We start from the raw sequence: 56476 nt of genomic DNA on the forward strand, positions 1-56476 counted from the left end.
GTAGCCGAAGCCCGGCTCCAGCGGCTCGATCACGAACCGGGAGCGGAATTCGTCGACGACCTCTTCGGTCAACGAGGGACGCTGAGCGATCAGCACGTGGTGTTGCCTCCAGTAGTTTGGCGCCCGCTATGGACGCCGTGGACCCTACGAAGGGTACGTGCGAAACGGCCGCCGCAGAGTACGCCATGGCGTAGCCGGCGCTCATCCTGAGTTGGTTTTGCCGCTGACCAGGTGCGGGGTGAGCGCACGGCTCCGGGGCAAGTCGCCGAGTTGCATCCGCGCGGACTGCTGCAAGTCCCGTGCCAGCGGGGGTGGCTGCTCGGGGTTGAGGTATCTGTGGAAGGCATTGCCTCCGTCGAGTTGCGGAGACCAGGCCGGTGTCCGGGCCGGCTCCTGCGACGCTGACGGATACGGCTCCGCCACCGGCTGAGCGAGGGTGACGCTCGTGGCGCCCAACGACCACGGAGAGCGGTCCTGGTTCACGTCCATTGCCATGTGGACCGCATGACGTCCAGGTTGTGCGCTGCGTTCGTCAAGTTGACGCAATGATCAGCGAGTTCGAGGCCTAGGTGTTCGCTGCCTCTCTCGATCAACTCGATGTGCAGATTCCTGTCCGGCACTGAAGGTGAAGGAGCCGAAGGTGCCCTTCGCCGCGAAGAACAGCCCGCCGTCGCCGGCAGCGGCCAGTGCGTTCAGGCGCCGACCCGGCAGGGAACACCCCTCCACGGATCGGCCGTCGGGCCCCAACCGCCGGATACCCCCGTTGGCATCCCCAACCAGGACGCCGTCGGCGTACGGCAGAAGGTCGACCACAAGCCGCCGATCCGCCTGGACCGACCACGTCGACGCTCCGTCGGCGGGATCCACCGCGAGGAACCCCCCGCCTGACCGCAGCATCCAGACCGACCCGTGGATGTATCCAACCGCCCCGAACGGATCGTACGATCCGAGCCGGGTGGGCTCGTCCGCGCCCATCCCGAAGGTCACCAGTGACGAGGCCTCGCAGACCGCCACCACCCGCTCCGCATCCACCGGGACGAACACCTTCGCGTCGGGTCCCGCGAGCGGATCCGGCAGCCGCCACCGAGCCAGGTCGCTCCCGTCGGCCGGATCGAGGAGAACTGCCTCGTAGCCGCTGCCGGTCAGCACCCCGCCGGCCCAGGAGAGGGTCCGTACGGACGTCGTCGGCGACGGTGTCGTCCACCGGACACCCCCGTCGGCGAGGTCCAGGCCACTCATCGGGGTGTAGCCGCGCCAACCACCCATCACCACGGTGTCCGAGTGGACCGCGAGGTTCCCCGTCCACCTCGGTGTCGGGACGCTCCACAGCGACCCACCCGTCCGCAGATCGATGCATGACAGCAGGTTCGGCGTTTGCGGCAACACCAACACGCGGTCCCCCGCGAGGACGATCCCGCGCGGCCAGGTACCGAGCGGGACGTCCCAGCGCACCGTGCCGTCGACGCGCTCCAGGCAGACCAGCCGGGTGTGCCGCTCGTGCAGGACGACACAGTCCGGCCCCACGACGAAAACGGAAACGCCTCCCCGCTGGTGCAGTTCGCGCTCCCAGAGCACTGTGGCGATCATCGGACCATCCCACCACGGGCGGCCCGCCCCCGACGACGGTGCCCCAAGGCCGGGACGGCCGCTCAGGGCTCTTTTCGTCGGATCACCTCGCCGACCGGATGCAGATGCGGGCGAGTTGGAGTCCGGCGAGGTGTGGATGGCGGCCACCGTGTCGTAGCGAGTGACAACCTCATGGTGAAACGGTCAGTTAGAAGCCCTATCAAAATGGGATGGCGGAGGTGTCCCTGCCAGGGCGAGGATCTCTCGGTACTCGCCGATGAAGGGACAGCTGTGGACGACAATGTTCCGAGAGAGCTCATCTCTCTTGCTGATGACGAGGGGAACAGCGTCACCGTCAACGTTCTGGGGCGTGATCCCAGGTGGTCCGCCGGGCTGCAAGCCGAGATCGTGGTCAGGACACCTTTCGTATCCGGCCGTGTTGACCTGGCGCTGTACACCTCGAGACTGGAGAGCTGGGCGGATGCGCTGACCAGGCTCAAGGACGGCGAGGATGTCGCCTGGATGGAGATGAGCAGTGGGCCGTCCATCTTCATCCAACTCACCGGCGAGCGTGACTGTCCGGAGGTGGTCGTGGAGGACGAGTCAGGGTCCATGGTCACCGTTCGGGTGCCGCTCGTGCCGCCGGACGACTGGATTACCGACCACCAACAGCGTCTGCAGCAGGTGATGAAGCACTGGGTTCCGCTCCTGTCAGCGTAGGGAGACAAGCCTCCGCCAGCAGATGAGTGCGCATCCAAGGGCGAGAGAAGCCTCGTGGATGTCGTCGCGTATCTCCCAGCGGATCCGCAGGCGACGGAACCAGTGCAGGTGAGCGAACGCACGTTCCACGACCCAGCGTTGGGTGCCCAGGCCAGAGCCGTGCTCAGTGCCCCGACGGGCGATGACCGGCTTCACGCCGAGGTCCCAGACGAGCCGGCGGTACTTGTCGCGGTCGTAACCGCGGTCCCCGAGTACGACGTCCGGGCGGCGCCGCGGCCGGCCGCGCTTGCCGCGCACGGGCGGGACTGCCTGAAGCAGTGGGATGAGCTGGGTGACGTCGTTGCGGTTGCCGCCGGTCAGGGTGACCGCGAGCGGGATGCCAGTGGCATCGGTGATCAGATGATGCTTGCTGCCCGTCTTACCCCGGTCAACGGGGCTTCGTCCCGTCTTGGAGCCCCCTTTAGCGCGCGGATGTGGGAGCCGTCGACTGCGGCCCGGGAGAAGTCCAGGGCGCCCGCGGTACGGAGCTTGGCAAGGAGGACCTCGTGCAGCCGGGGCCACACACCGGCCACAGTCCACTCGGCCAGGCGCCGCCAGCACGTCACCCCCGAACCGAAGCCGAGTTCCTGCGGCAGATACTCCCAGGCGATCCCGGTATGCAGCACGAACAGGATGCCCTGGAACACCAGCCGATCCGGATACCGCTTCCGCCCAGGATGGCAAGCTCGGCGCTCCACCTTCGGCAGCAGCGGCTCGACCACCGCCCATAACTCGTCATCGACTTCCCACGGCTTCGGCCTAGCCACCCCGCACCCCCGGATCAACGGTCCCGGAGTGATCCAACCACCTCGAAGATCATTTCGTTAGGAGTTCTTAGTCGGTGCCCTCCTTGAAGGTCCTCGTCACAGCACGCATCAGGCGCTCCGCGTACTCCCGCTCGGAGTCCCTGAATTGGGGGTACTCGGTGACGAAGTGGTCCCACTCCACGTACTCGACCGCCTGCATCACATCCGCGAACCGGATCTGCTCCCGGCCCGCATAGGGCCATTCGCCCGACAGTCGGAACACTTCGTGGAGGAGCTCGTAGCGGAGGTCATGTTGTTCGGCCAGGAGTACGGCGTCGTAGAGATCCTTGCCCTGCGGGTGCATGTCGTTGAGCAGCCACATCAACTTCCAGGCCAGGGACAGTTCCGGGGTGGCCGCCTGCAGGACTGTGCCGCCGGGTAGCTCTACCGGCTCGGGTGCTTCGGGGAGCCGCTCGTTGAACACGAAGTCGAGCTGGACGTGGCCGCCGGGCAGCCCGGGCGCGCCCCACGGCAGCACCATGCGGCGGCCAGGTACCCGGTCGTAGGTCCAGATGTCCTCGACCACGGCGCCCGGCGCCGAGATCTCGACCTCACAGTCGCGTGCCTCGGCGAGCATCTGAGCTGCCGCGGCGATCCCGCGCAGCATCCGATGCGAACGGTCTTCATCGATCATCCAAGTGTGAGGGACCACGACAAAGTCCAAGTCACCGGGCTCACGTGCCACGTCCGGAAACCACGTCGACATCAGCACGCTGCCTCTCAGCACCAGTGCCTCCACCCACTGAGACGTGGCGATCGCGTCCAGCACCAGGCGGAGGGCGTGGCGCCTGGCCGCTCGCCACGACTCGCCGCGCGCCGGATCGCCGAACCGCGGGTCAGTTGCGCGATAGGCGTTCGGGAAGTGCTTCAGTGACGGGTCGAAGACGGGCCGCTGCACCACGTCATTCCCTGGCACAGGTTGCAGCGTTCTCGGTAGGTCTTGCGCGCTACGGGTGGCCTCGCCCAGCGGCTCCCGGGGTATCTCGGTGCTCTGCCAGCCGAACCCGTCCCACGCCGTCCCACTCATCCCCGTACCCCCACAGGCTCCGCGATCCAACCGTCGTCCACACTCAGATCACTGTCGTGGAGCACGAACTCCCGCTCCACGCCCAGCACTACGAATCCGTCCAGAGCTGTCAGCAACCGTTCCAGTGCCCGCCCAGCGCCGTCGGCTCCCGTTCCGCGGCACCTCTGCGTCACGAACCGCTCGTGCCGTGCGCCGGCTCGCACCCGCAGGGCGTTCCACGACAGGTGGGCACCGTGGGGCGCCACCCGGGCGGCGAGCGCGGCCAGATCAGTGTCGGCATCGAGCAGCAACTTCACGTGGTGCTCGAAGTACCGGTCGTCATCCCTGCCGAGCCGAGCCGGTACCTCGGCGGCCCACGGGGTGGACTCAGTCTTCACCCGTACCGGCTGGAAACCTTCCGCGCGAAGCCCCACCACGATGTCCCGCGCTCGCTCAGACTGTTCAACGTACGACGAGGAACCAGACAGCGTGAGCATGGGCTGATCGCGCAAGCGGCCGCGGGCCAGCACGATATGTGTGAGTTTCAGACCACCCGAGGCCGCCCACCGCTGCAGCCGCACCCACTCGTCGGAGTCGGAACAGCGGACTGTCACATGCGATTCGTAAAGGGAAGCGGACACCCGCGAATCCTGCCAGATCACGGCCGCTTGCACCCATTCGAGTCCCGGCTCCCGTGGAGCGTCGAGCTGTTCCCGGGTGCGGCTGAGTGCCGCCGGTGGAGCGGACAGAACCTAGGGAACCGGCGAAACGCAGCCGCGCTCAGTTGCTGGTCAACTGGTCAACGGGGGACCGCACGAGGGCTACCTGTATGTAGCTGCCGTCTCTCTGGACTCGGCACCACTCTCAGGACGCCTGTCTGGCGTCTGTGCTGGTCGGCGCAACGGGTCAGTGTGCCGACTGAATGAAGAGCCTCGTCACAGTCAGCCAAGAAGCGGGCGAGGGCTCTGCCGCGGTGATCAAATCGTTGCCGCCCGGCGTACAACCGCCTACAGCCCTGCGCTGTCCGACAGTTGGCCGCTGAGGGTGATCCTTTGGCTGGTGTGCCCAGAGGCCCGGTTCGGGCTGTGGGGGAGAGGACGGGCTTGTAGATGGGGAAGGCAAAGATGCGCAGGACAATGTGGAGCGCGGTGGTGGCCGGTGGAGCGGCGGTCGTGTTCACGGGGGTGGCGGCGGTGCCGGCCGGGGCGGCGGAGGGCGGGGTCTCCTTCACCCGGGTCACGGTGAACGGCGGGAAGCCGATCGTCATCGGGACCACCAACGAGGTCGTCGTGCCCGCGTCCTTCCGGATGACGACCAAGCTCAAGTACGACTACGGGCCGACCGTGTTCCCCTACCGGGGGCACCCTGACAGCAGTGACACGCTGCAGAGTTCCGTCATCACCAGCGACTGCAAGGTCGTGGACAAGGCCAACGGGATCTGCGACTTCAAGGAGTGGCTGTACATCGACCCGCGGTACGCCGACTTCGGGAACGAGTACGCCGGCGCCTGGAAGACCGCCGCCCGGGTCTTTCTCGCCGGTGACGCCTTCGACACGGACGACGAGAACATCCCGTTGCAGGTGCAGCGGGCTACTCGCGTCACGGTCAACGCCTCGCCGGAGCCGGTCGCGGCCGGTAAGACGATCACCGTCACCGGGCGGGTCGAACGGGCGAACTGGGACACTCACACGTACCAGGGCTACGCGGGCCGCACGGTGAGCCTGCAGTTCAAGGCAGCGGGCGCCACCTCGTACACGACCGTCAAGAAGGCGACGTCGAGCAGCACCGGGGCCCTCAAGACCACGGTGAAGGCCACGAAGTCGGGGACGTGGCGGTGGACTTACTACGGGAACTCCACCTCCGGGGCGAAGTCGTCGACCGGGGACTCCCTCGCCGTGCAGTAGCCGACGCGCCCGGCCCTCTTTCCGTCGCGTCATGACCATGCGTGCCGCGCCGTCAGCGCGCTCGGTCGCGGCGGGAGCAGCGGATCACCACCGACAGCCCCCACTACGCCTGGCGCCGCCTCCTCGCCCTCCCGGGGAACAGACACCTGGACCCGCACTACGCCGGATGCGCGTCATGCCTCCACCGGTGTGGCGGATGATCCCGTCCTGGGAATGGCGCCGCGTCGGCCTCGGCGGCGACCGGGCCCGAGCGACAGCGATCCTGCCGCCCCGCCCCGGGCCGACTCGGCTACGCCCGCCGGCCAGGCGGTCACACGAGCCCCCCGGCCGGCCGGCGCCGCAGCCCACGAACCCACCCTCGCCGCACGACCCCAGCGCCCGCCACACCAGACGCCCCGCGGCCCGGCGGACGCCCGGGGTCACCGGTGCGGGGTCACCCCGGGTAGGGGGCCATCGAGGGAATCTCCTTTTCCCGGTGGCCCGCCTTGCAGCCCGCGAAGGGGCCGGCGGGGTCGCGCAGCGCGGCCATGACATGGGTGAGGTGGTCGCGGTGCCACAGCGCGGGACCGCTCAGCCCGGCCGCCTGCCCGGTCAGCTCCTGCCAGGTCATCCACAGGCCGTAGAACTGGGCCACTGCTTCGGGGTGCTGCCACCAGGTCGCGCACCAGGGCGCCGTCGAGGTGACTTCGCGGCCGTACACCGGCAGCAGCAGGTGCCGCACCCACAAGGTCAGTCGGAAGAGGGCTTCGTCCTGTTCCGGGCCCTGCAGGTACAGGATGAACGGTGAGGTCCGGGCTGGCGCCGGTTGAGGGGCACCAGCGTCGGATGGGACGTCCGTGGCGGGGGCGGCCTCTTGTAGGTGTTGGAGTTCGCGGCCGTGCTCGTCGCCTTCGGGGACGCCGTTCAGGGTGGCGTTCTCTGGCATGCGGGGGATGTCCTCGGGGCCGGAGGGAAGGTGGAGGGGGAAGCCGCTGTCGGCACGCCCGTGCGGGGGCGTCCCGGGGCCGGCTGTCAGCTGATCTTGGTTACGGGGCGTTGCCGGTGCGCTTGGTGACGGTCACGGCTTTCGGCGGCGGCTGAGGGAGGGCCGAGGTCCTGGCTGTCGGGTGCGTGTTGGATCCTGCGCCGGGCGACTGCAAGGAGGCCACGCTCGGCGACGACGCCAGGGCCGAGTTGGCCGTTGGCAGCCGGTTCATGGCGTAAGTGTCGGTGGGCAGGCTCGTGTTGCTGTTGTCCTGCCGTACGCTGTCACCGCTCGCCGTCTGAGACGGGGACTCGGTGAGCGGCAAGAAGCTCTCCTGCGTGGGGCGTTGGGTGTAGCTGGTCGCAGAGCCCAAGGCGATGAACGCCGATCCCAATGTTGTCAGCTGCTGCACCTGCTTCTGTGTCCTCTCGGGCACGGCCGCCTGGGCGCTCATCACGGTTCCGCCGACGGAGGCCAGGCTGCCCACCACACTCATCGCGGCCTGGCCCCGGTTGACATTGGGGTCGGTGAAGGCCTTGTAGGCGGTGACACCGACGTTGGTGGCTGCTTCGGCCGCCGCCAGGTAGGTCGATGCTTTCTGCAGGTTGGTCGAGGTGGCGCCCTCGGTGAAGGTCGCGGCGACCGTGGTGGCGAGGGGGAGGGCCTTGGCCGCGAACGAAAGGATCGGCTCCGCCTTCGCCTTGAGCCATGCGCCCGTGGCCTGGCTGTAGTTGTAGATCTGCCCGGACATGCCCTGCGCCAGGAACTGAGGGGGCACGAGGTCGCCCGGCTCGAAGTAGATGGCGTGTTCCCGCTCGGGGTGGAGCGGCTCGGGGAGTTCGGGCATGGTGTCCGGGGCGCCGACGACGATGGGGAGAGCCTCGGGCTGGCCGTCGCCGTTGATCGTGGTGGCGACGATGGGAACGGTGGTGACACTGCTCGTCGACGCGTTCGAATCCTCGCTGTCCGAACCCGCGGTGTCCCTCTGCGCCTCTAGGTCGGTTCTCTTCCTGGGTGGCATCCGAGAATTCCTTCCGTGTGCCGGGAGTCGTTCTACGCCCAGCACAACGGACACGCGGTCCCGTCGGTTCAGGAGACGCGCGTGGATCCGCCGCCTGACCGCCGCCGCGCCATCACCGCGGGGATCGCCGTGCCCGCCTCCGCTGTCGACCACCGTCCGCACCGTCAGGCGGTGGAGATCAGCAGCGTCCAGTACGACTCGCCGGGCTGGGACATCCGCTCCAACCGTTCGCTGAACGGCGAGTGGCCGGAGGTCGCCCACTACTCCCGGCATGGCGTGCACGTGGACGGCTGGACCCTCGCGGACGAGGACGGCCGCACCTACACGTTCGACCATTGCCGCCCCGCCGGCCGCGCCACCGTCCGCGTCCACACCGGCACCGGCCTGGACACTCACCGCGACGCGTTGTAGCGCGAAACGGGTGGGCCAGTCGTTGTTCAGCAGATCGACGAGGCGGCGTTCAGTAGCACTCGGGCCTTGGTCCGCTGGTGAATCTCCTCGACGGTGACGCCAGGAGCCGTCTCCACGAGCGCCAGTCCGTCGGGGGTTGTGTCGAGCACGCCGAGGTCGGTGATGATCCGGTCGACACAAGCCTCGCCGGTCAGCGGCAGCGTGCACTGCTCAAGGATCTTCGGGCTGCCGTCCTTGGCCGTGTGTTCCATCAGGGCAATGACCCGTCGTGCACCGTGGACGAGGTCCATGGCCCCGCCCATCCCCTTCACCATCTTCCCGGGGATCATCCAGTTGGCGAGGTCGCCCGCTGCGGACACCTGCATGGCTCCCAGAACGGCGGCGTCGATGTGCCCACCACGGATCATGCCGAACGACAGGGCGGAGTCGAAGAAGCTCGCGCCGGGCAGGACGGTGACGGTCTCTTTGCCCGCGTTGATCAAATCGGGGTCGACGTCTGCGTCCGCTGGATAGGGCCCGGTCCCGAGGATGCCGTTCTCCGAGTGCAGGACGACATGCACGTCCGGGGGAAGGTAGTTGGGGATCAGGGTGGGCAGCCCGATCCCCAGGTTCACGTAGGTGCCGTCCGTGAGTTCCAGTGCCGCCCGCGCGGCCATCTGTTCACGGGTCCAGCCTGCGGAGGGGTTCATGCGCGTACGGTCCTCTTCTCGATGGCCTTGGCTGCTGCCTGCTCGGCGGTCAGGGCGACGACGCGCTGGACGAAGGTGCCGGGCAGATGCACGTCGCCGGGGGCGATGTCGCCGGGCTCGCAGAGCTCTTCGACCTCGGCGATGGTGGTCCGTCCGGCCATCGCCGCAAGAGGGTTGAAGTTCGCGGCCGCCTTGCGGAAGACGAGGTTGCCGTGCCGATCCCCGCGCCACGCCCGCACCAGCGCGAAGTCGGTGGTGATGCCGTGCTCCAGCACGCAGCGCCGGCCGTCGAAGTCTCTGGTCTCCTTGACGGGCGAGGCCAACCGCACGGAGCCGTCCTCGCCGTACCGCCACGGCAGACCACCGGAGGCGACCTGTGTGCCGACGCCGGCAGGGGTGAAGAAGGCGGCGATGCCGCTCCCGCCGGCGCGCAGACGTTCAGCGAGCGTGCCTTGCGGGACGAGTTCTACCTCCAGCTCACCGGCCAGGTACTGGCGCGCGAACTCCTTGTTCTCGCCCACGTAGCTGCCCGTGACCCGGCTGATCCGGCCGGCCTCGAGAAGCATGCCCAGTCCGTGTCCGTCGGTGCCGCAGTTGTTGGATACCACCCGTAGATCGGTTGATCCGCGGTGCAGCAGCGCACGGATCAGGGTGTCGGGGATGCCGTTGAGTCCGAATCCGCCGACGGCCAGTGAGGCACCGTTGCCGATGTCGGCCACCGCCGCCGTGGCGGAGTCGCTGACCTTGTTCATGCAGATGACCTTTCAGCCGGGCCGGGCGGCTGACCAGCCGGCGCCAATGTGCGGCCAGACTGCGCGGGCGCACAGCCCCACGCCGTCCGGCTGGTTCCTGAGGGTGAGGACGTAGTCCTCGTCGGACTGGAACCCGATTTCACGGCCGCGAACCTGAGAACCGCGGCGCGGCCCGGGCCGTGGCCCGTTCCGGTGACCAGCGCGACCCGTCCCTCCAGCCGCTTCATCGGGGCGCAGCCTGTCGGACCGCGTCCGAGATGGATTTGACGCCGCCGTGGGCGGTCAGGCCTCCGTCGACGGGGATCTCGGCACCGGTGATGAAGGAGGCTTCGTCCGAGAGCAGGAACGCCACCAGTGAGGCGACCTCGACGGCGGTCCCGGTGCGTCCGAGCGGTGTCTCCCGGACGTTGGCCGTCCTGAACTCGGGCAGGGCGGATGCGGTCATCTCGGTCTCGATGTAGCCGGGGTGGACGGTGTTGACGCGGATCCCGCGCGGCCCGAGTTCCAGCGCGGCGGTCCGGGACAGGCCACGCAGGGCCCACTTGCTGGACGTGTAGGCCACCGGGTAGTGGGCCGTCAGGGCGGCGGAGGAGCCGACGTTGACGATGGAGGCACCGGGCCGCATCAGCGGGGCCAGGTGCTGCATCGCCAGGAGGGGGCCGGTGACGTTGACGCGGTGGACCCGGTCGAAGTCCTCGACCTGGACGTCGCCCAGCCGAGCCCGCCAGGTGATGCCCGCGTTGTTGACCAAGCCGTGGACCTGGCCGTGGTTCGCGCGCAGTTCGTGGGCCAGCTGCGCCCAGGCGCTGTTGTCCGTGACGTCCAGTTGGCGAACGTTCTCAGTGCTGGTGAGGTCGGTGGCGATGACGTGCGCGCCTTCAGCGGCCAGTACCGCGGCTTCTGCGGCGCCCTGTCCGCGTGCGGCGCCGGTCACGACGATGACTTTGCCCAGCAGCCGCTCGGGCTGCACGGTGGTCACGGCCTTTCCCGGGAGCGGCGGCGGCCGGCCGGCACCGGCACCGGGTTGGCGCCCGGCACCACGGTGTTCACGAGGACGCCGATGCCTTCGACGGTGAGGGTGACGGTGTCGCCGGGCGTGAGCGGCGGGGGTGTTTGTTCGCCGCGTACGCCCCACAGTTCGGCCAGGCAGCCTCCGTTGCCGCACGTGCCCGATCCGAGGACGTCGCCGGGCATGACGCGGGTGCCGCGTGAGGCGTAGGCGACCATCTCCTCGAAGGTCCAGCTCATGTTGGACAGCAGGTCACGGCCGATGACTTCGCCGTTGACCTCGGCTGTCAGCGCGAGACGCAGGAAGCCGTCCGTATCGCGGTAGGGCTCCAGTTCGTCGGCGGTGACCAGGCACGGTCCGAGGCTGTTGGCCGTGTCCTTGCCCTTGCAGGGGCCGAGGCCGACGGTCATCTCGGCGGACTGCAGGTCGCGGGCCGACCAGTCGTTGAGGATGGTGTAGCCGAGGATGTGCTTGCGGGCCTGAGCGGGGGAGAGGTTGCTGCCCTCGCGGCCGATCACGGCGGCGACCTCCAACTCGTAGTCCAGAACAGCTGATCCGGGCGGCATCGGCACGGGGTCCTCGGTGCCGAGTACGCAGTGCGGGTTACTGAAGTAGAAGGTCGGGGCCGCGAACCACTGATCCGGGATCCCGCCGGCGCCGCTGACCGATCGGCGTACCCCCTCGACGTGCTCTTCGAAGGTGACGAAGTCGCGCAGCGAGGCGGGCTGGAGCGGAGGGCGCAGCCGTACCTGCGACACGTGGGGGCCCGCTGGCCCGGCGAGCGCCGTGTGTCCCAGGGCAAGCAGCGCGGACTGGCTGATGCCGGCAGCGATGACCTCGGTCAGGGTGTGGCCGGCCGGCAGCGGATACAGGAGCCCGTCGGGGCTCGCGACGGCGGCGCGGGTGGCGCCGTCGCGTTCGAAGGAGACGAAGCGCATGGGCAGCTCTTTTCATGCGGTGGTTCCGGGGGCGCGGGGGTTCCGTCAGGGCATGGACAGGGCCTGCCGCGCCCCCGGGGTCCTGGCGGGTCAGACCGGCGGGGCGATGAAGCAGCCGCGGTCGACATCGTTGAAGGACTCCTTGGCGACGAGCTCGTTCATGGGGTTCGCGGTGCCCCACTGGTCTGCGACGTCGGGCTCGGAGAAGTCGTAGACGTGCGGGTGCCAGGTGTCCTCGTCCAGGCATTCGAGTTCGGTCGTGTACTCGACCGTGTTGCCGTGGGGATCGAGGAAGTAGGTGAACGTGTTGTCGCCCGCTGTGTGCCGGCCCGGTCCCCAGATCTTCTTGAATCCGGCGCGCAGGACACGGCCGGAGCCGCGCATGTACTCGTCGATGCCGCGCATCTCGAAGGAGATGTGGTGCAGGGCGGTGTGGGGGCCCTGGGCGATCGCCATGGAGTGGTGCTGGTTGCTGATGCGCATGAAGTGCATGACCTCGCCCATGTGCGGCGAGGACAACGTGTCCGACAGGCGGAAGCCGAGGTGGCGCTCGTACCACTCGCGGGTCCGGTTCAGATCGGGCGAGTTGAGGACCACGTGCGACAGCTTGACCGGGATGGACTCCTTCTCCTCGATCTTGCGGTGCCGGCGGGCCTCGACGTCTGCGGTGACCTCGATGGTGCGGCCGTCCACGTCGAAGAACCGGAAGCCGTAGCCGGCGCCGGGCGTGGTGACCGTTCCGGGCTGAGAGAGCAGCTGGACGCCGGACTGGAGGAGCTGTTCGGCGAGGGTGTCCACGTCGGTGGGGTTCGCGGCGCCGTAGGAGATGAGATCGAGGCGCTTCTCCTCCGCCTTGCGCAGGCGGACCACGTACTGCTCGGGGGAGCCTTCGGCGGCGAGGAAGGAGATCCCGGAGTCCTCGGCGACCTTGGTCAGGCCCCAGACGCCACTGTAGAAGTCGAGTTGCTTGTCGTAGTCGGGCACGGCGAGGTCGACGTGCCGCAGGTGCGTGAGCAGGCGAGCGTTCATGAGGATCCTCCTCAGGACAGGTGGAGCAGGGAAGAGGCGGTGCCGCCGCGGACCGCATCGAAGTCGATGTCGTTGAGACGGGCAGCCCGCAATGCCTGGACGGGGTCGCCGGCGCCCATGTCGAAGGGGAAGTCGGAGCCCAGAAGCACGCGGTCGGCTCCCGCGACGCGGACCAGTTCCCGCAGGACGTGGGGATCGTGGACGAGCGAGTCGAAGTAGAGCCGCTTGAGGTAGGTGCTGGGCAGGTGGGCGCAGCCTGCTCCGGCGTCGGAACGCGTGGACCAGGCGTGGTCCGCGCGCCCGATGTGGGTGGGCAGGTAGCCGCCGCCGTGCGCGGCGATGATGGCCAGGCCCGGGTGACGGTCGAGAACGCCGGAGAAGATGAGGTGCGAGAGGGCGACGGCGTTCTCGGTGGGCTGTCCGACGCTGTTGGACAGATACCACTGGTCGAGACGTTCATCGAGGGTGCAGCCGAAGGGGTGCAGGAACAGGACCGCTCCGGTCTCCTCCGCGCGGGCCCACAACGGCTCGTAGGCCGCGTCCGAGAGTTCACGGCCGGGGGCATGGCTGGATATCTCCACGCCCAGGAGCCCCGCCGCAAGCGCGTGATCCAGGGCCTTCACCGCGAGGTCGGGGTGCTGCAGAGGCACCAGGCCCAGTCCGCGCAGGCGGGTGGGTGAGGCGGCGCAGTGCGCGGCGACCGCCTCGTTGCTGAGCCGGTACACCTTCTCGGCCACGTCCTCGTCGGCCCAGTAGTGGTAGTGCGAGGGGGAAGGGCTGACCAGCTGAACGTCGACGTTCTGTACGTCCATTGCCTGCAGGCGGGCCTGGACGTCGGTGAGCAGACGGATCCGCTCTCCGATCATCGCCCCGCTCACCGCGAGTGCCTGCGGCCCGTTGCGGCGGGCGTCCAGTGCCTGGGCCCGTGCGAGACCGGGCTGTCCGGCTACGAGCTGCTCGACTTCAGGCAGCAGAACGTGGGCATGCACATCGACCGTGCGGATCACGGGAGCTCCTTGAGCTGGGACATCGTGCGGACCATCAGGCCGGGCACGTCGGCATCGCGGACACCGTCGAGCTGCCACTGCCCGAGCTGCACGGACGCTTCGACGACGGCCCGCACCCGCGGGATACGGCGTTCGTAGAAGGCGTTCAGCAGCTCCTCGTCCCAGGTGTCCCGGGTGGTGAGCAGTTCGGCGAGCACGGCGGCGTCCTCGAGGGACATCGCGGCGCCCTGGGCGAGCGTGGGCGGGCAGCAGTGCGCGGCGTCACCGATCAGTACGACGCGGCCCCGGTGCCAGGCCCCCTCGACCAGCATCTGGTCGAACCAGGTGTAGTTGACCTGGGCGGGGTCGTTGATGTGCTCGGTGATCGCGGGCCATGCGCCGCCGTAGACGGAGGCCAGCCGCCGCATCTCCTGGGCGTAGGACTCGGCGGGGATGGCCGCGCGGTCGCGGTTGGCTTCCACGACGTACGCGTACAGGGTGTCCTCACCGGTGGGGCAGTAGCCGGCGATGTAGGCCGGGCCGCCGTAGGCGAGGTCGGTCCGCGTGACGTCGGCGGGCCGTGGTGCGGCGATCCGCCAGATCGCCATGCCGGTCGGCTCGGGCTTGTCGGTGATTCCGATGGCGGCGCGGGTTGCTGAGCCCATCCCGTCCGCGGCGATGACCAGGTCGTAGCGGGCCTCGGTGCCGTCACTGAACCGGACGTCGACGCCGTCGGCGTCCTGGCCGTCGATGTGGGCGGTGGTTCCCAGCCGAACCGTGGCGCCGCCGGCCCTGACCGCGTCGATGAGGATCTGCTGAAGGCGCGGGCGTTGCATGCCGACCGTGGCGGGCAGATCGTCTCCGCCGGTGCGGATGTCGTCCTGGACGTGCAGCACCGTGCCGTCGGGGGCGGTGATGCCGACGGATCCGAAACCGAATCCGGAGGCACTGACCTGCTCCCACACGCCCAGATCGCGCAGCACCCGCAGGGCGTTGCCCTGAAGGGTGATGCCGGACCCGGCGGTCGCGTTCCAGTCCTCGCGGGCTTCGACCAGGTCGACCGCCAGGCCGGCGCGGCGCAGCAGGATCGTCACGGCGTTGCCTGCTGCTCCGCCTCCGATCACAAGGACCGTGCGAGATGTGGGCATGAGGAACTCCTTTGTCCCGGTGGTTACTTGACGGCGATGGGATTGACCGGCGAGCCGACGGCTCCGGTGATGGGCAGCGGCGGGGCGGCCAGCCAGAACTCGTGCACGCCGTCCTCGGCGCAGTCCAGGGCCAGTTCCTCCAGGTCCCACATCTCGCCGATGAGCAGCCCCATGTTGGGGATGACCACCTGGTGCAGGGGCTGGAAGGCGTCGTCGAACTCGTTCGGCCGTACTTCGAAGCCCCAGGTGTCCGTCGCGATGGCGGCGATCTCGCTGCGGTGCAGCCAGCCGGCCGTCGTGAAGGACAGGCCCGGTGCCGGACCGCCCGCGTACTCACCCCACCCGCCGCGCCGCACCCGGGCCAGCTGGCCGGTGCGCACCAGCACGATGTCGCCCCGCTCGACCGTGACGCCGTGGTCGGAGGCCGTGGCCTGCAGGTGCTCCTCGGTGATGGCGAAGCCGTCCGGGAGTTCACCGTCGGTGCCCACCACGCGGCCGACGTCCAGGAGCACGCCGCGGCCGGCGATCTGGGAGGCCATGTGCTCGATGCCGGTGACGAGGTCACCGTCCGAGGTCACCGTCAGTTCGGCCGGGCGCCCGTTCCAGGCCTTGCCGTGGTCGAAGATGTGTCCGAGGCCGTCCCACTGGGTCGAGCACTGCAAGGGCATCGCCACCACGTCGTCGGCGCCGCCGATCCCGTGCGGCAGCCCTTGCGTGCCCAGGGCGGCGTCCGCACCGGTGTCCAGCATGGTGTGGACGGGATTGGTGCGCCGCCGCCAGCCCCGCTGCGGGCCGTCCATGTTGAACTGCTGGGCCAGGGAGAAGCTGACACCGCGGCGCACCAGCGCGGCGCCCTGGCGGCGTTTGCCCTCGTCGAGGAAGTTCAGGGTGCCCAGGCGGTCGTCCTCGCCCCAACGCCCCCAGTTGGAGAACGTCTTGGCCGCCTCGGCTATGGCTGCTTCGGGGTTGCGGCGATCGTGGGTCACGGCGTCACCTCGGCCGCACATCGCGTGCGCTGGGCACCGAGGCCGGTGATGGAGGCGTCCATCACGTCGCCGTCGCGCAGCAGCCGTCCCCAGTGCATCCCGTTGCCTGCCGGGCTGCCGGTGAGCACCAGGTCACCGGGCAGCAGCCGCACGTTCTGCGACACGTAGGAGACCAGCCGAGCGACGGAGAAGATCATGTCCTTGGTCGACTCGTCCTGCATGGTCTCGCCATTCAGCTTCAGCGTGACCTGCAGGTCGGAGGTGTCCGAGAGGGACTGGGCGGGCACGATCCAGGGCCCCACCGGGGTGAAGCCCGGCGCGTTCTTGCTGCGCAGCCAGTCGGTCCCGATCTGCGGCATGTCCCGGCGGAACACGGTCGCCCGGTCGGTGAGGTCGTTGGCGATCGTGTAGCCGGCCACGTGGTCCAGCGCCGATTCGACGGTGACCTGGTAGGCGGGGCGGCCGATGACGGCGGCCAGTTCCAGCTCCCAGTCGGGCTTTTTCGCCCAGGCGGGCAGGACCACGTCGTCGAAGGGGCCGGTGACGGAACTGGGCAGACCGATGAACACGTAGGGCAGGTCGTCTGCAGCCCGCTGGTCCATGATCCTTGCGGCTTCGGCGCGGGCCTCCTCCTCGGACAGCCCGTCCGAGCCGTCGCGGTGGGCCACGTGCAGGTCGATCACGTGCTGGCGGTAGTTGGCACCGGACTGCAGCACCTGCCGCGGGGCGACCGGGGCGTGGACGTGGAAGTCGGCCACCTGCGGCTCTGCGGCAGTCGGGCGGTCGGCCAGCTCGAAGAGCCGGGGCGACAGGCTCGGCCAGTCCTCCAGCACGTCGAGCATGGCCAGTTGGGGGGCGCCGAGAACTTCGCGCAGATCCAGCACGGATCCGTCGCGGCGCACCAGCGCCGGGAAAGTGTCGCGCTCTGTGGTCGAGAGCGTCGCCAGAGCGAAGGGGCCGGAGAAGGGCGCGGACGCGGCTTCAGGTTTCACTGACATGTCCTCCTGATTGCGATGTGACTAATCTGGACCCCTCACCAGCAATCAGGGAAATAGATTCTGTGGATACGGAACATCCACGCCGCGAATAGTTCGTCGGACGCCCCAAGGAACGGACCGTGAACCTCTCCAGCCTCGACCTGAACCTCGTTGTCGCCCTCAGGGCCCTGCTGGAGGAACGCAACGTCACGCAGGCAGGCAGACGCGTCGGCCTGTCCCAGCCCGCCATGAGCGCGGCTCTGGCCCGGCTGCGCCGGCACTTCGACGACGATCTGCTGGCCCGCTCCGGCGGCCACTACGAGCTGACCGCCCTCGGGCAGGTCCTGCTCGACCGCACCTCGACCGCCTGCGACCTCTTGGAGCGCCTCTTCAGCAGCCAGGCCGACTTCGATCCGGCCACCGAGAGCCGCACCTTCACCCTGGTGGCCTCGGACTATGCCGTCGCCGTCTTCGGCGCCTCACTGGCTCGCCTGATCCACGCCGAAGCGCCCCACGTCAAGCTCCGTTTCACGCAGACCCCGACGACGGTCGTGGAGGACCTCGGCGTCCTGCTCACCCGAACCGACGGCCTGCTCATGCCGCACGGAGTGGTCGGGGAGATGCCCCGCACCGATCTCTTCCGCGACGAGTGGGTCTTCCTGGTCGCCGACAGCAACTCCGAGGTCACCGACCATCTCACCCGCGACCACCTCACGACACTGCCCTGGGTCACCTACCAGCGGACCTACGACGCCCCCGCCGTACGGCAGTTGGGCATGCTGGGCATCGAACCGCGCGTCGAGGTGTCGGTCGACAGCTTCTCCCTGCTGCCCTACATGGTCGCCGGGACGAACCGCATCGCCCTGGTCCAGCAACGGCTGGCCGACCTCATGCGCGATCTGGCGCCTGTCCGTGTCATGCCGGCGCCCTACGAAACCGTCCCCCTTCAGGAAGCCTTGTGGTGGCATCCCGTCCACACGCATGACTCGACGCACATCTGGCTCCGCGAAACAGCTCTGCGTGTCGCCGCCGACCTGAATGCCGCACCACGCACCTGACGGCATCGGCGGCAGGAAGCGAAGAGTCCTGGCGCCGCCAACGACGTTCTCCGAGACGGCAGATGAGAACCCGTGAGCTCCGGACGGGGGCATCCTCCATTGTTCCGCCATCGGCCCTCGCGACTGTCCGTCATCAGCGCTGCTGAGCGACCGGGAGGCGGGAGCCGCGCCGACGTGGCGCGGTCGACGACACCATGATCGTCAGGAGCGGCACAGGCGACTGCCGCTGGTCTGCCCTCAACTGCCGCACACCGTGGCCAGGAGAGCAGGCGCGACCGTGACGGTGGCGGAGGGACCAGGTCGGCGGCACGACCTGGTCCCTCCGCCATGAACCAGCGCCGTCAGGCGGCGCTTTCCGGCGCCGCATCCAAGTGCGGCCCGTCCTCGGCCGTACGCCGCTGCGCCCACGCGAGTGCGGCGGCCACCAACGCAGCGGATACGCCCAGCACGCCCACGGCCGATGCCAGACTCCCGACGGCCTTCCCCACGCCGAGCAGCACCAGAGGCAGGACGAACGTGCCCCCGAACATCGCGCTCGTCCACAGCCCGGTTCCCCGTCCTCGGTCGGCGAACTTCAGTCGAGACATGCCCCGGATCAGCAGGGCCGGCAGCAACATCCCGGTGCCGAGGCAGTTGACCACTGCTCCGGCCACCAGGAACGGGGTGCTGTCGGCGAGGTACATCAGTGCGAAGCCGAGCGCGCACACGGCAAATACCGGCGGAAGCACCTGCTCCGGAGTGCGGCGCATCCGGGCGAAGACGACAGCTCCTACGACGGTGGCGGCGCTGGCGACCGCGGTGGCCACGCCGATGACGCCGGAGCTGGTCGTCCCCAGATCGTCGAGAAGGTAGGACATCTCCACGGGCACGGTGTAGAAGACCATCGCCCCGAAGAACGTGAGGACGCAGGTCGAACGCATCTGCCTCCAAGGGAATGGGCGATGTCCCACATTCGCCGACAGGGGCGTCCGGTTCTCCGAGGAGTCCCGCGGCGTCGCGCTCGGCAGGGCCACCGCCATGATCGGAGCGATGAGAAGACTCACCGCGTAGAGCCAGAACGGCACACGCCAGCCTGCCGAACCCGCAGTTCCGCCGACAACGAAGAAGGCTGTCGCGGACGCCGCGGTGCACATGGTCTGAAGGGACAGATACCGCACCCGCTGCGGACCTTGGTAGTAGTCGCCGATCAGCGTGGTGCAGCACGTCATGATGGCCGCTTCGCAGACCCCGACCAGGACTCTGCTGGCGAGGATCGCTCCGAGGGCGTCGAGCCACAGCGGGGCCGTACCGCAGAGCGCGTACATCGCGGTGGCCGCGATGAGCAGACGCTTGCGTCCGAGCCGGTCGACGATCATTCCGGCGAACGGTGCGAGCAGCGCGAGCGCCAGTGCGGGGACGGTCAGAACCAGGGGCACCAACGCCTCTGCGCCTGGGGTTCCTTCAAAGTGGTCCTGCATCTTCGGCAGAACCGGGGCCAGCAGCACGGCACCCAGGACCGGCAGGCAGGAGCCGGCCATGAGCAGGGAGATCCTGAGCCGGTGTGCAGGGCCCGAGACGTCGGCGGCCGACGCCGCGACGGCGCCGTCCAGTGGGACTGCGGATGGCATAGGGGCGTCAGCGTGCATCGAGGCTCCAGAGGACTTCTCACGAGGGCAGGCACACCAACCAGCGCCGGGGCCCGCGGGGTGCCGTGAAGGTGATGACCACACACCGAGGGTGCCGGACCGACGTCGGTCCGCACGGTGCGGGACTGCCACGACTATGCGGGGGCGCACGCTCGCTGCCCAGCCTCCGAGCGATCGGAATTCCGGATCACTGCCATCCAGGCGGTGGATAGGAGGCGAAGCGGGTCCAACCTGCATCGCCTGGTGCCGACGGAGGATGGGACTTGCCCTCACGCCATTGAGACCTGTGAACGATCGCACGATGTCGCGAACAACTCACCGCGCTCGCGCACGAGTTGAACAACCCGCGCTGTACTGCTGCCCGGATCGCCTCTTTCCTGCGCACCTGGAAACCCTGAGTCCGGAAGATCGAGGGCTTTCTCCATCCTCGGTCTGTCGTGCACGCCGGCTCTCCTCGCTTAGTGAAGCAGCGCCTTAACCTCGTAGGGCCGGATCACATTTGGCCCCGACCAGCGAGGCAGCCGCCTCCCAGGTTGCAAACGTCAGTCACTGCTGCACGAAACCTGAGCCAGAGCCGGAAATTCGCGAACGAAGCCCGTTACGCGTTCCCCCGACCTGATCATGCACATGAATTCTGAGTCGAGTGATTTCAGCGAACCTGGTCGATCGCCCATGCGGCCCACTCGCGGCGCATCGCGTTGAAGCGGAGGCCGTACTCCAGGGCGATCTTCCCGTTCACCGACAGTGGGTCGTCACCCCAGTCGATGGAGTCGGCCAGTTTGCGCAGGGCCTCGTGCTCCTGCTTCGAGAGATCCATGAGTTCGGTGAGGTAGTTCCGTGCCTGGTCGGGGGTGATCACGTTGAGGAAGAAGACCCGCAGCAGGATGTCGCTGCGGGTGTGGCGTTGGGGCTTGGTCTGCGTCAGCCAGTGGCGCAGCTCCGCCAGGCCCTCGTCGGTGAGGGTGTACTCCTTGCGGCCGCGCGGGCCCTGAGCCGTGACGCTGATCAGGCCGTTGTCGGCGAGCTTGGACAGCTCTGTGTACAGCTGGCTCTGTGTGGCGGGCCAGACGTTGGCCAAGGAGGTCTCGAAGCGCTTCAGCAGGTCGTAGCCGCTGGCGGGACGCTCTGACAGGAGTCCGAGGAGGGCGTGTCGAAGGCTCATGTCATCACCTTACCTTCCAGTCTTGACAGGTCGATGTCGGAACTTCTAAGTTCGACATGTCAAACTAGGAATGTCAAAACTCGGGGGCCTTCGATGTCGTACGTTCGCACCTTCCTCCCATGGATCGTCTTCGCGGTGGTCCCCTCCGCCCAGTGGCAGTGGGGGGCGCTTGCCGCGCTGCTGGTGGCAATGGCGATAGTCGCCCAGCAGCGGCGCACGGGAGTCGGCTTCGATGCGCTGATCATGGAAACCGGCTCGGCATTCTTCTTCGCGGTCCTGGCCGCTGTCGCCTTCGCGGACCCCGATTCGGCCGCCCACGCCTACTCGGCGGCGCTCTCCTCGGCCACCCTGGCCCTTATCGCCGGGGCTTCGCTGCTGATGGGCAAGCCGTTCACGCTGGGTATCGCCAAGCGCACCACACCGCCCGAGGTCTGGAAGCTCAAGCCCTTCATCCGGGTCAACGTGGTCATCACCGCCGTATGGACAGCTGCCTTCGCCGTGACGGCTGGCGCTCTCGCGGTGCTCGCCCACGCCGGCCACGGCCATTCCACGACGGCGACACTGGTCCAGGTTCTCGGCTTCGTCGTCCCTGTGCTGTTCACCGTGCGCTACGTCGCCGCTGCCCAGGCCAAAGCCGCGGTGACGGGCTAGCCACTGCCGGACACTCGGTGCGAGCCGCTTCTTGGACGATTGCGCTCCCGTTCTCCACTTCGAATGGAACTCGCAGGCATCGGCGCAAGGAGCAACATGGCCAGACCCAAAGCTGTTTCGGCCTTCGGAGTCTGTGCGGACCCTCGCATCGGGTTCCGTCAGTGCCACACCTGCAAGTGCAGGAGGTGAGGCTTACGACACGGCCACAGGGAATCGGCTCCTAGGGGTCCGTCGGGAAGTGACCTGAAGAAGGGCACGTCCTGCTGGAACGGGAGTCACTCATCACCGACGGAAGACGCCGGATCCGGCACACCCAGATGGAACTCGTGCTGGCCGAGTTGCGGAACGCGGTGCCGGTGGCGAGCAGCGCCATCGAGCGGGCCAGGACGAGACGGCGGTCCATCATCTGCGCTGCATCCTGGGCCGGTTGGGGATCCGGGTCACGCGTGACCGGAGCCGCGACGCTGTGGCCCTGCTGGACGACCGGTACTCGAGGGGCTTGCGCGGGAACTGCGGGGCCGGATCCGAGAATGGTGGCTACGGAAATTGCTCCCACCAGGCGGAAAACGGATGTGTGAGGGCGAGCCCGACAGGCTCCGCCCGTGAACGTAGGAGCCGGGTGCGGCCGAAAAGAGCTACTGGAGGACGAATCCGCGCCCAGGCGGTACCCCGGTACCGGGCGGTGTCCTCCTTGAGGCGGGTGTGCCGGGTGTCAGCCGGCCGGGTGGGCGGCGAGGAGCGCTTCGGTCGCGTCCCACAACTCCCGCTGCACGCGCCGGTCCCGGCCGGGCTCGGGGCACTGCAGGGGGCGCGCGTCGCGGGCGGAGAAGTAGCCGCCGGTGGTGCCCGCGAACGCAGGGTCGGTGGCGAGCCGCACGATTATGCCGGCGCCCTTGCGGGGATCGCCGATCCCTAGGGTGTTCAGCACCCGCTGCAGGACGGCGGAGCCGGGCAGGTCCCGGCCCAGGCCGGTGGCGTTGAAGCCGGGGTCGCAGCAGTTCACGGTGACCTTGTCCGGATCCAGGTGGCGGGCCAGCTCCTGCGTCCACATGATGGTCATCAGCTTGGTGCGCCCGTACAGGGGCATCGACTCCCGACGGGTGTAGGGCTCGGTGCGCCGCAGGTCCTCGGCCGGGGCGATCGTTTTCGCCTGTTGGGCCGCTTCGGAGGCGACGTTGACGATCCGGGCCGGCGAGGAGGATCCGAGTTTTGCTGTCAGCGCCTCGGTCAGGAGGAACGGGCCGAGGTAGTTCACCGCGGTCATGTCCGCGAGGCCCTCGGCGGTGATGCGCTGGGCGAAGGCGTGGAGGCCGGCGTTGTTGACCAGGACGTCCAGGCGCGGGTAGTGCGCGGCGATCTCCTCGCCGGCGCGGCGGGCGTCGGAGAGCAGGCCGAGGTCTGCGTGGAAGACGTCGACGGGCTCGTCGGTCACCGCCTTCAGGTCGGTGACGAGGGCTTGTGCCCTGCTGCGGGAGCGGGCCACGGTGCCGATGCGGTAGCCCTGGCGGGCCAGCTCGAAGGCGGCGATGCGGCCCAGTCCGGAGGTGGCTCCGGTGATCACGGCGACGGGACGATCCATCCCACTCCCTTTCATGAGGTACCTCACGAGTCTGTTGTGCGAGGATACCCGAACCATGGAGCAGCACGAATCAGCGATGCCGGGCAGCGCCCCGGAGCAGGTGGGACTGTCCTTCCTCACCCTCGCGTACACCCTGCGCGAACAGGTCGACCAGCGCATGACGGCGACCGCCGGCCTGTCCCTCTCCCGCACCAAGGTCCTTCAGGTACTGGCCGGCCGCGGCACGCTCCACCAAGCGGAGCTGGCCGCCTCCCTCGGTCAGGCTCCGCGCTCCGTCACCCAGATCGTCGAGGGCCTGGAGCGCCTCGGCATGGTCGCCCGGACCGGCGACCCCGAGGACCGCCGCCGCAAGACCGTCTCCCTCACCGATGCGGGCCGCACGGCACTGGCGGCCGCGGAAGAAGCGGGCACACACGTACTTCGCCAGTACTTCGGCCGGTTCGATCCGCACCAACTGGCCACACTCGACGCGCTCCTCGCGCACCTGGACATCGCCCTCACCGACGACAAGACCGGCTGACGCACGCACGGAAGAAATCGCCTGGAGGAGGCCTTGTGGTGCGGATGCACCGCTGCTGCCTCTAGGACACCATGGACGTCGCTACCGAGTTCTCGCTCCCCTGGCCAGCGGGGCGCCCGGCCCGAGAACCACCTCCTCGCAAGCGGCGCGAAAACGCCGATCTCCTGAAAGGCAGACAGCCCAGCGCCCGCAGACCTACCGGCGGAAGTGACCCAATGCCCGGCGGTCGACTGCTCCGGCAGCTAGGCGATCAGACTGCCTGCTGCGTACGACCTCGCAGAGTCGCGCGCTCCACTCTCAAACTACGGTGCTCCGTCACAGCCCAGCAGCCAACGCTGACCCATGCCGGGGATGTCGGCGACTCGAACCAAGCTCCGAGACATGACCACCCCCGCCCCGAAGGGCAACGCCACGGCCGACGTCGAAGCAGCCGCCTGACAACGAGCCTATGCGGCCCTGGGGCCTCTCGTGGGTGCGGCCTCAAGGTGACAAAATGGATGTAAAGGGGCATCGGTGCGGCCATAAGAGACCCGTTTCGACGCCCATCGGGCACGGCAGTGCCCGGGCGCTCCCGGGCGGCCGAGCACCGGAAAGGAGTTCCCTCATGGCCGACATCAACGTCGCGCTGCACGTACAGGTCGAGGCCCTGCCGGGCAAGGAGGAAGAAGTCGCCGCCCTTCTCCGTGAGGGCCTTGCCCTCGTGCAGGAGGAGCCCGGCACTATTGCATGGTTCGCCGTGCGCCTGAGCGCGTCCACCTTCGCGATCTTCGACGCCTTCCCCGACGACGACGCACGTCAGGCCCACCTCGCAGGTCGGCTGGGCAGCGCCCTGACGGAACGAGCCGGCGAACTGTTCGCCCAACCCCCTTCCGTCGAGCAACTCGACGTCCTCGCCCATAAACTCCCCTGAAGACCGCACGCGGCTGGTCGGCCCGGCGTGTCCGTCTCCGCCTCCATGCTCGCACTCTCTCGGCCCGCGTCGGCTGCACGACGGGCGGACCCCGCCTCTGCCTGCCTACCCGGACAGCGCCACCGGGTGGCTCGCCTCATCCTGCTCGGCGGGCCGCCGCCCAACGGCGTGCGCATCGAGCCCCGCACAGCCCCATCGCCCACCGTCGACGAGGGGGCCGACCACTCGCGGGTGGCCACCGCGGGCAGTTGCGGAAGGGCGAGCCGGTTCTCTCGGCAGCGGTGATGAGGGACAGGGCAGGCCGATGACGGCATCGGCGCGCCTGTGGACGGTCACCGATCGCGCGACCCGCAAAGTGCTCTTCGGCAAGCTCTCGTAGAACGAGCCGCGCAGGTCAGGCCGTGCGGTGACGATGATCCGGTGCGGCGCCCCCAACGAGACACGAACCACCAGTTCGTTCGCCGGTTCCCTCCCACCGGAGGCACTCAATGCGTGTCAGACTCATCAGACCCCAACATGGTCCAAGCCATCGCCGGCCACCTCCCGACCTTCCAGAAGTTGGCCGGCGAGGTCGCCCCGGCGCTACGGGAGGCCGGCAGCCGTAGAGCGGGGCCACACAAGGACTGGAGAGCCCATGACCCTGCTCGACCACGTCGTCCTGCAAGTCGACGACCTCAACGCCATCGGCGACTGGTACGACCAGGTCGTCGGCCTGGCCGGGGGTGAGCGAACCTTCGACACGCCGACCCTGATCGGGTACGCCCTACCTGGCCGGCCGGCTCAGCTGTTCTTCTCCCTAGCGACCGACCCCGGTGGTCGCCAGACCCACCTTGCGCTCAGGGTCGAGGACGAGACGACCGTCCGACGCGTCCACGAGTTCGCCACCGCACTCGGCGGAGAGATCCTCCACGGGCCTCGGCTGTGGCCGGAGTACGCACCGGGCTACTACGCGGTGTTCATCCGCGACCCGGCCGGAAACAACCTCGAACTCAAATGCCAAGCCTCAACGGCACGGCCAACGCTCTCGACGTAACCCATCACGCCGGCAAGACCCTCACTGACCGCGTCGTCCTGACTCACTCGGCCCGCGACCACTCGTTGGGTTTTTGTCCCGGCCGCCGAAGCCAGTACAGGTACGCGCCGCTCTCTTCGATGGCCCGTGGCAGGACCTGAGCTTCGGATTCGTTCTGGGGCTCTGTGGGCTTGGCTTCGCTCTGCCGCAGATCGGCGAGGATCTCGGCGCGGGCGGTGGCCTGGGCGAGGGGCTTGTAGTCCTCGTCGGGGCACTGCGGGTCCAGTAGCCGGATGGTCTCGTCGAAGACGCCGCCTCCGTAGGTCTCGACGAGTTCCTTGTAGTCCTCCGGCAGTAGCGTGCCCAACTGGTGCTCGGCAGTTGCCCAGTCGCGTGAGCGGCGCGGAGCGCCGGGAGGAATGATCTCGGTCAGGTGCTCTACCGCGGGGTGCATGGTGGCTGGTTCCCTGCTGTAGCCGTAACTAGGGTTTGGGGACCTTCAGGAGAGTGACGCTGCCTCGGGCCTTCAACGTGAGCCCCACAGGCACGACGTCGCTCGGATCTTCCGACCGGGAGACGGGGGTGACGGAGCATTCGATGGCTTCGCCTCGGGCGACCGCCGCCCTGATCTCGTCTTCGACATATCCGGTAAGCGACCTCGGCCAGAAGACTGACCGGTGAAGATCGCCCACTGCGGGCCCACTCGACTGCAGCCCTGGCGGCGGCGACAAGATTCCGGTCGGCATGAAGTCGTGCAGGTGATCGTCGCTGGGCTGGGCGCTGCGGCCCCGAACAGCCGGGTCGTCGCGTCGTACACCGGCCGGGGGAACCTCGCGGTCACCAAGACCCACCCCCGCCGGTGCGGGCAACCCTTCCCCAAGGTCCGGGATACCCATGCGTTTCGCACGGTCAGTTGCTGACGTGTGTGACTGTTGGCGCCCCTTCGCCGGATGACACCGTTCTTCCTGTCAGGCCGACACGGAGCCGGTACCGCCGACCGAGGGAGTGGACGTGATCAAGGGCTACGCCGCCTTCTGTGACGCGGACCCGCACTTCTACGACGCTCCGCACCGGCTGAACACCGGTCCGACCGGCCGAGCCGACCGCAGGGGAGAGCAGTACGCCCTGGCCCTCGCACCGGCTCCTGAGGGCTGGCAGCGCCACCGCGTCGGCGACTGGCTGGCCTTGCGGCCGGCGGACTGCCAACTCCCCGAGCAGGGCTGGAAGATCCATGTGTCCGCCTGCCTCGGCAACGCCGAGTCCGTACTCGCGAGGGTCTCCACCTACTGCCAAGAGCAGCGTGTCGCCTACAAGTTCGTGCCCAGCCGCTATCTGCTGCACCATCGCAACGCCAAGTACGCGGATCGGGCTGCGAGCGGCAAATTCATCACCGTGTACCCGTCCGACGACGGGCGGTGCCACCGCGTCGCCGAAGACCTCGCCGCTCTCCTCGACGGCGAGCCTGCGCCCTACATTCTCAGCGACCTGCGCTGGGGATCCGGACCGGTCCACCTCCGCTACGGCAGCTTCACCCGCCGCCACTGTTACGACGAGGAGGGGGAACTACGGCCCGCGGTACGGCGCCCCGACGGACGCCTCGTCCCCGATCTGCGCGGGCCAGCGTTCCGGATACCCGACTGGATCGAGCCGCCGGCCTTCCTCGCGCCACACATCGAGGCCCGGGCCGCGGTCACCGTCGGCGACCTTCCCTACGCCATCGAGAGCGCCCTGCACTTCTCCAACGGAGGCGGGGTCTACGTCGGCCGCGACCGTGCCACCGGTGAGAAGGTCGTCCTGAAAGAGGCCCGGCCGCACGCAGGACTGGCCGCCGACGGCGCCGACGCGGTTGCCCGACTGCGCCGCGAACAGGAAGCGCTAGAGAGGCTCTCCGGACTCGGCTGCACCCCCGAGGTACGGGGGACGTTCTCCGTCGGAGACCACCAGTTCCTGGCGATGCAGTTCGTGGAGGGCAAACCGCTCAACACCTTCTTCGCGCGCCGTCACCCCCTCATCGAGTCCGACCCGGGCCCCGAGGCGCTCGCCGAATACACCGCCTGGGCCCTGCGTATCCACCGGCTGGTCGAGGACGCGGTGCACGCGGTGCACGCTCGCGGAGTCGTCTTCAACGACCTTCATCTCTTCAACATCATGGTCTCCGAGGACGAACAGTCCGTGACACTCATCGACTTCGAGGCCGCAGCCCACATCGACGAGGGCCGACGCCAGACCGTTGCCAACCCCGGCTTCGTCGCCCCCGCCGACCGGCGAGGACACGACGTGGACCGGTACGCCCTGGCCTGCCTGCGGCTCGCCCTGTTCCTGCCGCTCACCAGTCTGCTTCCGCTCGACAGAGCCAAAGCCCGACACCTGGCGGACATCGCCGCCGAGCAGTTCCCCGTCGACAGAAGCTTCCTGGACGAGGCGGTCGAGGAGATCACCCGCGGCACCGACCGACCCGATGCCGGACCCTACCTGCCCGTCGAGCCAGGCGACTGGCCCCGCAGCCGCACCTCGATGGTCCGCGCCGTACTGGCCTCCGCCACCCCCGAGCGCGACGACCGATTCTTCCCCGGCGACATCGCCCAGTTCGCCACCACCGGCGGCGGAGCGACCTTCGGGTACGGCACTGCCGGTGTCCTGTACGCCCTCGCCGAGACCGGCTCCGACCCCCACACCGAGGCGGAGGAGTGGCTTCTGCGCCACACCAAGGTTCCGGAGTCCGGCACACCGATCGGCTTCTACGACGGACTGACCGGTATCGCCTGGACACTGGACCGCCTCGGCCACCCCGAACGGGCCCTGGAACTAGCCGAGTCGGCGCAAGCTCGTCCCTGGGAGGGCATCGCCCCCGATCTCCACGGGGGCCTCGCCGGCGTCGGCCTCGCCCTGGACTCCCTCGCGACCACGACCGGAACACCGGCCCTGCACGACGCGGCTCGGCGCTGCGCCGAACTGGTCGCCGAGGACGTTGCTGGCATCACCCGCGCCGGGCTCCTGTACGGGGCGTCCGGACCGGCCCTGCTCTTCGTCCGACTCTACGAACGCACCGGTGACACCACGCTGCTCGACCGGGCAGGCGCCGCACTCCGGCAAGACCTCGCCCGGTGTGTCCGCAGCGCCTCCGGAACGCTCCAGGTCGACGAGGGCTGGCGGACCATGCCGTACCTGGGCGCCGGCAGCGTCGGCATCGGCATGGTGCTCGACGACTACCTCGCCCACCGGGCGGACGAGGACCTCGAAGGAGCGCGCCGCGAGATCGTACGGGCCGCACAGGCCACCTTCTACGCCCAACCCGGACTGTTCCGTGGCGCCGCCGGCATGGTGCTGCACCTCAGCCGGACCACCGCGCCCGGCCCCGGCACCGCGCCGGGGGACGTCCGCCGACAGATCGACGCCCTGACACGGCACGCCGTCCCGTACAAGGGTCATCTGGCCTTCCCCGGCGAGCAGATGATGCGGCTGTCCATGGACCTCGCCACCGGCACCGCCGGTTGCCTCCTCGCCCTCGGCAGCGCCGCCTCCGGCGGAGACGTGCATCTGCCCTTCCTTCCGCCGCCCCGGCGGAACCCACAAGCCGGTCCCGTACAGGGATCGTGAAGTGCACCACCCGCAGGACGTACGAACCGCTCACAGTCCCCGATCGAAAGGTAAGACGATGACGCTTCTCGACCTGCAGTCGATGGAGACCCCGAAGGAAGAGGCCACCGGCGACGTCGCCACCGGCAGCCGCGCGAGCCTGTTGCTCTGCGGCGACAGCAGCCTGTCCGTCACGACCTGCAACTGACACACCGGCCGGTCCGCGCGGCGTCACCGCTGCGCGGACCGGCGCCGGTCACCGGCCCGACTCCGTTCACGCCCGGCGTCTTAGCCAGACGGAAACAGCTCATCGACCCGAGTCCGGCGCCGGCCCCCGCACCACGCATCCCAGTCGTTCCCGGGGAGGAGACCTCCGCGATGACCTCCGCCCCGGACCCCCCGGCCACCGCGTCCATCGCCGGGAGTGACGCCGAGGAAGACTCGAAAGTCCCTGTCGTCAGTGACGGCGTACTGCGCCAGGCACTGCGGCACAGCAGCGGACACAGCCTCGCGATCCTTCTCTGCTCCGTCACCGCCGCGCTCGTCTCGCTGGCTGAACCCGCGGTCCTCGGGCACGCTCTGGACCTGCTTCTCTCCCAGTCGCCGGGCGCCACCGGCTGGACCCTCGCGTGCGCCGCGCTCGTCGTCGCGGAGATCTTGCTCGACTCCGCGGACGCCCTGCTCGTCGGAACCGTCAACGCCCGCTCCACCGCCTGGCTGCGCACCCGGACACTCGACCGGCTCCTGCGCGCGGACCCGGACCGCGCCACCGCCTCCTTCGCGCCCGGGGACCTGGCCACCCGGCTCACCGCCAACGCCACCGAGGCGGGCACCGTTCCGGCCGCATCGGCGGGAGCGCTGGCGGCTCTGCTCCCGCCCCTCGGTGCCCTTGTCGCGCTGGCCGTCATCGACGTGTGGACCGCCGCGGCCTTTCTGCTGGGGGTCCCTTTGCTGGTGCTGCTCCTTCGGACGTTCGCCCGTTCCTCGTCCGTGGCGGTCGGCCGCTATCAGCGCGTCCAGGCGGAGGTCGCCGACCGGCTCGCCGAGGTGCTGGGAGGAGCCCAGACCGTCGCCGCCGCAGGCACCGCAGGCCGGGAACGACGCCGCGTGCTCGCGGACCTGCCACGGCTCGGCACCGAAGGCCGTGCCATGTGGCGGGTCTACGGGCGTGCCGTCGCGCACAGCGGAGTGCTGATGCCGCTGCTCGTCTGTCTCGTTCTCGGTGTGGGAGGCCTGCGGCTCGCCGCCGGACACCTGAGCGTCGGTGACCTGGTCGCGGCCTCCCGGTACGCGGCGCTGGCAGCGGGCGCCGGGGCAGTGGCCGGGGTGGTCGGGTCCCTCGTGAAGGGAAGGGCGGCCGCTCGACGCACGGTCGAGCCGGCACTCCTGTCCCCGGTCGCGCACGGTCCGTCGGCGCTGCCGGCAGGGGGACCGGGGACGTTGGAGCTGCGTGGTGTCGGTGTCGTGCGCGACGGCGTCCACGTCCTTGACGACGTCACCGTCACCGTGCCCGGCGGGACCACGGTGGCCGTCGTGGGCCGCTCCGGTTCGGGCAAGTCCGCCCTCGCCGCGGTGGCGGGCCGACTGACCGACCCCGACGAGGGTGGAGTGCGTCTGGACGGCGTCCCGCTCGACCGGCTCACCAAAGAGGACCTGCGCACGGAGGTGGGTTACGCCTTCGCGCAGCCCGCCCTCTTCGGAACCACGGTCGCCGACGCCATCGCGTTCGGCGCCGTCGCACCGCCCTCCGCGGCCGTACGCGCCGCCGCCCGCGCGGCTGGAGCGGACACCTTCGTGACGCGTCTTCCGCAGGGATACGACACCCCGCTCACGTACGCACCGTTGTCCGGAGGTGAGCGCCAGCGCCTGGGGCTGGCCCGGGCGTTCGCGCACGCCGGACGACTGCTCGTGCTGGACGACGCGATGTCCGGCCTGGACACCGTCACCCAGGGGGAGGTGGAGCGCGCGCTCGCCCATGACGTCCGTGCCGGCACCCGGCTGCTGGTCGCCCATCGACTGTCGACCGCGGCCGGCGCCGATCTGGTCCTCTGGCTGGAGAAGGGCCGCATCCGCGGGCTGGGCCCGCACGAGGTGCTGTGGCGGATGCCGGACTACCGCGCCGTCTTCACCGCCACGGACGCCGGACCAGAGCGTCCAGGCAACTCTCGAACGGCCCCGGACATCGGTTCGCCGCCCGCTGCCACCTCCGGACACCAGGCAGCGGGGGAGAGAGCCTGATGAACGACGCCCGCCCCGCGACCGTCACCGAGGGCCCCTCGCTCCGGCCCAAGGCCGGACCGTCGACACGGCGATCCCCGGATGACCCGAGATCGATCAGGAGCGATGAACGCGGCTCCCTGAGAGCGGTGTTGCCGGACGGTCGACGGTTCCTGCGCCGACACCGACCTGTCCTGATCGCCTTGTCCGGCTGGTCCCTCCTGGAGAGCGGCCAGACATTCCTCGGCGGCTACGGCGTCGCCCGCTCGCTCGATGACGGCTTCCTCGCCGGCCGTACCGGCACCGGCCTGCTCTGGCTCTGCGTCGCGGCCGGCGCCACGTTGCTCGGCGGCTTTGCCGTCCGCCAGGTCTTCAGAGGACTGGCCGACCTGGTCGAACCGTTCCGCGACGGTCTGATGCGCCGCGCGGTGGACCAGGCGCTTGGCGCCGCGCTCGCCGAGCCGGCACGAGCCGACCCGACCGCGGCCGTGTCCCGACTCACGCACCAGACCGAGATCGCCCGCGACAGCTTCGCCGGCCTGGTCCTGACCGCCCGCTCGTTCGTCTTCACCACGGCAGGCGCGCTGCTCGGCATGGCCACGCTCGACCCGGCGCTGCTGATCGTCGTACTGCCGCCGCTGCTGGCCGGACTCGTCCTCTTCCTGTCCACCTTTCCTCCCATGGCGGCGTCACAGCGTGCCTATTTGGACGCCGACGAGGCACTGTCCGCGCTGTCCGGGCAGGTGGCCGCCGGCCTGCGCGACGTGACGGCGTGCGGGGCCAGGACCCGGATCGCCGCAGAGGTCGGCGGACTGATCGCCGCCGAGGCACGGCTGTCCCGGAGGCTGGCCCGCTGGGCAGCCGTACGATCGTTCGCGCTCGGCGTCGCCGGCCGGCTTCCCCTGGTGGCACTTCTCGCCGCGACCCCCCTTCTCCTCAAGGGCGGACTGACCGCGGGCGCCCTGCTGGGAGCGCTGACCTACCTGGTCCAGGCACTCCTGCCCGCCCTGCACGCCCTGATGACCGCCGTCGGAACGGCCGGCACCCGCCTCCTGGTCGTGCTGGAGCGGTTCACCGACCAAGGCGACTACGCTGCCCCGGCTGCCCAGCCTCCGGTCGAATCTCCACCGCATACGTCCGGACGGATACCCACCGATGACCCCCGACCTGCGCCGCCCGCAAGGTCAGACCGCTCCGGACGGATACCTGCGGCCGAGCTCCGAGGCGTGACGTTCGCGTACGGCGCCGGAGCCCGCCCTGTGCTGCGGGAGCTGGACCTGACCCTTGAGGACGGTGAGCACCTCGTGGTCGTAGGGCCGAGCGGCATCGGCAAGTCCACCCTCACCGCTCTGCTCGCCGGGATGCTCACGCCGGATGCCGGCTCGGTGCGGGTGGCGGGAGCGGTGGCAGGTCCCGACGGACCGGCGCATCCGCAGTTGCGCCGAGCATTCCTGCCGCAGCGGGCGTACGTCTTCAGCGGGACGGTGGGTGAGAACCTCGCATACTTTCGACCCGACGCCTCCCGTGCCGACCTCGAACGCGCCACGCGCTTCCTTGATTTGGAAGACCTGGTGCGGCGGCTCGGAGGCCTGCACGGGAGGGTCGACCCGCGTCTCCTCTCCTTGGGGGAGTGCCAGCAACTGGCCGTCGGCCGCGCCTATGTGTCCCCGGCCCCCCTGTTGTTGCTGGACGAGGCCACCTGTCACCTCGACCCGGAGACCGAGGAGCGGACCGAGCGTGTCCTCGCCGCGCGCCCCGGCACTCTCGTGCTCGTCGCCCACCGGATCAGCTCCGCTCTGCGGGCCGACCGAGTCCTGGTCCTGGACGGCGACCGGGCCCTGTGTGCACCGCACGACGCCCTTCTGGCCGAGTCGGAGCTCTACCGCGACCTGGTGGGCCGTTGGTACCACGACTCCGAATCCGCTGCGGAGAAGCGTGATCGACAAGTGCACCGGAGCGCCGCGCGCACCGAGGAGTCGGCGGGCCGCGGGGTGAGGGCGCCCCTGCCCAGGCTTCGTGACGAGGACCCCACGGCGTCGAAGGGTGCGGTCACAGCGGTCGGCCCGGCCAGCGACGTCAGACCCAGCCGGCGCCCTGCGTGATGCGGATGGCGTCGATGCGGTTGCGGGCGCCGACCTTGCGGGTCGCCGCTGCCATGTAGTTCCGTACCGTTCCGCTGGTCAGATGGAGTCGACGGGCGATCTCCGCCACCGTCTCACCTTCGGCGGCCCGTGCCAGGACGCTCAGTTCCCGGGTGGTCAGCGGCATTTGGGAAGCCTCGAGGAACCCACAGGCCAGTGACGCGTCCACGAACCGCTGACCCGCGGCCACTTCCGTGATGCCCTTGATCAACCGTTGCGCGGAGCTGTGTTTGTCCACGAATCCCAGTGCCTGGGCATCGAACGCTCTGCGCAGCGCTCCGGGTCGTCCCGCCGACGCCAGGACGACGAGCCCGGCGCGCGGCACCGGCACCCGCTCGGCCGTGTTCCCGGCGCCGCCCTCTAATAAGGAGGTCGCGCCGGGACAGTCGAGGTCGACCAGGCACACATCGGGATGCAGCGCGCTTGCGTTCTCACGGGCGGACATCCAGCCCGCCGCATCCACGTCGAACGCGGGTTCGGTCTGAAGGAGTGCCGTCAGCGCGGAGCGCATCAGGCTGACGCTGTGCAGTACGAGCACCGTGGTCATGGTTGTCGCCTCTCGTTCCTCCACCCGGCATGCACACACCAGGCATCCGTCTTGTCGTCCCTCCGACTTCCCGAGAGGCCGGGACGGAACCCCGAACGGTTTTCGACAGTGGCTCACTTCCATGCCGTGTCAGCGCGCCCTGATCCTTCCGGATATCAGCTGGACGGCCGCCCGTCGGTCCCGTCCGGACGCATACGCCCTCATGACGGGGCGCCGCAGTCCGCGGCGGCGACCGTCCGTAGGCCGTGGGCGGACCATGGCCGTCGTGTTGTCCGCCGGTGGAGGCGTCCAAGAAAGGCGTGATCCATGCAGGTTCCGCGTCCACGCCGACCGACGGAGGGTGAGGGCTTCGGCGCTCGGTCGCGGTTCGCGCGCCCTGCCGGGCGAAGGCAGTGGGACGAAGCAACGATCGATGAGGCAGCGAGTGCCGTGCGTGTCTCCTTGCCGCGCTCTCTTGGATCCCGGTGCGTGAACCTGGGCATCGATGGTTGTTGCGCTCGGGACTTGGAATTTTGCGGTGCAGTGCCAATCTCTTGCGGTCTTCTGTTCGCCTCAATACTCTCTCCCGCGACAGGCCCGCGCTGCCGCCCCCTGGCTCAACCCGTCGTGCGGGCAACGAAGTTGACGACCAATCGGAGGCGATCCAGATGGGTGTCACGCGTCGAACAGTGCTGCGGGCCGCGACAGTGGCCGGAGTCGCCGGCTCCGTCGGTCTCGATCAGGCGGCGCTCGCGGTGTCCGCCACGGCGGCGAGCGCGCCCGGCGACGTGGTGGGCAAGGTGACCGTCGGGTACCAGGGGTGGTTCGCCTGCACCGGAGACGGCGCACCGATCAACGGCTGGTGGCACTGGGCCCAAAACTGGGGACAGACGCCGTCGGTGTCGAACTCGGCCATCGTGGCCTGGCCGGACTGCCGCGACTATCCGACCACGTACCGAACCGCCTTCGCCAACCTCGGCAATGGGCAACCGGCGGCCCTGTTCTCCTCCTACGACCAGTCGACCGTCGACGTGCACTTCCGCTGGATGAAGCAGTACGGCATCGACGCGGCCGCGCTGCAGCGTTTCAACCCCACAGGAGGCGAGGGGCCGACGCGTGATGCGATGGCCGGCAAGGTCCGCAGCGCGGCCGAGTCCCAGGGCGTCAAGTTCTACGTGATGTACGACGTCTCCGACTGGACGGCCATGCAGACGGAGATCAAGACCGACTGGACGAACAAGATGCGACAGCACGCCAGTTCTTCCGCGTACGCGCGGCAGAACGGCAAACCGGTCGTCTGCATCTGGGGGTTCGGATTCGATGACGGCCAGCGGCCCTTCGCCCCGGATGCCTGCCTGGATGTCGTCAACTGGTTCAAACAGCAGGGCTGTTACGTGATCGGCGGGGTGCCGACCTGGTGGCGTACCGGAGACCGCGACTCCCGGCCCGGATTCTCCGGCGTCTACCACGCGTTCGACATGCTCTCGCCCTGGCTGGTCGGCCGGATCGGCAACGTCAACGACGCCGACAACTTCTACAACGTCGCGACCGTGCCCGATCTCGCCGAGTGCACAGCGTCGAGAATCGACTATCAACCCGGCGTCCTGCCCGGCGGTGTTCGCGACCGGCAGCGCGCCCACGGGGACTTCATGTGGCGGCAGTTCTACAACATGGGCCGCGCCGGGGTGTCGAGCGTCTACATCTCGATGTTCGACGAATACAACGAAGGCAACCAGATCGCCAAGACCGCCGAGTCCCAGGTCTGGGTGCCGACCGGATCAGGATTTCTCGCCCTCGACGAAGACGGAACCGCCTGTTCCTCCGACTACTACCTGAGGCTGACAGGCGACGGCGGACGGATGCTCAAGGGCCAGATCGCCGTCACCGCGGTCCGGCCGACCTCCCCGATCATCCGCGGCGACAACGTGCCACCCTCCGCCCCCGGGGACCTGCGCGCCACCGCCGTGAGCGACACGACCGTGACGCTGGCATGGAGCGCGTCCACCGACGACGTCGGCGTGACGGGCTATCGCATCCGCCGAGTCACGGGGGCCACCGCCACCCCGATCGGAACGGCCGCCGCCAACACCACCACCTTCACGGTGACGGGACTGACCGCCTCGACGGCCTACACGTTTGACGTACAGGCTCTCGACACGGCCGGCGCCGTCTCCGCGCCGTCCGGCCCGGTCACGACGACCACCAGTACGGGTGGCTCATCCCCTGTCAACGTTGCCCTGAACCGGCCCACCACGGGGAGCAGTTACACCCAGTCGTACGCGCCGGGCAACGCCGTGGACGGGAACGCCAACACGTACTGGGAGAGCGCCAACAACGCCTTTCCGCAATGGCTGCAGGTGGACCTGGGCTCCGCAATCGCGGTTCGCCGCGTCGTCCTCGCACTACCGCCCGCCGCTGCCTGGGCCACTCGATCCCAGACCGTCTCCGTCCAAGGGAGCGCCGACGGCACGTCGTTCGGCCAACTGCTGAGCGCCTCCACCTGCACATTCGACCCGTCCGCCGGGAACACGGCCACCCTGACCCTGCCCACGGGCACGACCACACGTCACCTACGGCTCCTCTTCACCGCCAACACCGGATGGCCGGCCGGTCAGGTCTCCGAGTTCCGCGTGTACGGAACCTGACCACGGCTCCGCCACGACGTGATCCCGGATACCTGGCGCCGATCGGCAGGTACTACGGCATGCACTTGGCCACGCTCGGGCAGGACGGTGTCAGCGCGGTTCACGGTGCCTGAGCCAAGCCACACGGTTCGTGATCCGGGTCCGCGGGTCGCCGAGAAGCGGCGTTGTCGGTGTGCTCTGCCAGAGTGGTGCGTCGTGGAGGAGCTGGTCGAGCGTGTCGACGAGCAAGATCGTGTCCTGGGCGTGGTGGTCGGCCGTCGGCGGGCCACCCGGGAGGGTTGGCTGCACCGGGTCGCCGTGACGGTGTGTCGTGATGAGCGTGGGCGGATCCTCGTCCACCGGAGGTCGGAGCAACTGTCGCGCTTCCCCGGGCTCTACGAGGTCATGGTCGGTGGCGCTGTGAATGTCGGTGAGTCTTATGGAGAGGCTGCCGCGCGGGAGCTGGACGAAGAGCTGGGCACTCGTGTGCAGCCGCGCTTGCTGTTCACGTTTCTCAACCGCAGCGGTCTGAGCCCTCACTGGCTCGGCGTTCACGAAGCCGTGGTGCGGGACGCCGTGTCCGCCGATCCCAACGAGGTCGCCTGGCATGGCTGGCTGACCGAGTCGGAGCTGCGGTCGGCTCTGCTGGAGTGGCGTTTCACCCCCGACAGCCACGAAGCCTTCAGCCGGTATCTGACGTTCCGGAGGGCCCGGCCCTGACTTTGCCGGCCCCGCGGGCTGGGGCGCCTACTCGAGGCCAACGCGTTGTGCGTGTTCGTGATAGGGAATACGGATGCTTGGTCGACTCCCGCTCGTTGAGCAACTCGATGGCTTGCGGTTTGCGCTGTCCCAGAACGAGGTCCTGACCGACGTATTGAACCGGGCAACGACGATGGACCTGCCCGGCTGGTATGTGACGGCGGGCTGCCTGTTCCAAACGGTGTGGAACGTCGTCACGGACAGGCCCCCGACCAGCGGCATCAAGGACTACGACATCTTCTACTTCGAAGGTACCGACCTCTCCTGGGAGGCGGAGGATGCCGCGATCAAGGCAGGGCGGAAGGTGTTCGCGGGGCTGCCGGCCGAGGTCGAGATTCGCAACGAGGCACGTGTGCACCTCTGGTACGAGCAGAAATTCGGTGTGTGTTGCCCGCCTCACGAGTCCACCGAGGCGGCGATCGACTCGTTTGCCGCGACGACGTGCTGTCTAGGGGTTCGGCTGGAAGCCCACGGTGCGTGGCGAATCTATGCGCCCCACGGGCTCTCCGACGTGTTCAACCTCGTGGTCCGGCCGAACCCGGTCCTTGCACCGCGGGAGGTCTATGAGACCAAGGCGGCGCGCTGGAAGGACGAGTGGCCGGAGCTCACCGTGCTGCCGTGGCCGGGCTGACGCTCTCTGATGTCCCACGCGGGCGCCCGTACAACCATCGGCGCCGGGGACGGGTCTGCCGTGTCATGCGAAGACTCATCGTCGCCGGCGCCGCGCTGCCGGCCGCCCTCGCGGCCTCCGTCCTTCTGCCCCCGGCCGCCGCCCACGCCCGCACACCCGCGCCTTCCGCCGACTTCAACGGCGACGGCTACGGCGATCTCGCCGTCTCCGCGCCCGACGCGGCGATCGACGGGCACAACCTGGCCGGGGCGGTCGTCGTCACCTACGGCTCGTCCGCCGGGATCAAGTCCTCGCGGACGACGATCGTCAGCCAGAACACACCACGCGTGCCGGGGGTCGCCGAGGCGTTCGACCGCTTCGGCGCGTCCACCGCGGCCGGGGACTTCAACAAGGACGGATACACCGACCTCGCGGTCGGCTCGCCCGGCGAGGACATCCCGCGCGGTGACGACTGGGGCACGGTCACGGTGCTGTGGGGCAGCCCGAAGGGACTCGGCGCGGGCGGGGCGCTGAGCCAGTCGCTGGGCATCGAGCAGACCGGATTCGGCACTGCGGTCACCGCCGGGGACTTCGACGGGGACGGCCATGCCGACATCGCCGCGAGCACGGGCAGCGGCACCCACCTGTGGCTCTACCTCAACCGGAGCACTGGCCAGTCCGGCGAAATGGGCTTCGCGCTCGCCGACTTCGAGGCGTCGGCGGTACCCGCCACCGGCACCGGCGTCACCGCGCTCGCCGCCGGGGACGTCGACGGCGACGGCACCGACGACCTGGCCGCCGTCACCAACCCGCTCAGCGGATCCGGCGGCGCCCTCTACCTCTCCCCAGGTGTTCCGGCGAAGCGCCGCGCGGCGGGCGACCTGCCCCCGGCACTCTCCCTCACCATCGGCGACGTGGACGGCGACGGCCACGGCGACGTCGTGTCCGGGCAGCCGTACGGGCGCGAGGAGGTGCACGGCGCCCGGGACGGCGGCAGCGTGACCGTGCTGCGGGGCTCGGCGCAGGGCCTCGACGGCCGACGGGCGGTCGTGATCACACAGAACACTGCCGGAGTGCCCGGGGTCGTCGAGGAGGGCGACCGCTTCGGCTGGTCCGTCGAGCTCGGCGACGTCAACCGGGACGGACGGGCCGACCTGGCCACCGGCGCCGTCGACGAGGGCGTGGGCCTGACGGGCTTCACCGGTTCCGTCACCGTGCTCCCCGGCTCTGCGAAAGGCCTGACCGGCACCGGCTCGTACGCCTTCCACCAGGACAGCCCGGGCGTGCCCGGCGTGGCGGAGTCCCGCGACTCCTTCGGCGAGGCCCTGGCGCTGGCCGACACCGACCGCGACGGGCGGCTCGACCTGGCCGTCGGCGCGCCCGGCGAGAACGGCTGGTACGGCGCGCTCACCTCGCTGCGCGGCGACGGCTCGCGGATCACCTTCACCCGCGCGGTCGGCTTCAGCGCGGAGACCATCGGGCTCGCCACCGGCGAGGACTGGTATCCCGAGTTCGGCGCGCCGATCAGCGGCTGAGCCCGGACGCTCGGACAAGGGAACGCGTTCCGGTGCGCGCACCACCGGAACGCGCCCGCTTGCCGTTCCAACGCGGTCCGACACGCGGCGGGTTGCGCGCTGATCACGCCCGCCGCCGCGCAGCCCGACCTGCCAGGATCGGCGGGGTGTCCTCACTCCCTCACCCTTCTCTCCGGGTCCGTGGCCGGCGTCGCTCGGCACTCCACGGCTGCTCCTGCGTCCCACCGAGCCCGCCGACGTACCCGGGCAGTCGCGGCTCTGGACCGACCCCGAGGTGCGGTGCCATCTCGGCAGGCCGATGTCTCCACAGGGGGCAGCCCGCGGCTTGTTCCGCGGAGCCGGAAGCCTGACCACTGAGACCGCATGGCTCGGGACATTTCATGAGGCCCTCGGTGTGACATTCGTACCGCCAGACTTGCTGTCTTTGGCCCTGCACCTCGGCTGTCTGGGGTTCGTAGACTTGCAACATGTTCAAGTCGCATAGATCAAAGCCAGGCGATGCCTGGGAAGGCACTGTCGAGGACAAGTCGCGAGGCATGCTCGACGGCGCGAACATGTACCACTTCGTCAAGGTGCGCCGTGGTGACGGCCAGTCCATCAAGGTGCGCGTCGACCGGCGGCTGTGGAAGGCGATCGCGGTAGGCGATCGCATCGTCAAGGAGCCGGGCAGCGCCCCAGCCCAGGGGTAACCGGTACCGGGGCGACAGGCGTGAGGAGCGGGCGGCGAGAGGGTCGCCTGCACCGGTGAGGCCGGAGAGTGTCAGCGGGTGGGTGCCCATCGCGGCGCTGAGCCGGGCGGTCTCCGCGAGGCCGCGGGTGATGAGCAGGGCGCGGAGTTCTCGCCTGGGTGCCGGGCATCAACGGTTGCCGCAGTTGTCCAGCCAGGGCATGTTGGCGTACTTGTCGCCCTTCAGGTAGACGGCGCTGACCCAGTACGAGTAGGTGGCGCCTTTCTTACCCGTACTGACCCACACATCGTTCGTGTATCCGTTGTCGGTGATCGACTCGCCCCATTGCCAGCACAAACCGAGAACCGTGTAATTCGCCGGAAAGACGTCCTCCTTGTGGCTGTGTGAGTCGGGGAGGTCGCGTACATTGACGGCTTCGTACGTGGTGATCATGGTGGCGGCGGATGCCGGACCTGTTGCCATGGTGAGGCAGCCAGCCGAGAGTGCTGCAACGGCTAGAGCCTTGGTGCGGTTCTTCATCATTCCCCCGGTGAAAGTGGTCGTTTCGAGCTGTGCAGCGCCGCGTTGTGTGATGGACTTTGCGGTCGCGGATGCACTCTGCCAATAAATGACCGACCGTGAGGTTCATTTCGATCCCTTTCGAAACGTACCGTCACCTATAAGACATCCGCCGGACCATCCGCTACCCCGATGGGTCGCCCTGCGGCGCGCGTGATGGTGTCACCAAGGTGCGGCGTCGGCTCAGTGTGGTCTGCAACTCGACATCTCCTATCCACAGTCAGAGCGTCCGTTCAGCTGCCGATGAGCGGCCGCGCCGTAGGGGAAGCCATCCGTTCCGGTCCGTCGGCAAGGAGGTCCTGTCCGGCGCAGACAGGCAGCCGGTCGGACGTCGATGTCGTCGCTACGGGCATATCTCCACGCGGATCGTGGCGGCCTGGGAGCAGGCGAGTTCGACGGCGAACGTCCACTCGGCCAGGGTCAATCGGTGGTTGGTAACGGACCTTGAGTCCTTCGACGGCACGGTGAAGGCGCCCTCGCGCTGCGGGGCATGGAGATCACTGTGCCGTTGGGGGGCATGTGATACATCCCGTTCCCGGCAGGGCAGTTGTGCGTGCGGAGGGTCGACGGGTCCGTTGTGGAGGGTCCTCGCCGAGTTCATGTGCTCGCTGCTGTCGATGGGGGCGTACTGTCCGACTCCGGTGGTGCCGCCGGTGGGCATAAGGCAGAGGGGTGAGAAGTCGGTTCAGGCCTCTGGACCAGACCGAACGCGCCCCGTGCACCCTCGCCCAACAGAGCATCGCAGCAACGGGCTTCGGCGACCTGTGCCTCGCCGACGATGTCGCACCCAAGTGCTGCTCATGCTCGAACTGCGCAGCAGCCCAACAGGGTGGCCACGGCGGCGAGTAGTCGGAGACCGCGGGGCGAAGGCGTTGTCACAGGGGTCCCCTACGCTCCGCGTATGACATTCTCCGTTCCCGACGGGCTGCCCGCTGGACGGTGCGTGCCCGCGGATTCGCCGGTCATGTGGCGCTCGGACAAGCCTCCTCACGATCCGCTGGAGGCGTGGACGCACGCCCAGCGGCGGCAGGGCGAGACCGGCCTGTTGCCGGTTCTCTGCTATCCGGACGACGACCGGCCCGAGTTGTCGGCCCTTGCCGTGGTAGCCGCCGTCGACCTGGAGGCCGAGTTGGAAGCCGGCTGGCACGCCGACCGGCGGCGCCGGCTCGGCTGGAAGGAGAACCCGCCCCCACCGGCGCAGGTGCCTGACGACATCGAGCCGTTCCTCGAAGAGTGGGAGGACGATCCGGGCCCACCCTTCGACCATTGGCCAGGGCTCGCGCCGGGTACGTTCCCCGGCTCGGGAGTCGAACCGGAGGAGGCCGCGCGAGCAGCCCTCGCCCACCTTGTCGACGAACACCCGTACGCGCCTGCGGGAGCATGCCTCGCACTCGTCGCCGCCGAGCAAAGCGCCGACATCCCAGCACTGTTGGGCTGGACGAGAGGAGCGTCCCTGCCGTTCCTGTGTGCACTGCTGCGCAGTTGGGAGGACCGCTTCGGGGCGCGGGTCATTGCCGCGATCGGAGCGACGCTCTACGTCTCCGTCGCCTGCCCGCCCCGGAGTCAGGAACAGGCCGACCACATCGCCCTCGAACACCTCCTGACTACGGCTGACAACATCGTCGACGACCCGCCGACACCGTTCCCGGACTACGCGGCGTCCCTCATAGACGCGCCCCTGTGGTGCTTCTGGTGGGACTAAGGGCTGTCCCGTAACTGCTGATGCCGTAGACCCTGGGCCCTTCCTGTCTTGGCGCCAGTCGCCACCATGGGCGTTGTCAGTGGGCGCGGGCACACTGACGTCATGAGCGTTTCTTCGTCTCCCGAAGCCCATGCGTCCCGCACCTCCCCTGTCTGGGTGGAGTCGATGGGCGGGCCTTTGATCGTCGTCCCCGTCTCCGCGTTGGCTGCATGGCGTGGGAGTACGGAGACCGGGGTCATGGCGGGAGACGCCACCGCTCCAGACGACTACGACCGGGCCTGTGCGGTCGAGGATCTGGCCGGTGTAATCAGCGTTGGCGAGAGCGGTGCGCAGGCACTGGTGCTGGCGGACGAGCCGGCCACCAGCTGCTTTCTACCCGAGCATCGGGCCTTCCTGCGGTGGCTTGCGGCTGGCTCCGAGGCCGAGCTGACGGCTGCGGCCAAGGCTGTTCTTGCAGACCCCGCCACCGAGTGGGAGGAGTGCGGCACGTGGTCATCGGACGGTCCAGCCACACTCATGGACTCTGCCGAATCAGGTTCCGCGCTGGACACTGAGTATCCCGGCGGCGGGATGCCCTCCCAGGCATCGGTTGCGTTGCCCGCCGGCCGCTGGAGGGTCCGAGCCACCCATACCAAGGGGGACGAAGAGAACTGGGTCGGCCTGGTCCAGATGCTGCCCATCGATTCCTAATGCCGTTCGTCAAGCCGCGGCGCACGCTTGAGGTAGCGGGCAGGATGTGTCGGAGGTGCGCGGTACAGTCCGTTCATCCGACTGGGGAGGGCTCATGGCGACCAAGTGGAGCTTGACGATCGACTGCGCGTACCCGGCGAAACTGGCCGCGTTCTGGGCGCTGGCGTTGGGCTACGAGGAGAAGCCCGCGCCCGCAGGGTTCGGGAGCTGGGAGGAGTGGTTCTCGCATCATGAGGTTCCGGAGGACGAGTGGGATGACGGGGCGTACCTCTCAGATCCGGACGGCGTGGGCCCCACCTTGTCCTTCCTGAAGGTGCCGGAGCCAAAGGTGGCGAAGAACCGGCTGCATATCGACGTGCAAGTTGGTGGCGGCCGTGAAACCCCATGGGAGGTGCGCTGGCCGCGCGTGGTCGAGGCGGTGGAGCGGTTGACCGCTGCGGGCGCGACCGTGGTCCGCGAGGACGAGTTGCAGGGCAGGCCGGATCACGTGGTGATGGCAGACCCGGAAGGTAACGAGTTTTGCCTGGTCTGACGGGGTCGGTCAGACCAACTGGCCGCGCGCAGCGTCCGCAACCTTTACGGTCACGCAGGCCGGGGCGCCGGCACCAGCGCCCCGCCCCGACCCGCCCTGGCCCGAGCCGATGGGCTCACGCTTTGTGCAGAAGACGGTCTGCGAAAGATCGCGGCCGTCGGCGTACCTTGTCCGTGCTGCTGTCAGCTCAGATCGTTGGCGTGTCGTCGATGACTTCGTGGTGCGGTTCGACTATGAACTTCCAGCCGGCGCTGGCCTCCATGAATCGCACTCGGGTCGGATAGATGTCCAAGGCACGGCGGTCGCGGTTCTGGGCGCTCGCGCTCTTGCGTCCCCGGACCGGCTCTTCGAACAGGTCGACCTTGACGTCCGGCACCGCCACGACTTCCTCGTTCCAGCGCTGCACGATTCCCACGCCGAACGCTTCTCTTGCGGCGGTGTAGAGCGACTCCAGAGCTTCCTTGTTCCCGTTGGGCACGAAGAGCGCGAGGTTCAGGAGCACGCCGGCACTCTGGAGAACCTCGATTTCTTCCCCCGCCTCGTCGGCAACCCAGATCCCACGCTCTTCGGCATTGTTCGGAAGAACCTGAACTTCATTACCGAAGATTGTCCTTGCTGTGAAGGATCCTCCTTCGAAGTACTTTCCCGGCTTCGTCAGGAAAGCAGGAGCGTGGCAGTCGAGAGAAAGGTCGTCCAGCTCCGCCGAGACGAAGATCTCCTCCTGGAGACCCAATTCTGAAACCTCCTCGACTGTGAGACGTCGAGCCATCACTTTTTCGGTGTTCACGCTTTTCTCCTTCTTCGTACGGCCACGGACAGTCTAAAGATCCGCTGCGCGCGCGCCTGGCCACGGCCCCACCGGTAGGCCTGAGTTGGGGTCGAGGTGAGTGGTGCTGACGGCCGATGGCGTTTGAGATCGTCCTGCCACCGTATGGTGCGGCAGTGTCCGGCAGCGCACCCCGTGTGCGTCGGCGTACATCACGGGAGCCGCACGGGGTTCGCGGTCACGACCTTGCCGACGTTCGCCACAGCGGCCGTCAACGCCGCGGGTGCGGATCGAAGGAGCCGCGATGCCACACCGTGCGGATGAATCCCGAGTTCTATCCGGATGTCGTTGCGGCCGGCGGTCTGGCTGCCGCGCTGGAGCCGGCGGCAGCCGGCCGGCCGGGGTGAGCCGCTCGCGCTCGTTCCCGGCCGGAGGGAAACACTCGGTTCGGTAGGTATCGCCACGACAACGCCGCCCCGGCTGCCGCTCGTTGTGTTCCAACGGACCGAGAGTCGTGCCTTCCAGGTCCTGGGTCGGGCCGGCGCCGTCGACACCATGGGGCCCGGTGAGGCCGCCGAGTTCGACACCCGCGTCCCCCTGGTTCGGCAACGCCGAGGGCCACCCCGTCGAGATCCTGAGCCTCCTCGGCCGCCAAGGAGACGCGCACACCTACGCGCCCGCACCGTACGGCCTGCACAGACACCAGAGGCGTCGTAACACCGCGCGCCGGACGATCTCGCTGGAGCGGCCGGCCGACGGGCCAAGACCACAGCTCCCGAGGCCGGCCCGACAACTCCTGAGTCCCGCGGGCCATCCGGGCCGGGGCAGTCCCGCTGGCCGGCCTGCTGGCCGGTCGAAGCGAACGGCTGGTTGAAGCGCTGCAGGTCCACATCTCCACCCGTGCGCCGGCCGAACAGGTCGGCGACATACCTGGGGTCCACGCGCAGACGGTCCGCTACCGCCTGCGCGGCCTCGATGCCCGCCTCACCGGCCCGGACCACAACCTCGCACTCGAAGGGGCCCTGCGCTCGCTGCATTTGCTGGACGACACCGGGACGAGGGTCGTGACCGTGGGCGCGGGTCGCGGTGCCTTACGTGTCGCTGCGCACGACCACACCCAGTACGTCGTTGAACGCTTCTGTCGAACTCGGGTGGGTGTAGATGGAGTTGCGGAGTTCGGATGCGGTGATGCCGTGTCTCATCGCCAGAGCGACCGTATTGATGATTTCCTGTCCATCAACGCTCAATAGCGCGGCACCCAAGATCTTGTCGGTCTCCAGGTCGATCACGAACTTCATCATTCCGCGGGTCTCCTCGACGACATAGGCCCGCGGCATGGCGATGATCTCTGCGACCGGCTGGCTGGTGATCTTCACCCGGTAGCCGGCGGCGCGTGCCTCCCTCTCGGTGAGCCCCACAGTCGCCAACGGAGGGGTGATGAAGAGGGTGTGGGGCACGGCCACCCGGTCTTCGGTACTGCGGAGCCCTTCGCCGATCAACTGGTCGAGGACGATGCGACTGTCGTCGAGAGAGATGTAGGTGAACTGCGGGCCGCCGTTGACGTCGCCGAGAGCGAGGATGTGAGGCTGGCTCGAACGGAGATATCTGTCGACCTGTACCGCTCCGCGATCGGTCACGGCCACCCCCGCCGCTTCAAGGTTCAGTCCTGAGGTCGCTGGGCGACGCCCTACGCCGACCAGGACACCGTCCACCTCGATGACGTGCTTGCTGCCATCGCGCTCGTAGACCATGGTTGCTCCTGCCGGACCATCGGTGACCTCCAGCACACGTGCCGCAGTCGCGATGGTGATTCCTTCGTCGACCAGGATCGTCTTCACGGCGGCGGCGACATCCTCGTCCTCGCGTCGCAGGATGTCCTCCGCGGTCTCCAGCACGGTCACCTCGGAGCCGAACCTGCGGTAGATGGAGGCGAACTCCAGCCCCAAGTAGCCTCCACCAATGATGGCAAGGCGCGGGGGAAGCGTGCTTGTCTCGATCAACTCCGTGCTGGTCAGGACGTATTTGCTGTCCTTGAGACCTGGGATGTCAGGCACTATCGGTTCCGAGCCGGTGTTGAGCAGAATGATGTCGCCTCTGACGGTGAGATGTCCGGCGCCATCACCGACAGACACGGTGTGGGAGTCCTTGAACACCGCGCGTCCGGTCAGGACCTGCACGGTCTCCATTCCGTTCAGACCCTCGAAGTTGCCGGCACGGAAGAGGGCCGTGAGGGCTTGGACTTCGCCGACGGAGCGCTCGTACCAGTCCTGCACCGAGTCCTCTGGCCGACGCTGATTGGCGTGGTGAACGAGCGCCTTGGTGGGAACGCAGCCGACATTGGGGCAGGTCCCGCCGTACATCCTGTCCGACTGTTCGACCAGGATCACCGTCTTGCCCAGCTGCCCGATCCTGGCGGCTACGGCCTTGCCACCCTTTCCGAAGCCGATGACGAGCACGTCAGCGTGCAGTTCGGAGTGGTCGTTGCTCATGGTGACCTCCAGTGATCAAAGGGGCGTGGTGAGGGCGCTTCATGCGAGGGGCTTGCGACAGGTCGTGCGCGTGGTCAACGTGTTCGCCCCCCGGACGGGGCTCCGGCGACATGCCTGGGCACCGGTCGCCTCCCTCTTGAAGTAGGGCTTCCACGGCAGCAGTTGCTGAGTTCAGCCAAGGTGAGCAGGGCGAGAAGGGGCCTCGGACAGGTCGAGGTTGCGGTCGACGCCGTGGGAGACGACGGTCTGCCCCGTCTCGAGGCTCTGCCGCACACCGTCGAGGCGTACGTCGATCTCGTCCGGTTCGAACGACACCATCCCCGAAATGCGGCGTACTTCGGCCCAGGCGTTTTCGTACGACCACGCGGCCCGTCGTGCGCCTGCGATGTCGTAGTAGCTGGCCAGACCCTTGTACGGACAGAACGTCTGCCCCTCGACGGGGTGCAGCGCGGCCCCGTCGACGTCGGTGCGCGGAACGTACCAACGGGGCGCGAATCCTGACTCGTACAGAACGACCGGGTGCTTGGTCTCCGCGATCACCTGGTCCGCGTCGTGCACGACCAGGTGGCGGCTGGTCCTGCGGATGTCGATGCGGTGGTAGGCGTCCGCGGCATGGCCGACGATCCGCTCGTCCTCTTCGTAGAAGGCATCCATGGCGGGCCAGGCGAAGGCGACGCGATCTCGCAGAACCTGAGCGTGCTCGGGGAGGTCGGTGTGCTGCCACGCGGCACGCTCCTTGACGCGATCCCCGGCGCGCACCGTGTACCAGGACGTTCGCCCGAGGTCGCGGTGCCTGGTCGTGTGCTCGGTGCGCTGGAGGACGTCAGCGGTGATGTCTGAAGGCGGGAAGTAGGCCACGGGGTATCGGCCGGGCTCGTGCAGCAGTACGGCCTCTTTACTGTCGGCAATCCATCTTTCTCCGAAGCGGACGCGCATCCTTCGACGCAGCGGCTCGGCGAACAGCATTCGCTGGGGGAGTGGGCCGGGAACGAGGAACCGACCCACAGCCCCCGCGGCGAGTGGTCCTTGCTGCCAGGAAAGGCCCATGGTTCTGCTCCTCTCGGATCGGGCACGGCGCGGCTTCCGGCGCCTGTCAGGTGAGTGGTTCGCCGCCGTCGATATGCAGCGTTACACCGGTGAGGAAAGTGCTGGTCATGGCGAAGAGCACCGCGTTGGCGACGTCATGTGGGGTTCCGATCCGCCGGGCGGGGTTGCGGGCGCTGATGTCGGCGAAGTACTGGGCCTTGGCTTGGTCGCCGAGGGCGTCCCACGCCCCGGTGTCGATGACACCCGGCGAGACGGCATTCACGCGGAGGGGAGCCAGTTCCAGAGCGAGCGAACGGGTCAGTACTTCGGCGGCGCCGTTGGTGATCGCCACCGCCAGGGTGCCGACCGTGATCTTCGATGCCGCGACCCCTGAGAAGAGAGTGAAGGATCCGTCCTGCCGCATCCGTGGAGCCAGGTGCTTGGCCAGCAGGAGCGGGCCGATCACCTTGGTGTCGAAGGAGAGCCGGACGGCGTCACCGTCCAGGTCGCCGAGACGGCCGCGGGCGCGCGCCGATGCGGTGGACACCACGTGGTCGAGGGTCCCGAGCCGGCCTGCGAGGGCGGCGATGGAACCTTCATCGGTGAGGTCGACGGCTTCGGCAGCAATGTCCGGTTCGCCTGCGTAGAAGTCGGCGAGCCCCGGTTGGTGCCTGCCCGCCGCGATGACGCGGGCGCCCGCATCCCGGGCGGCGACGGCGACGGCGTGAGCGATCCCGCCGGCTCGCCCGACGACCAGTACGGACTGCTCATGGAGCGGACCGGTCATGACAGTGCCCTCCCCAGGAACGGCAGGATGATGCTCGATGCCGTATCCAGCCGGCTCTCCAGGAGGAAATGGCCGCCGCTGAGCAGACAGATCTCCGCGTCGTGGGCGTCGTCGGCGAATGCGAGGGCGCCTTCGGGGAGGAAGATCTCGTCGTTGCGCCCCCAGACGGCCAGGACGGGCACCCGGCTTTCCCGCAGGTACGCATGGACCTCCGGATACAGCGGAAGATTGTTGGCGTAGTCGGCGAAGAGCCGCAACTGCACCAAATCGTTGCCGGGCCGGGACAAGAGTGCGAAGTCGTGGTGCCACGTGTCCGGGCTGACCAAGGTCTCATCCGGCACACCGTGCAGATACTGCCAACGGGTGACGTCCAGGGTCAGTGCCTGACGCAGCGCCGCCTCGGTCTCCGCGTTGTGCTCTGCCCAGTAGGCCCGCACCGGCTTCCAGAATTCCTCCGCAAAGCCCACCTCGTAGGCGTTTCCGTTCTGACTGATGATCGCCGTCACGGCAGCCGGATCCCTCAATGCCAGACGCCAGCCCACGGGCGCTCCGTAGTCCTGCACGTACATGGCGAATCGGGAGACCTCCAGTTGGTCCAGCAGCCCCGCCGTCAGCTCCGCCAAGGCATCGAAGGTGTAGTCGAACTCATCGACCGACGGCGCGTCCGACCACCCGAAACCAAGGTGATCCGGAGCGATCACCCGGTAGCGCTCCGCCAGAATCGGAACCAGGTTCCGGAACATGAAGGAACTGGAGGGGAAGCCGTGCAGGAGCACCACGACCGCCCCCTCCGGCGGCCCGGCCTCGCGGTAGAACAGCTTCTGCCCCCCGACAGCGGCGTAGCGGTAGTGGACGGTCGTCATGGCTGCTCCTCTCCGAGACGTTCCACCCAAGGCTGTCGCTCCGCAGACGCTGAGCGCATCCGCCACTGGCTGGCCACCCACGCCGGTTCAACCGCGGAGATACTGTGGTGGTGTGCGAACACCGTCCGACGTGCCCAGGGGGAGAAGAGCTGCGGAACTGACAGGTCGGCACGTCGAATGTGGCGAGCTGGACCGGGTCCTCGAGGTCGTTCGCTCCGGCGGAAGCCAGGCGCTCATGCTGCACGGTGAACCTGGCGCAGGTAAGACGGCGCTCCTTGATTACGCGGCTGTACAAGCGCTTGGTTTTCAGGTCCTCCGCGCTGTCGGCGTTCAGTCCGAAATGGAACTGGTCTTTGCCGGACTGCACCAGCTGTGCTCGCCGGTACTCGAACTGCTGGACCGGATCCCCGCACCCCAGCGCAACGCACTGCGCACCGCGTTCGGGCTGAGCGCCGGACCGCCCCCTGACCGTTTCCTCGTCGGACTGGCCCTGCTCAGCCTGCTCTCCGAGGCCGCAGGGCCACAGCCACTGATCTGCCTGGTCGACGACCTGCAATGGCTGGACAAGGCGTCGGCCCAGGCGCTCGCCTTCGTCGCGCGCCGACTGGGTAGAGAGTCGATCGGCCTGGTCTTCGCAACGCGCCAGAGACACGAGCTCGCCGGAGTGCCCGACCTCCCCGTCCCCGGTCTTCAGGAGGCGGAGGCTCGAACCTTGCTCAACGCGGTGCTGGGCGTACCGATCGACGCCAGGGTGCGGGACCAGATCATCCTGGAAGCGCGAGGCAACCCCCTGGCCCTGCGCGAACTGGCTCGAGGACTGACCCCCAGTGAACTGGCGGGTGGATTCGGCTTCCCTGGCGTGGCACCTCTCGCGAACGGCATCGAAGAGACCTTTCAGCGCCAAGTCGACGCCCTGCCTCCGCAGACCCGAACCCTCCTGCTGATCGCTGCCGCGGACCCCTCGGGCGATCCGGTACTCCTCTGGCGGGCGGCCGGCAGGCTGGGAGTCGACTCCGATGCCGCGGCCCCCGCAGCTGACGCCGACCTGGCCGAATTCGGAGCACGGGTGCGGTTCCGGCATCCGGTAGCCCGCTCAGCCGCCTACCGAGGCGCCTCCGCGCACCAACGACGGGCAGCTCACCGGGCCTTGGCCGAAACCACAGATCAGCAACTCGACCCCGACCGCTACGCGTGGCATCGGGCGCAGGCAGCGGTGGGTCCGGACGAGAACGTGGCCACAGAACTCGAGGAGTCCGCCGACCGCGCTCGAGCGCGCGGCGGTCTCGCCGCGGCAGCCGCGTTCCTCAAACAGGCGGCAATGCTCACGGTCGATCCAGCACAACGAGCTGGACGGGCCCTGGCTGCCGCACAGACAGAGACCCAAGCCGGCGCGCTCGAAGCAGCGCGCGACCTGCTGGCCATGACCGAACTCGGACCGCTCACACCCCTCCAGCAGGCAAACGCCGACGTACTACGCGCACAGCTAGCGTTCATCACCAGCCGGGGCGGCGACGCCCCGATCCTGCTCCTGCAGGCAGCCAAACAGCTCGAACCCATCGACGTGAGGCTCTCCCGAGCCACCTACCTGGACGCTCTCTCCGCTGCCGTGTTCGCCGGCCGACTGGCCAGCCCCGGCGGTCACGTCCGCGATGTGGCAAGCGCCGCCAGTACGGCACCACCCTCACTGCACTCCGTATCCGGCCCCGACCTCCTCCTCGAAGGCACCGCCGCGGCACTCCACACGGAATACGCCGCAGGCGTTCCCACCCTGCAGAAGGCACTCACAGACTTCGGAGCCGGCAGGACGGCCGAGGAGGAACTCCGCTGGATGTGGCTGGCCGCCATCACGGCAATCCGCCTGTGGGACGACACCATCTGGGACCAGCTCTCCATCCGCTACCTTCAACTGGCCCGTGAGATCGGGTCCCTCAGCGAACTGCCCCTGGCCCTCACCCAACGCGCCTACACGCTCCTGTTCGCCGGTGATCTCCCTGCCGCAGCGGCGCTGATCGACGAATTGCATGTGGCCAAGGAAGCGACCGGAAGCGGCCTCGCCCCCTACGGGGCCATGGCACTGGCCGCGCTACGCGGCGACGAAGACGCAGTCGCCGCCCTCACAGCCGCCACACTCAAGGATGCGACCCAGCGTGGCGAAGGTATCGGCATCACCTTCGCCGAGTGGGCCAAAGCCCTCCTCTACAACGGCCTCGGCCGATATGAGGAAGCCGCAGCCGCAGGTCAAAACGCCACGGCCTACGACAAAGATCTAGCAGCACTCTGCTGGCCGCTGCCCGAACTCGTCGAAGCGGCAACACGCTGCGGGATGAAAGAGGTGGCCGCAAAGGCCTGCGACCAACTCGGCGAAATGGCCCGGGCGGCGGGTAGCGACTGGGCCCTGGGCGTGGAGGCACGCTCACGCGCACAACTCAATGAGGACGATTCAGCAGACCTGCTCTACCTCGAAGCGATCGCCCGGCTCGGCAAGACCCGACTGCGAGTTGACCTGGCCCGCGCCCATCTGCTGTACGGGGAATGGCTGCGCCGTAGACGGAGACGGGGCGACGCGCGCAGGCACTTGTCGACAGCCCACACCATGCTGAACGAAATAGGAGTCACTGCGTTCGCCGAACGAGCAGGCCGCGAACTGCGCGCCGCTGGGGGAAACACGGGCAGGCGGGTCCTGCCCGCCAGGAACGAAACCCTGACACCGCAGGAAGCACAGATCGCCAGGATGGCCCGTGACGGCTTGTCCAACCCCGAGATCGGCAGCCGCCTCTTCATCAGCGCGCGCACTGTCCAATACCACTTGCGCAAGGTCTTCACCAAGCTGGGCATCGCCTCACGCAGCCAGCTCGACAGCGTCCTGGCGACACCGCCGACACACGTGACCCGCTCGGACTCCACCGACCACGAAGCAAGAACCTGATTCACCATTCGGCCATCCACTGATCAAGTCGGGCGACCGCTGCGCCCCAAAGGGGCAAGTTCGGGGGCACAGAGGACAGCGCCAACACACGGCGCCTCCGCCCGCGGCGCTGATCTTTGCCATCCAGCCGAGTCGTCGCAGATCAGCCGACCGTGTCAGTGTCCGGTCGCATACTGACGCCCATGCAGATATCGGCGTACACACTCAAGCGGGCCTGGCACCAGGTGTCCGCGGGCTCTGACGTGCTCGACGACGCGATGCTCCCGCCCATCGGCACCTCACCCGACCAGTACGAGCAGCACGTGGGCGAGTCGCACGGTGGTCTCTTCCTGGTCCTGGACGACGACGGCACGGTGCACGGCCACATCGGTCCCTATCGGGAGGTATTCGTCACTCAGGACCTCGATCAGGTGCTGTACTTCGCCGCCGAGGACGCGGTCCGCAAGCTTGCCGAGCACATCGTGGCCCGGTCCCCGGGGCGCGGCCCGGTGGCCAACCTCGTCTCCGGGCAGGCCGAACTGCTGGACCGGATCGACCTCGCCTGGGGCAGCCGATTCCGCAACGGCGGCATGGACGGTACGCAGACCTCCGCTGCGTGCGGGCGCGACCCGCTGGAGCGACTCGCCTGGATCGCCGGCAGCTGGCGCGAGCAGGACCCCTACACCCACCTGGCCTTCTTCCGCGGCGAGAGCATCAGCGCTGAGCAGATCGCCCTGCTCCACGGAGCCGACCCCGCACAGGTCGCCGCCGGGACCCGTCTTGCGGATCTGCGCAGCACGGACGGAGGGGCCTTCGACTACTGGGACATCGTCTGGGAAACCTGCTGCTACGGGCAGGCCGGCGACTGGGCGTTCCTGATGTACCACGAGACCCCCGACTTCGGGCCCGATCTTGAGGCTCTCTCCCGGCTCGGTGTCACCGAGACGGTGCACTTGAGCGCCACCTCCGCAAAGGCCATCTACACCTTCGACTACATGCGTGACGGCCGCCGTATCGACGACGACTGGGGCGTCCTGGAGCTGATCTGGTACGACCGGGGCCGCGCCCCGTACTTCCGAGGCGGTCAGCTCGACTTCCTCAACCAGGCCATACGCCGTGCCGAACTGGACCACCCTGAACTCACCAGCGAGTTCGAGCTGTACTTCCACGCCTTGGAGGACGCTCTCGCCCTCCAACTGCCGCGGCAGGACATTCAGGAGGGAACGGTCCGGGCAGCGCAGTGGACACGCCGCGACAGTTGACGGTTTCATCCTGAGACCCGGCGAAGGTCGTGGCATCTCAGGGCAGCCCGCCTGCCCGTGTGCGTGGTCCCGCCTCGACGGCTGCGCAGACATGAAGCCGCCAAATCGTCGGCGACGGCGACCTGTTCGCCTTGACGGTGTCCGGCGACAGCATGATCGACGCGGAGATCTGTGACGGAGACATCCTGACCGTCCGGCGCCAGACAGTGCCGACCACGGTGACATCGTGGCCGCCCTGCTGGCGACGACGAGGCCACGGTCAAAGTCCTGCACCGGCAGGAGCAGGACGGCACGGTCTGGTTGATGCCCCGCAACCCAGCCTACGAGCCGATCCCCGCCGACGACGTCCAGACCCTCGGGAGGGTCGTCGGCGTCCTGGGCGTCCTCTGCACCCAGAACCGGCCCGGCCGGGCCGCGATCAGGCGCTACGGTGCTTCTGCGCCGAGGACTTCTTTGCCGTCGTCTTTGCCGCGGTCTCCTTCGTGGTTCTCCATCGCGGTCTTCTTGGCGGCCGCCTTCTGCTTCGGCATCTCGTGCACGGTGGCGTCCTCACCGTCTGTGGCTTTCTCCTTGTTCCACCGATTCCTGGAGCGCCGCCATCAGGTCGACGACCTTGCCCGGCTCGCGGCCGTGGCGGGAGGGCGACGGACCGAAGCCGAAGGTACGGTCTCACGGCCCCCCACCGATCCGCCCGAGCTGTGGGTGCGCCAGAACGGGAGCTGGAGGTGGGCAACCGTGACCGCTCGGCAGGAAGGGCCCGACGGCCGCATCGTCGACCAGGTCTTGATCGACACCGACGGAACAACATCAAAGTCCCGCCCACCCCCGGCCCGATCTGCCCCCAGGAATGGCGGGCGAGCCCAACTGGGGGAACCCCAGCGCGTCATGTCATCTCGGCTCTCACGGACGGTCTGGTACTCTCCGCGACGTCGGTCTGTGAGCTATTCGAGGCATGAGGAGGTGGGTTGATGAACGTCGGGTTCGGCGCTGCCGCGCGCAGTGCTTCCGCCATCCCCGCCTTCCGGGCCCGGGGCTGACGCCGCGACCCTTCGTCCGTTCAGTTCTCCGGGTCCTTGATCTCTCTCGACAAGGAACCTCTTCTCGCCATGAGCGACTCTTCGTTTGACCTGACACAGTTTCAGGACCGTATAGCCGTGAGCAGTGCACCGCGCGCCGCGGCCTACCCGGCCGACTGGGTTCTCGAGAACCAGATGGGGCCCAACCCCCTCTGGCTCGTCGAGGAGCTGACCGCCACGATGGATCTCCGGCCGGGCATGCGTGTCCTCGACCTCGGCTGCGGGCGGGCCCTGACGTCCGTCTTCCTCGCCCGCGAGTGCGGCGTCCACGTCACCGCCGCAGACCTGTGGATCGACCCGTCCGAGAACTGGGAGCGGATCCGCGCGGCCGGCGTCGAGGACTCGGTCGTCCCGCTGCGCGTCGACGCGCACGACCTGAAGTTCGCCGAGGGGTACTTCGACGCGGTGGTGTGCGTCGATGCCTACGAGTATTTCGGCACGGATCACTGGTTCCTGCAGTCCCTGCTGCGGTTCGTGCGGCCCGGAGGGCAGATCGGTGTGGTCACGCCGGGTGTGACGCGCGAGCTGGACGGGCGCGTGCCCGAGCACCTCGCGCCGTGGTGGGACTGGGAGTACAACGGCTGGCACACCCCGCAGTGGTGGCGGCGGCTTTGGGAGTCCTCGGGGAAGGTGGACGTCGACCGTGCGGACCTCCTCCCGGACGGCGCGGCGCACTGGCTCGCCTGGGAGGAGGCGGTGCTGGAGACCGATCCCGGGGAGCGTGCGGCCGGGGTCGTCGCACTGCTGCGGGCGGATGCGGGTCAGACGCTGGGGCTCGCACGGGTCGTCGCCTCGCGGCAGCCCGAAGAGACGGGCGACGGTGGCGGGCGGGTCTCGCTGTGGGCGTCGCCTGTGGTCGAACCCGGTGTGCTGGCCGAGCGGTTGGCGCTGCCCCCGTATCCGCGCAGCGCGGCGTACGACCCGGCGTGGGTGATGGCCAACGTGATGGGACCGCATCCGCTGTGGCTCATGGAGTGGCTGACCGGCGCGATGCGGCTGGAGCCGGGGATGCGGGTGCTCGATCTCGGCTGCGGAACGGCTCTCACCTCGGTGTTCCTGGCCCGCGAGTTCGGCGTGCACGTCACAGCGGCCGACTTGTGGATAGCCCCCGGGGACAACTGGCGACGGGTACGGGAAGTCGACACCGGCGTGGGAACGGTGACGCCTCTCAGCGTCGAGGCACACGAACTCCCCTTTGCGGCCGGCTACTTCGACGCGGTCGTGAGCGTGGACGCCTATCACTACTTCGGGACGGACGTCCGCTACCTGCCGACGCTGGCACGGTGCGTGCGGCCGGGCGGGCAGATCGCGATGGCGGCGCCGGGGACGAGGATCGACTTCGACGCCGAGCCGGTGCCGGAGCATTTGTCGCAGTGGGCGGCCGACGCGGACTTCTGGACGTTCCGGACCGCCCAGTGGTGGCGACGGACCTGGGAGCGGAGCGGGGTGGTCACGGTGGAGACAGCGGACGCCTTGGAGGACGGCTGGCGGGAGTGGTTGCTGTGGAACCGCACCTGCGCGGAGTTCGCCGACCCGGAGTGGACATCCGGTCCGGCCCGGGAGGATCCGATCGTCGCTGACACGGGGCGTGTGCTGACCCTCACCAGGGTGGTGGCGTCCCGGGACTGACCCCCGACACCGCGCGCCGTACCAACAAGGCCGGGCCCGGACTCCA

At 68.6% G+C, this 56476-nt stretch carries 50 protein-coding genes and 3 pseudogenes; 25 read left to right on the top strand and 28 right to left on the bottom strand.

The window, feature by feature from the left end:
* Nucleotides 1-549: 549 nt before the first annotated feature.
* The gene (locus AB0C62_RS24755) at nt 550-1587 is read right to left on the bottom strand and encodes a PQQ-binding-like beta-propeller repeat protein (protein ID WP_362976534.1); all 1038 of its coding nucleotides are present in this window, start codon (nt 1585-1587) and stop codon (nt 550-552) included.
* A 270-nt stretch (nt 1588-1857) separates the two neighbouring features.
* On the opposite strand from AB0C62_RS24755, the gene AB0C62_RS24760 reads away from it, so the two are divergent.
* The gene (locus AB0C62_RS24760) at nt 1858-2286 is read left to right on the top strand and encodes a DUF5959 family protein (protein ID WP_362976536.1); all 429 of its coding nucleotides are present in this window, start codon (nt 1858-1860) and stop codon (nt 2284-2286) included.
* Here AB0C62_RS24760 and AB0C62_RS24765 read toward each other — a convergent pair.
* The 3 genes from AB0C62_RS24765 to AB0C62_RS24775 all read right to left on the bottom strand — a co-directional run bounded on the left by AB0C62_RS24765 (nt 2278) and on the right by AB0C62_RS24775 (nt 4799).
* Nucleotides 2278-3092 (bottom strand): IS5 family transposase gene (locus tag AB0C62_RS24765; RefSeq protein WP_362976537.1). Its coding sequence is split into 2 segments (ribosomal slippage): nt 2278-2763 and nt 2766-3092, totalling 813 coding nucleotides; the frame shifts between segments, so codons are not numbered across the junction. The two genes, AB0C62_RS24760 and AB0C62_RS24765, sit on opposite strands and share 9 nt — an antisense overlap.
* Nucleotides 3093-3159: 67 nt before the next feature.
* The gene (locus AB0C62_RS24770; protein ID WP_362976538.1) at nt 3160-4158 is read right to left on the bottom strand and encodes a nucleotidyl transferase AbiEii/AbiGii toxin family protein; all 999 of its coding nucleotides are present in this window, start codon (nt 4156-4158) and stop codon (nt 3160-3162) included.
* The gene (locus AB0C62_RS24775; protein ID WP_362976540.1) at nt 4155-4799 is read right to left on the bottom strand and encodes a hypothetical protein; all 645 of its coding nucleotides are present in this window, start codon (nt 4797-4799) and stop codon (nt 4155-4157) included. Before AB0C62_RS24775 ends, AB0C62_RS24770 begins: the two co-directional genes overlap by 4 nt.
* 462 nt (nt 4800-5261) lie before the next feature.
* On the opposite strand from AB0C62_RS24775, the gene AB0C62_RS24780 reads away from it, so the two are divergent.
* Nucleotides 5262-6041, top strand: coding sequence for a hypothetical protein (locus AB0C62_RS24780; protein ID WP_362976542.1), 780 nt, complete (start codon nt 5262-5264; stop codon nt 6039-6041).
* 433 nt (nt 6042-6474) lie between these two features.
* On the opposite strand, the gene AB0C62_RS24785 is transcribed toward AB0C62_RS24780, so the two are convergent.
* Entirely contained in the window at nt 6475-6966 is a 492-nt protein-coding gene (locus tag AB0C62_RS24785) for a DUF4913 domain-containing protein (protein ID WP_362976544.1), read from the bottom strand.
* A gap of 100 nt (nt 6967-7066) precedes the next feature.
* Complete coding sequence (locus tag AB0C62_RS24790) at nt 7067-8026, bottom strand: hypothetical protein (protein WP_362976546.1); 960 nt, start codon at nt 8024-8026, stop codon at nt 7067-7069.
* 81 nt (nt 8027-8107) lie between these two features.
* On the opposite strand from AB0C62_RS24790, the gene AB0C62_RS24795 reads away from it, so the two are divergent.
* Nucleotides 8108-8437, top strand: coding sequence for a hypothetical protein (locus AB0C62_RS24795; protein ID WP_362976548.1), 330 nt, complete (start codon nt 8108-8110; stop codon nt 8435-8437).
* Nucleotides 8438-8463: 26 nt separating this feature from the next.
* Here the strand turns inward: AB0C62_RS24795 and AB0C62_RS24800 are convergent, their stop codons facing one another.
* The 9 genes from AB0C62_RS24800 to AB0C62_RS24840 all read right to left on the bottom strand — a co-directional run bounded on the left by AB0C62_RS24800 (nt 8464) and on the right by AB0C62_RS24840 (nt 16972).
* Nucleotides 8464-9126, bottom strand: a complete 663-nt coding sequence (locus AB0C62_RS24800) for a CoA transferase subunit B (protein ID WP_362976550.1) — start codon at nt 9124-9126, stop codon at nt 8464-8466.
* Nucleotides 9123-9878: a CoA transferase subunit A gene (locus AB0C62_RS24805; protein WP_362976552.1), complete on the bottom strand. Its 756-nt coding sequence runs from the start codon at nt 9876-9878 to the stop codon at nt 9123-9125. Before AB0C62_RS24805 ends, AB0C62_RS24800 begins: the two co-directional genes overlap by 4 nt.
* A gap of 223 nt (nt 9879-10101) precedes the next feature.
* Nucleotides 10102-10857, bottom strand: coding sequence for an SDR family oxidoreductase (locus tag AB0C62_RS24810; RefSeq protein WP_362976554.1), 756 nt, complete (start codon nt 10855-10857; stop codon nt 10102-10104).
* Entirely contained in the window at nt 10854-11825 is a 972-nt protein-coding gene (locus tag AB0C62_RS24815) for a fumarylacetoacetate hydrolase family protein (RefSeq protein ID WP_362976556.1), read from the bottom strand. Before AB0C62_RS24815 ends, AB0C62_RS24810 begins: the two co-directional genes overlap by 4 nt.
* 90 nt (nt 11826-11915) lie before the next feature.
* Complete coding sequence (locus AB0C62_RS24820; protein WP_362976558.1) at nt 11916-12854, bottom strand: VOC family protein; 939 nt, start codon at nt 12852-12854, stop codon at nt 11916-11918.
* 11 nt (nt 12855-12865) lie between these two features.
* A complete protein-coding gene (locus AB0C62_RS24825; RefSeq protein WP_362976560.1) occupies nt 12866-13861 on the bottom strand; it encodes an amidohydrolase family protein in 996 nt (331 codons plus the stop codon).
* Complete coding sequence (locus AB0C62_RS24830; RefSeq protein WP_362976562.1) at nt 13858-14988, bottom strand: FAD-dependent oxidoreductase; 1131 nt, start codon at nt 14986-14988, stop codon at nt 13858-13860. The genes AB0C62_RS24825 and AB0C62_RS24830 overlap by 4 nt, the downstream gene beginning before the upstream one ends.
* 23 nt (nt 14989-15011) lie before the next feature.
* The gene (locus AB0C62_RS24835; protein ID WP_362976564.1) at nt 15012-15974 is read right to left on the bottom strand and encodes a cyclase family protein; all 963 of its coding nucleotides are present in this window, start codon (nt 15972-15974) and stop codon (nt 15012-15014) included.
* Nucleotides 15971-16972 (bottom strand): fumarylacetoacetate hydrolase family protein, encoded by a 1002-nt coding sequence (locus tag AB0C62_RS24840; protein ID WP_362976566.1) that lies wholly within the window; start codon nt 16970-16972, stop codon nt 15971-15973. Before AB0C62_RS24840 ends, AB0C62_RS24835 begins: the two co-directional genes overlap by 4 nt.
* A gap of 119 nt (nt 16973-17091) precedes the next feature.
* On the opposite strand from AB0C62_RS24840, the gene AB0C62_RS24845 reads away from it, so the two are divergent.
* On the top strand, nt 17092-18009 hold the full coding sequence (locus tag AB0C62_RS24845) for a LysR family transcriptional regulator (RefSeq protein ID WP_362976568.1): 918 nt from the start codon (nt 17092-17094) through the stop codon (nt 18007-18009).
* Between the two features lie 341 nt (nt 18010-18350).
* On the opposite strand, the gene AB0C62_RS24850 is transcribed toward AB0C62_RS24845, so the two are convergent.
* Both AB0C62_RS24850 and AB0C62_RS24855 read right to left on the bottom strand, forming a co-directional pair.
* Nucleotides 18351-19616, bottom strand: a complete 1266-nt coding sequence (locus AB0C62_RS24850) for an MFS transporter (RefSeq protein WP_362976570.1) — start codon at nt 19614-19616, stop codon at nt 18351-18353.
* A gap of 667 nt (nt 19617-20283) precedes the next feature.
* On the bottom strand, nt 20284-20796 hold the full coding sequence (locus AB0C62_RS24855) for a PadR family transcriptional regulator (RefSeq protein WP_362976572.1): 513 nt from the start codon (nt 20794-20796) through the stop codon (nt 20284-20286).
* A 93-nt stretch (nt 20797-20889) separates the two neighbouring features.
* On the opposite strand from AB0C62_RS24855, the gene AB0C62_RS24860 reads away from it, so the two are divergent.
* Nucleotides 20890-21447 carry a hypothetical protein gene (locus tag AB0C62_RS24860; RefSeq protein WP_362976574.1) on the top strand — a complete coding sequence of 186 codons (558 nt, stop codon included), beginning with the start codon at nt 20890-20892 and terminating at the stop codon, nt 21445-21447.
* 220 nt (nt 21448-21667) lie between these two features.
* On the opposite strand, the gene AB0C62_RS24865 is transcribed toward AB0C62_RS24860, so the two are convergent.
* Together AB0C62_RS24865 and AB0C62_RS24870 are read right to left on the bottom strand one after the other, a co-directional pair.
* A complete protein-coding gene (locus tag AB0C62_RS24865; RefSeq protein WP_362976576.1) occupies nt 21668-21853 on the bottom strand; it encodes a hypothetical protein in 186 nt (61 codons plus the stop codon).
* Between the two features lie 306 nt (nt 21854-22159).
* Nucleotides 22160-23026, bottom strand: coding sequence for an SDR family NAD(P)-dependent oxidoreductase (locus AB0C62_RS24870; protein ID WP_362976578.1), 867 nt, complete (start codon nt 23024-23026; stop codon nt 22160-22162).
* Between the two features lie 55 nt (nt 23027-23081).
* Between AB0C62_RS24870 and AB0C62_RS24875 the strand changes: the two genes are divergently transcribed.
* The 3 genes from AB0C62_RS24875 to AB0C62_RS24885 all read left to right on the top strand — a co-directional run bounded on the left by AB0C62_RS24875 (nt 23082) and on the right by AB0C62_RS24885 (nt 25489).
* Nucleotides 23082-23546 (top strand): MarR family winged helix-turn-helix transcriptional regulator, encoded by a 465-nt coding sequence (locus AB0C62_RS24875; RefSeq protein ID WP_362976580.1) that lies wholly within the window; start codon nt 23082-23084, stop codon nt 23544-23546.
* 604 nt (nt 23547-24150) lie between these two features.
* Complete coding sequence (locus AB0C62_RS24880; RefSeq protein ID WP_362976582.1) at nt 24151-24456, top strand: antibiotic biosynthesis monooxygenase; 306 nt, start codon at nt 24151-24153, stop codon at nt 24454-24456.
* 634 nt (nt 24457-25090) lie between these two features.
* Nucleotides 25091-25489, top strand: coding sequence for a VOC family protein (locus AB0C62_RS24885; protein WP_362976584.1), 399 nt, complete (start codon nt 25091-25093; stop codon nt 25487-25489).
* A 43-nt stretch (nt 25490-25532) separates the two neighbouring features.
* Here AB0C62_RS24885 and AB0C62_RS24890 read toward each other — a convergent pair whose 3' ends face one another.
* A complete protein-coding gene (locus AB0C62_RS24890; protein ID WP_362976586.1) occupies nt 25533-25922 on the bottom strand; it encodes an SMI1/KNR4 family protein in 390 nt (129 codons plus the stop codon).
* Between the two features lie 557 nt (nt 25923-26479).
* Between AB0C62_RS24890 and lanKC the strand changes: the two genes are divergently transcribed.
* The 4 genes from lanKC (at nt 26480) to AB0C62_RS24910 (ending at nt 33363) form a co-directional block, all read left to right on the top strand.
* Nucleotides 26480-29065 carry a class III lanthionine synthetase LanKC gene (lanKC, locus tag AB0C62_RS24895; RefSeq protein WP_362976588.1) on the top strand — a complete coding sequence of 862 codons (2586 nt, stop codon included), beginning with the start codon at nt 26480-26482 and terminating at the stop codon, nt 29063-29065.
* A gap of 58 nt (nt 29066-29123) precedes the next feature.
* The gene (locus tag AB0C62_RS24900) at nt 29124-29252 is read left to right on the top strand and encodes a SapB/AmfS family lanthipeptide (protein WP_058940762.1); all 129 of its coding nucleotides are present in this window, start codon (nt 29124-29126) and stop codon (nt 29250-29252) included.
* Nucleotides 29253-29422: 170 nt separating this feature from the next.
* Entirely contained in the window at nt 29423-31282 is a 1860-nt protein-coding gene (locus AB0C62_RS24905; RefSeq protein WP_362976590.1) for an ABC transporter ATP-binding protein, read from the top strand.
* Nucleotides 31283-31464: 182 nt separating this feature from the next.
* The gene (locus AB0C62_RS24910) at nt 31465-33363 is read left to right on the top strand and encodes an ABC transporter ATP-binding protein (protein WP_362976592.1); all 1899 of its coding nucleotides are present in this window, start codon (nt 31465-31467) and stop codon (nt 33361-33363) included.
* Here AB0C62_RS24910 and AB0C62_RS24915 read toward each other — a convergent pair.
* Nucleotides 33338-33949: a response regulator transcription factor gene (locus AB0C62_RS24915; RefSeq protein WP_362976594.1), complete on the bottom strand. Its 612-nt coding sequence runs from the start codon at nt 33947-33949 to the stop codon at nt 33338-33340. The genes AB0C62_RS24910 and AB0C62_RS24915 overlap by 26 nt on opposite strands.
* 647 nt (nt 33950-34596) lie before the next feature.
* Here AB0C62_RS24915 and AB0C62_RS24920 point away from each other — a divergent pair.
* From AB0C62_RS24920 to AB0C62_RS24940, 5 genes are all read left to right on the top strand, one after another.
* Complete coding sequence (locus tag AB0C62_RS24920; protein ID WP_362976596.1) at nt 34597-36573, top strand: discoidin domain-containing protein; 1977 nt, start codon at nt 34597-34599, stop codon at nt 36571-36573.
* A 195-nt stretch (nt 36574-36768) separates the two neighbouring features.
* On the top strand, nt 36769-37272 hold the full coding sequence (locus AB0C62_RS24925) for an NUDIX domain-containing protein (RefSeq protein WP_362976598.1): 504 nt from the start codon (nt 36769-36771) through the stop codon (nt 37270-37272).
* Nucleotides 37273-37345: 73 nt separating this feature from the next.
* Nucleotides 37346-37942, top strand: coding sequence for a nucleotidyltransferase family protein (locus tag AB0C62_RS24930; RefSeq protein ID WP_362976600.1), 597 nt, complete (start codon nt 37346-37348; stop codon nt 37940-37942).
* A 65-nt stretch (nt 37943-38007) separates the two neighbouring features.
* Nucleotides 38008-39456, top strand: coding sequence for an FG-GAP-like repeat-containing protein (locus AB0C62_RS24935; protein ID WP_362976602.1), 1449 nt, complete (start codon nt 38008-38010; stop codon nt 39454-39456).
* 467 nt (nt 39457-39923) lie between these two features.
* A complete protein-coding gene (locus AB0C62_RS24940; RefSeq protein WP_362976604.1) occupies nt 39924-40145 on the top strand; it encodes a hypothetical protein in 222 nt (73 codons plus the stop codon).
* A gap of 12 nt (nt 40146-40157) precedes the next feature.
* Here AB0C62_RS24940 and AB0C62_RS24945 read toward each other — a convergent pair.
* Both AB0C62_RS24945 and AB0C62_RS24950 read right to left on the bottom strand, forming a co-directional pair.
* A pseudogene (locus tag AB0C62_RS24945) lies at nt 40158-40280 on the bottom strand (glycerol-3-phosphate acyltransferase); the annotation flags it as partial.
* Nucleotides 40281-40313: 33 nt separating this feature from the next.
* On the bottom strand, nt 40314-40667 hold the full coding sequence (locus tag AB0C62_RS24950) for an SH3 domain-containing protein (RefSeq protein WP_362976606.1): 354 nt from the start codon (nt 40665-40667) through the stop codon (nt 40314-40316).
* A gap of 937 nt (nt 40668-41604) precedes the next feature.
* On the opposite strand from AB0C62_RS24950, the gene AB0C62_RS24955 reads away from it, so the two are divergent.
* The 3 genes from AB0C62_RS24955 (at nt 41605) to AB0C62_RS24965 (ending at nt 43627) form a co-directional block, all read left to right on the top strand.
* Nucleotides 41605-42405, top strand: a complete 801-nt coding sequence (locus AB0C62_RS24955; protein ID WP_362976608.1) for a DUF4253 domain-containing protein — start codon at nt 41605-41607, stop codon at nt 42403-42405.
* Nucleotides 42406-42507: 102 nt separating this feature from the next.
* Nucleotides 42508-43095 (top strand): Imm21 family immunity protein, encoded by a 588-nt coding sequence (locus AB0C62_RS24960; protein WP_362976610.1) that lies wholly within the window; start codon nt 42508-42510, stop codon nt 43093-43095.
* Between the two features lie 94 nt (nt 43096-43189).
* The gene (locus AB0C62_RS24965) at nt 43190-43627 is read left to right on the top strand and encodes a VOC family protein (protein ID WP_266309316.1); all 438 of its coding nucleotides are present in this window, start codon (nt 43190-43192) and stop codon (nt 43625-43627) included.
* 187 nt (nt 43628-43814) lie between these two features.
* Here the strand turns inward: AB0C62_RS24965 and AB0C62_RS24970 are convergent, their stop codons facing one another.
* Nucleotides 43815-44414, bottom strand: a complete 600-nt coding sequence (locus tag AB0C62_RS24970; protein ID WP_362976614.1) for a hypothetical protein — start codon at nt 44412-44414, stop codon at nt 43815-43817.
* A gap of 809 nt (nt 44415-45223) precedes the next feature.
* Between AB0C62_RS24970 and AB0C62_RS24975 the strand changes: the two are divergent.
* A pseudogene (locus AB0C62_RS24975) lies at nt 45224-45433 on the top strand (PucR family transcriptional regulator); the annotation flags it as partial.
* Between the two features lie 51 nt (nt 45434-45484).
* Here AB0C62_RS24975 and AB0C62_RS24980 read toward each other — a convergent pair.
* From AB0C62_RS24980 to AB0C62_RS24995, 4 genes are all read right to left on the bottom strand, one after another.
* Nucleotides 45485-46882 (bottom strand): FAD-dependent oxidoreductase, encoded by a 1398-nt coding sequence (locus AB0C62_RS24980; protein WP_362976616.1) that lies wholly within the window; start codon nt 46880-46882, stop codon nt 45485-45487.
* A 171-nt stretch (nt 46883-47053) separates the two neighbouring features.
* Entirely contained in the window at nt 47054-47929 is an 876-nt protein-coding gene (locus AB0C62_RS24985; protein WP_362976618.1) for a DUF427 domain-containing protein, read from the bottom strand.
* 46 nt (nt 47930-47975) lie between these two features.
* Entirely contained in the window at nt 47976-48695 is a 720-nt protein-coding gene (locus tag AB0C62_RS24990; RefSeq protein WP_362976620.1) for an SDR family oxidoreductase, read from the bottom strand.
* Nucleotides 48692-49558 (bottom strand): alpha/beta hydrolase, encoded by an 867-nt coding sequence (locus AB0C62_RS24995; protein ID WP_362976622.1) that lies wholly within the window; start codon nt 49556-49558, stop codon nt 48692-48694. The genes AB0C62_RS24990 and AB0C62_RS24995 overlap by 4 nt, the downstream gene beginning before the upstream one ends.
* 112 nt (nt 49559-49670) lie before the next feature.
* Between AB0C62_RS24995 and AB0C62_RS25000 the strand changes: the two genes are divergently transcribed.
* From AB0C62_RS25000 to AB0C62_RS25015, 4 genes and pseudogenes are all read left to right on the top strand, one after another.
* Complete coding sequence (locus AB0C62_RS25000; RefSeq protein WP_362976624.1) at nt 49671-52484, top strand: AAA family ATPase; 2814 nt, start codon at nt 49671-49673, stop codon at nt 52482-52484.
* A gap of 182 nt (nt 52485-52666) precedes the next feature.
* Complete coding sequence (locus tag AB0C62_RS25005) at nt 52667-53725, top strand: hypothetical protein (RefSeq protein WP_362976626.1); 1059 nt, start codon at nt 52667-52669, stop codon at nt 53723-53725.
* 98 nt (nt 53726-53823) lie between these two features.
* Nucleotides 53824-54112 (top strand): annotated as a pseudogene (locus tag AB0C62_RS25010) (S24 family peptidase); the annotation flags it as partial.
* A 767-nt stretch (nt 54113-54879) separates the two neighbouring features.
* Nucleotides 54880-56430: a methyltransferase domain-containing protein gene (locus AB0C62_RS25015; protein ID WP_362976628.1), complete on the top strand. Its 1551-nt coding sequence runs from the start codon at nt 54880-54882 to the stop codon at nt 56428-56430.
* The last annotated feature ends 46 nt before the right edge of the window (nt 56431-56476 follow it).

Source organism: Streptomyces sp. NPDC048643 (genome assembly GCF_040650615.1).
Lineage (GTDB): Bacteria > Actinomycetota > Actinomycetes > Streptomycetales > Streptomycetaceae > Streptomyces.

Excerpts from the sequence above, each read along its gene's own strand:
- AB0C62_RS24755 (WP_362976534.1), bottom strand. The coding sequence starts at position 1,587 with ATGATCGCCACAGTGCTCTGGGAGCGCGAACTGCACCAGCGGGGAGGC.
- AB0C62_RS24770 (WP_362976538.1), bottom strand. The coding sequence starts at position 4,158 with ATGAGTGGGACGGCGTGGGACGGGTTCGGCTGGCAGAGCACCGAGATA.
- AB0C62_RS24780 (WP_362976542.1), top strand. The coding sequence starts at position 5,262 with ATGCGCAGGACAATGTGGAGCGCGGTGGTGGCCGGTGGAGCGGCGGTC.
- AB0C62_RS24785 (WP_362976544.1), bottom strand. The coding sequence starts at position 6,966 with ATGCCAGAGAACGCCACCCTGAACGGCGTCCCCGAAGGCGACGAGCAC.
- AB0C62_RS24790 (WP_362976546.1), bottom strand. The coding sequence starts at position 8,026 with ATGCCACCCAGGAAGAGAACCGACCTAGAGGCGCAGAGGGACACCGCG.
- AB0C62_RS24800 (WP_362976550.1), bottom strand. The coding sequence starts at position 9,126 with ATGAACCCCTCCGCAGGCTGGACCCGTGAACAGATGGCCGCGCGGGCG.
- AB0C62_RS24805 (WP_362976552.1), bottom strand. The coding sequence starts at position 9,878 with ATGAACAAGGTCAGCGACTCCGCCACGGCGGCGGTGGCCGACATCGGC.
- AB0C62_RS24815 (WP_362976556.1), bottom strand. The coding sequence starts at position 11,825 with ATGCGCTTCGTCTCCTTCGAACGCGACGGCGCCACCCGCGCCGCCGTC.
- AB0C62_RS24820 (WP_362976558.1), bottom strand. The coding sequence starts at position 12,854 with ATGAACGCTCGCCTGCTCACGCACCTGCGGCACGTCGACCTCGCCGTG.
- AB0C62_RS24830 (WP_362976562.1), bottom strand. The coding sequence starts at position 14,988 with ATGCCCACATCTCGCACGGTCCTTGTGATCGGAGGCGGAGCAGCAGGC.
- AB0C62_RS24840 (WP_362976566.1), bottom strand. The coding sequence starts at position 16,972 with ATGTCAGTGAAACCTGAAGCCGCGTCCGCGCCCTTCTCCGGCCCCTTC.
- AB0C62_RS24850 (WP_362976570.1), bottom strand. The coding sequence starts at position 19,616 with ATGCCATCCGCAGTCCCACTGGACGGCGCCGTCGCGGCGTCGGCCGCC.
- AB0C62_RS24855 (WP_362976572.1), bottom strand. The coding sequence starts at position 20,796 with ATGAGCCTTCGACACGCCCTCCTCGGACTCCTGTCAGAGCGTCCCGCC.
- AB0C62_RS24860 (WP_362976574.1), top strand. The coding sequence starts at position 20,890 with ATGTCGTACGTTCGCACCTTCCTCCCATGGATCGTCTTCGCGGTGGTC.
- AB0C62_RS24865 (WP_362976576.1), bottom strand. The coding sequence starts at position 21,853 with ATGATGGACCGCCGTCTCGTCCTGGCCCGCTCGATGGCGCTGCTCGCC.
- AB0C62_RS24870 (WP_362976578.1), bottom strand. The coding sequence starts at position 23,026 with ATGGATCGTCCCGTCGCCGTGATCACCGGAGCCACCTCCGGACTGGGC.
- AB0C62_RS24875 (WP_362976580.1), top strand. The coding sequence starts at position 23,082 with ATGGAGCAGCACGAATCAGCGATGCCGGGCAGCGCCCCGGAGCAGGTG.
- AB0C62_RS24880 (WP_362976582.1), top strand. The coding sequence starts at position 24,151 with ATGGCCGACATCAACGTCGCGCTGCACGTACAGGTCGAGGCCCTGCCG.
- AB0C62_RS24885 (WP_362976584.1), top strand. The coding sequence starts at position 25,091 with ATGACCCTGCTCGACCACGTCGTCCTGCAAGTCGACGACCTCAACGCC.
- AB0C62_RS24890 (WP_362976586.1), bottom strand. The coding sequence starts at position 25,922 with ATGCACCCCGCGGTAGAGCACCTGACCGAGATCATTCCTCCCGGCGCT.
- AB0C62_RS24900 (WP_058940762.1), top strand. The coding sequence starts at position 29,124 with ATGACGCTTCTCGACCTGCAGTCGATGGAGACCCCGAAGGAAGAGGCC.
- AB0C62_RS24905 (WP_362976590.1), top strand. The coding sequence starts at position 29,423 with ATGACCTCCGCCCCGGACCCCCCGGCCACCGCGTCCATCGCCGGGAGT.
- AB0C62_RS24915 (WP_362976594.1), bottom strand. The coding sequence starts at position 33,949 with ATGACCACGGTGCTCGTACTGCACAGCGTCAGCCTGATGCGCTCCGCG.
- AB0C62_RS24920 (WP_362976596.1), top strand. The coding sequence starts at position 34,597 with ATGGGTGTCACGCGTCGAACAGTGCTGCGGGCCGCGACAGTGGCCGGA.
- AB0C62_RS24930 (WP_362976600.1), top strand. The coding sequence starts at position 37,346 with ATGCTTGGTCGACTCCCGCTCGTTGAGCAACTCGATGGCTTGCGGTTT.
- AB0C62_RS24935 (WP_362976602.1), top strand. The coding sequence starts at position 38,008 with ATGCGAAGACTCATCGTCGCCGGCGCCGCGCTGCCGGCCGCCCTCGCG.
- AB0C62_RS24940 (WP_362976604.1), top strand. The coding sequence starts at position 39,924 with ATGTTCAAGTCGCATAGATCAAAGCCAGGCGATGCCTGGGAAGGCACT.
- AB0C62_RS24950 (WP_362976606.1), bottom strand. The coding sequence starts at position 40,667 with ATGATGAAGAACCGCACCAAGGCTCTAGCCGTTGCAGCACTCTCGGCT.
- AB0C62_RS24955 (WP_362976608.1), top strand. The coding sequence starts at position 41,605 with ATGACATTCTCCGTTCCCGACGGGCTGCCCGCTGGACGGTGCGTGCCC.
- AB0C62_RS24960 (WP_362976610.1), top strand. The coding sequence starts at position 42,508 with ATGAGCGTTTCTTCGTCTCCCGAAGCCCATGCGTCCCGCACCTCCCCT.
- AB0C62_RS24965 (WP_266309316.1), top strand. The coding sequence starts at position 43,190 with ATGGCGACCAAGTGGAGCTTGACGATCGACTGCGCGTACCCGGCGAAA.
- AB0C62_RS24980 (WP_362976616.1), bottom strand. The coding sequence starts at position 46,882 with ATGAGCAACGACCACTCCGAACTGCACGCTGACGTGCTCGTCATCGGC.
- AB0C62_RS24985 (WP_362976618.1), bottom strand. The coding sequence starts at position 47,929 with ATGGGCCTTTCCTGGCAGCAAGGACCACTCGCCGCGGGGGCTGTGGGT.
- AB0C62_RS24990 (WP_362976620.1), bottom strand. The coding sequence starts at position 48,695 with ATGACCGGTCCGCTCCATGAGCAGTCCGTACTGGTCGTCGGGCGAGCC.
- AB0C62_RS24995 (WP_362976622.1), bottom strand. The coding sequence starts at position 49,558 with ATGACGACCGTCCACTACCGCTACGCCGCTGTCGGGGGGCAGAAGCTG.
- AB0C62_RS25005 (WP_362976626.1), top strand. The coding sequence starts at position 52,667 with ATGCAGATATCGGCGTACACACTCAAGCGGGCCTGGCACCAGGTGTCC.